At 64.3% G+C, this 56,723-nt stretch carries 48 protein-coding genes and 1 pseudogene (1 of these 49 cut by a window edge); 28 read left to right on the top strand and 21 right to left on the bottom strand.

The window, feature by feature from the left end; genetic code table 11:
* Positions 1 to 137 precede the first annotated feature (137 nt).
* Entirely contained in the window at positions 138 to 1,928 is a 1,791-nt protein-coding gene (locus FMM79_RS06860) for a DEAD/DEAH box helicase (protein ID WP_148626761.1), read from the top strand.
* A gap of 374 nt (positions 1,929 to 2,302) precedes the next feature.
* On the opposite strand, the gene FMM79_RS06855 is transcribed toward FMM79_RS06860, so the two are convergent.
* Positions 2,303 to 4,183: an ATP-binding cassette domain-containing protein gene (locus FMM79_RS06855; protein WP_148626760.1), complete on the bottom strand. Its 1,881-nt coding sequence runs from the start codon at positions 4,181 to 4,183 to the stop codon at positions 2,303 to 2,305.
* Positions 4,184 to 4,380: 197 nt separating this feature from the next.
* Between FMM79_RS06855 and FMM79_RS06850 the strand changes: the two genes are divergently transcribed.
* The 6 genes and pseudogenes from FMM79_RS06850 to FMM79_RS06825 all read left to right on the top strand — a co-directional run bounded on the left by FMM79_RS06850 (position 4,381) and on the right by FMM79_RS06825 (position 11,961).
* The gene (locus tag FMM79_RS06850) at positions 4,381 to 5,382 is read left to right on the top strand and encodes an efflux RND transporter periplasmic adaptor subunit (RefSeq protein ID WP_148626759.1); all 1,002 of its coding nucleotides are present in this window, start codon (positions 4,381 to 4,383) and stop codon (positions 5,380 to 5,382) included.
* Entirely contained in the window at positions 5,379 to 7,205 is a 1,827-nt protein-coding gene (locus FMM79_RS06845) for an ATP-binding cassette domain-containing protein (RefSeq protein WP_148626758.1), read from the top strand. The genes FMM79_RS06850 and FMM79_RS06845 overlap by 4 nt, the downstream gene beginning before the upstream one ends.
* Complete coding sequence (locus FMM79_RS06840; protein WP_148626757.1) at positions 7,202 to 8,338, top strand: ABC transporter permease; 1,137 nt, start codon at positions 7,202 to 7,204, stop codon at positions 8,336 to 8,338. The genes FMM79_RS06845 and FMM79_RS06840 overlap by 4 nt, the downstream gene beginning before the upstream one ends.
* 10 nt (positions 8,339 to 8,348) lie before the next feature.
* Positions 8,349 to 9,461 carry an ABC transporter permease gene (locus FMM79_RS06835; RefSeq protein WP_148626756.1) on the top strand — a complete coding sequence of 371 codons (1,113 nt, stop codon included), beginning with the start codon at positions 8,349 to 8,351 and terminating at the stop codon, positions 9,459 to 9,461.
* A 23-nt stretch (positions 9,462 to 9,484) separates the two neighbouring features.
* A complete protein-coding gene (locus FMM79_RS06830; RefSeq protein WP_148626755.1) occupies positions 9,485 to 11,068 on the top strand; it encodes an efflux transporter outer membrane subunit in 1,584 nt (527 codons plus the stop codon).
* 3 nt (positions 11,069 to 11,071) lie between these two features.
* Positions 11,072 to 11,961, top strand: a pseudogene (locus FMM79_RS06825) (helix-turn-helix domain-containing protein).
* Here the strand turns inward: FMM79_RS06825 and FMM79_RS06820 are convergent.
* The 7 genes from FMM79_RS06820 to exbB form a co-directional block, all read right to left on the bottom strand.
* Positions 11,958 to 12,278 (bottom strand): PepSY domain-containing protein, encoded by a 321-nt coding sequence (locus tag FMM79_RS06820; RefSeq protein WP_148626754.1) that lies wholly within the window; start codon positions 12,276 to 12,278, stop codon positions 11,958 to 11,960. The pseudogene FMM79_RS06825 and the gene FMM79_RS06820 sit on opposite strands and share 4 nt — an antisense overlap.
* Positions 12,275 to 12,859 (bottom strand): ferric reductase-like transmembrane domain-containing protein, encoded by a 585-nt coding sequence (locus FMM79_RS06815; protein WP_148626753.1) that lies wholly within the window; start codon positions 12,857 to 12,859, stop codon positions 12,275 to 12,277. The genes FMM79_RS06820 and FMM79_RS06815 overlap by 4 nt, the downstream gene beginning before the upstream one ends.
* 5 nt (positions 12,860 to 12,864) lie before the next feature.
* Positions 12,865 to 13,548: a Fe2+-dependent dioxygenase gene (locus tag FMM79_RS06810; protein WP_148626752.1), complete on the bottom strand. Its 684-nt coding sequence runs from the start codon at positions 13,546 to 13,548 to the stop codon at positions 12,865 to 12,867.
* A 76-nt stretch (positions 13,549 to 13,624) separates the two neighbouring features.
* Entirely contained in the window at positions 13,625 to 15,976 is a 2,352-nt protein-coding gene (locus FMM79_RS06805) for a TonB-dependent siderophore receptor (RefSeq protein WP_148626751.1), read from the bottom strand.
* Between the two features lie 52 nt (positions 15,977 to 16,028).
* Entirely contained in the window at positions 16,029 to 16,814 is a 786-nt protein-coding gene (locus FMM79_RS06800) for an energy transducer TonB (protein WP_148626750.1), read from the bottom strand.
* A 2-nt stretch (positions 16,815 to 16,816) separates the two neighbouring features.
* The gene (exbD, locus tag FMM79_RS06795) at positions 16,817 to 17,242 is read right to left on the bottom strand and encodes a TonB system transport protein ExbD (protein ID WP_148626749.1); all 426 of its coding nucleotides are present in this window, start codon (positions 17,240 to 17,242) and stop codon (positions 16,817 to 16,819) included.
* Positions 17,243 to 17,247: 5 nt separating this feature from the next.
* Complete coding sequence (gene exbB / locus FMM79_RS06790) at positions 17,248 to 17,982, bottom strand: tonB-system energizer ExbB (RefSeq protein ID WP_305778393.1); 735 nt, start codon at positions 17,980 to 17,982, stop codon at positions 17,248 to 17,250.
* A 455-nt stretch (positions 17,983 to 18,437) separates the two neighbouring features.
* Here exbB and FMM79_RS06785 point away from each other — a divergent pair, with 455 nt between their 5' ends.
* The 3 genes from FMM79_RS06785 to FMM79_RS06775 all read left to right on the top strand — a co-directional run bounded on the left by FMM79_RS06785 (position 18,438) and on the right by FMM79_RS06775 (position 21,345).
* Positions 18,438 to 18,689: a septum formation initiator family protein gene (locus tag FMM79_RS06785; protein WP_371710871.1), complete on the top strand. Its 252-nt coding sequence runs from the start codon at positions 18,438 to 18,440 to the stop codon at positions 18,687 to 18,689.
* Between the two features lie 182 nt (positions 18,690 to 18,871).
* On the top strand, positions 18,872 to 19,960 hold the full coding sequence (gene pdhA / locus FMM79_RS06780; protein WP_148626746.1) for a pyruvate dehydrogenase (acetyl-transferring) E1 component subunit alpha: 1,089 nt from the start codon (positions 18,872 to 18,874) through the stop codon (positions 19,958 to 19,960).
* Positions 19,960 to 21,345 carry a pyruvate dehydrogenase complex E1 component subunit beta gene (locus FMM79_RS06775; protein ID WP_148626745.1) on the top strand — a complete coding sequence of 462 codons (1,386 nt, stop codon included), beginning with the start codon at positions 19,960 to 19,962 and terminating at the stop codon, positions 21,343 to 21,345. The genes pdhA and FMM79_RS06775 overlap by 1 nt, the downstream gene beginning before the upstream one ends.
* Before the next feature lie 85 nt (positions 21,346 to 21,430).
* Here FMM79_RS06775 and FMM79_RS06770 read toward each other — a convergent pair whose 3' ends face one another.
* Genes FMM79_RS06770 through FMM79_RS06760 form a run of 3 tightly spaced genes read right to left on the bottom strand, consistent with a single transcriptional unit; the run spans position 21,431 to position 24,602 of the window.
* On the bottom strand, positions 21,431 to 22,120 hold the full coding sequence (locus FMM79_RS06770; protein ID WP_148626744.1) for a TadE/TadG family type IV pilus assembly protein: 690 nt from the start codon (positions 22,118 to 22,120) through the stop codon (positions 21,431 to 21,433).
* Positions 22,117 to 22,713, bottom strand: a complete 597-nt coding sequence (locus FMM79_RS06765; protein WP_148626743.1) for a TadE/TadG family type IV pilus assembly protein — start codon at positions 22,711 to 22,713, stop codon at positions 22,117 to 22,119. The genes FMM79_RS06770 and FMM79_RS06765 overlap by 4 nt, the downstream gene beginning before the upstream one ends.
* The gene (locus FMM79_RS06760) at positions 22,710 to 24,602 is read right to left on the bottom strand and encodes a pilus assembly protein (protein WP_162528454.1); all 1,893 of its coding nucleotides are present in this window, start codon (positions 24,600 to 24,602) and stop codon (positions 22,710 to 22,712) included. Before FMM79_RS06760 ends, FMM79_RS06765 begins: the two co-directional genes overlap by 4 nt.
* A 276-nt stretch (positions 24,603 to 24,878) precedes the next feature.
* On the opposite strand from FMM79_RS06760, the gene FMM79_RS06755 reads away from it, so the two are divergent.
* Positions 24,879 to 25,592: a squalene/phytoene synthase family protein gene (locus tag FMM79_RS06755; RefSeq protein ID WP_240339024.1), complete on the top strand. Its 714-nt coding sequence runs from the start codon at positions 24,879 to 24,881 to the stop codon at positions 25,590 to 25,592.
* Positions 25,593 to 25,666: 74 nt separating this feature from the next.
* Positions 25,667 to 26,152 (top strand): hypothetical protein, encoded by a 486-nt coding sequence (locus tag FMM79_RS06750; protein ID WP_148626741.1) that lies wholly within the window; start codon positions 25,667 to 25,669, stop codon positions 26,150 to 26,152.
* A 63-nt stretch (positions 26,153 to 26,215) separates the two neighbouring features.
* Here the strand turns inward: FMM79_RS06750 and trmFO are convergent, their stop codons facing one another.
* Positions 26,216 to 27,580, bottom strand: coding sequence for a methylenetetrahydrofolate--tRNA-(uracil(54)-C(5))-methyltransferase (FADH(2)-oxidizing) TrmFO (gene trmFO, locus FMM79_RS06745; RefSeq protein WP_148626740.1), 1,365 nt, complete (start codon positions 27,578 to 27,580; stop codon positions 26,216 to 26,218).
* 172 nt (positions 27,581 to 27,752) lie between these two features.
* Between trmFO and FMM79_RS06740 the strand changes: the two genes are divergently transcribed.
* Complete coding sequence (locus FMM79_RS06740) at positions 27,753 to 28,439, top strand: hypothetical protein (protein ID WP_148626739.1); 687 nt, start codon at positions 27,753 to 27,755, stop codon at positions 28,437 to 28,439.
* A gap of 99 nt (positions 28,440 to 28,538) precedes the next feature.
* Here the strand turns inward: FMM79_RS06740 and FMM79_RS06735 are convergent, their stop codons facing one another.
* Together FMM79_RS06735 and gyrA are read right to left on the bottom strand one after the other, a co-directional pair.
* Entirely contained in the window at positions 28,539 to 28,895 is a 357-nt protein-coding gene (locus FMM79_RS06735; protein ID WP_148626738.1) for a DUF952 domain-containing protein, read from the bottom strand.
* A complete protein-coding gene (gene gyrA / locus FMM79_RS06730) occupies positions 28,892 to 31,603 on the bottom strand; it encodes a DNA gyrase subunit A (RefSeq protein ID WP_371710874.1) in 2,712 nt (903 codons plus the stop codon). The genes FMM79_RS06735 and gyrA overlap by 4 nt, the downstream gene beginning before the upstream one ends.
* Before the next feature lie 424 nt (positions 31,604 to 32,027).
* On the opposite strand from gyrA, the gene FMM79_RS06725 reads away from it, so the two are divergent.
* Complete coding sequence (locus tag FMM79_RS06725) at positions 32,028 to 33,344, top strand: hypothetical protein (RefSeq protein ID WP_148626736.1); 1,317 nt, start codon at positions 32,028 to 32,030, stop codon at positions 33,342 to 33,344.
* 174 nt (positions 33,345 to 33,518) lie between these two features.
* On the opposite strand, the gene FMM79_RS06720 is transcribed toward FMM79_RS06725, so the two are convergent.
* Positions 33,519 to 34,172 (bottom strand): carbonic anhydrase, encoded by a 654-nt coding sequence (locus FMM79_RS06720; RefSeq protein ID WP_148626735.1) that lies wholly within the window; start codon positions 34,170 to 34,172, stop codon positions 33,519 to 33,521.
* A gap of 154 nt (positions 34,173 to 34,326) precedes the next feature.
* Between FMM79_RS06720 and lipA the strand changes: the two genes are divergently transcribed.
* Complete coding sequence (gene lipA, locus FMM79_RS06715; RefSeq protein WP_148626734.1) at positions 34,327 to 35,259, top strand: lipoyl synthase; 933 nt, start codon at positions 34,327 to 34,329, stop codon at positions 35,257 to 35,259.
* 81 nt (positions 35,260 to 35,340) lie between these two features.
* A complete protein-coding gene (locus FMM79_RS06710; protein ID WP_148626733.1) occupies positions 35,341 to 35,787 on the top strand; it encodes a type II toxin-antitoxin system RatA family toxin in 447 nt (148 codons plus the stop codon).
* Between the two features lie 132 nt (positions 35,788 to 35,919).
* Here the strand turns inward: FMM79_RS06710 and FMM79_RS06705 are convergent, their stop codons facing one another.
* Genes FMM79_RS06705 through FMM79_RS06695 form a run of 3 tightly spaced genes read right to left on the bottom strand, consistent with a single transcriptional unit; the run spans position 35,920 to position 38,227 of the window.
* Positions 35,920 to 36,420 carry a CinA family protein gene (locus tag FMM79_RS06705; RefSeq protein WP_148626732.1) on the bottom strand — a complete coding sequence of 167 codons (501 nt, stop codon included), beginning with the start codon at positions 36,418 to 36,420 and terminating at the stop codon, positions 35,920 to 35,922.
* A gap of 1 nt (position 36,421) precedes the next feature.
* Positions 36,422 to 37,015, bottom strand: coding sequence for a hypothetical protein (locus FMM79_RS06700; protein WP_205466520.1), 594 nt, complete (start codon positions 37,013 to 37,015; stop codon positions 36,422 to 36,424).
* Positions 37,016 to 37,042: 27 nt separating this feature from the next.
* Positions 37,043 to 38,227, bottom strand: a complete 1,185-nt coding sequence (locus FMM79_RS06695; protein ID WP_148626731.1) for a bifunctional 2-C-methyl-D-erythritol 4-phosphate cytidylyltransferase/2-C-methyl-D-erythritol 2,4-cyclodiphosphate synthase — start codon at positions 38,225 to 38,227, stop codon at positions 37,043 to 37,045.
* Positions 38,228 to 38,308: 81 nt separating this feature from the next.
* On the opposite strand from FMM79_RS06695, the gene dusB reads away from it, so the two are divergent.
* The 7 genes from dusB (at position 38,309) to hflX (ending at position 47,764) form a co-directional block, all read left to right on the top strand.
* Positions 38,309 to 39,337: a tRNA dihydrouridine synthase DusB gene (dusB, locus tag FMM79_RS06690; RefSeq protein WP_148626730.1), complete on the top strand. Its 1,029-nt coding sequence runs from the start codon at positions 38,309 to 38,311 to the stop codon at positions 39,335 to 39,337.
* Entirely contained in the window at positions 39,334 to 40,458 is a 1,125-nt protein-coding gene (locus FMM79_RS06685; protein WP_148626729.1) for a nitrogen regulation protein NR(II), read from the top strand. Before dusB ends, FMM79_RS06685 begins: the two co-directional genes overlap by 4 nt.
* Positions 40,458 to 41,879 carry a sigma 54-interacting transcriptional regulator gene (locus FMM79_RS06680; RefSeq protein WP_371710873.1) on the top strand — a complete coding sequence of 474 codons (1,422 nt, stop codon included), beginning with the start codon at positions 40,458 to 40,460 and terminating at the stop codon, positions 41,877 to 41,879. Before FMM79_RS06685 ends, FMM79_RS06680 begins: the two co-directional genes overlap by 1 nt.
* Positions 41,880 to 42,003: 124 nt before the next feature.
* Positions 42,004 to 44,220, top strand: a complete 2,217-nt coding sequence (locus tag FMM79_RS06675) for an ATP-binding protein (RefSeq protein ID WP_148626727.1) — start codon at positions 42,004 to 42,006, stop codon at positions 44,218 to 44,220.
* 73 nt (positions 44,221 to 44,293) lie between these two features.
* The gene (locus tag FMM79_RS06670) at positions 44,294 to 45,691 is read left to right on the top strand and encodes a sigma-54 dependent transcriptional regulator (protein WP_148626726.1); all 1,398 of its coding nucleotides are present in this window, start codon (positions 44,294 to 44,296) and stop codon (positions 45,689 to 45,691) included.
* A gap of 143 nt (positions 45,692 to 45,834) precedes the next feature.
* Positions 45,835 to 46,410 (top strand): RNA chaperone Hfq, encoded by a 576-nt coding sequence (gene hfq, locus FMM79_RS06665; RefSeq protein ID WP_148626725.1) that lies wholly within the window; start codon positions 45,835 to 45,837, stop codon positions 46,408 to 46,410.
* A 7-nt stretch (positions 46,411 to 46,417) separates the two neighbouring features.
* Positions 46,418 to 47,764: a GTPase HflX gene (hflX, locus tag FMM79_RS06660; protein ID WP_205466517.1), complete on the top strand. Its 1,347-nt coding sequence runs from the start codon at positions 46,418 to 46,420 to the stop codon at positions 47,762 to 47,764.
* Here hflX and mazG read toward each other — a convergent pair.
* Positions 47,741 to 48,532: a nucleoside triphosphate pyrophosphohydrolase gene (gene mazG / locus FMM79_RS06655; protein WP_148626724.1), complete on the bottom strand. Its 792-nt coding sequence runs from the start codon at positions 48,530 to 48,532 to the stop codon at positions 47,741 to 47,743. The genes hflX and mazG overlap by 24 nt on opposite strands.
* Before the next feature lie 55 nt (positions 48,533 to 48,587).
* Positions 48,588 to 50,336 carry an acyl-CoA dehydrogenase C-terminal domain-containing protein gene (locus FMM79_RS06650; protein ID WP_148626723.1) on the bottom strand — a complete coding sequence of 583 codons (1,749 nt, stop codon included), beginning with the start codon at positions 50,334 to 50,336 and terminating at the stop codon, positions 48,588 to 48,590.
* A 219-nt stretch (positions 50,337 to 50,555) separates the two neighbouring features.
* Here FMM79_RS06650 and FMM79_RS06645 point away from each other — a divergent pair, with 219 nt between their 5' ends.
* The gene (locus FMM79_RS06645; protein WP_148626722.1) at positions 50,556 to 51,422 is read left to right on the top strand and encodes a DUF1838 family protein; all 867 of its coding nucleotides are present in this window, start codon (positions 50,556 to 50,558) and stop codon (positions 51,420 to 51,422) included.
* Between the two features lie 11 nt (positions 51,423 to 51,433).
* On the opposite strand, the gene FMM79_RS06640 is transcribed toward FMM79_RS06645, so the two are convergent.
* Positions 51,434 to 52,657: a serine hydrolase gene (locus tag FMM79_RS06640; protein ID WP_148626721.1), complete on the bottom strand. Its 1,224-nt coding sequence runs from the start codon at positions 52,655 to 52,657 to the stop codon at positions 51,434 to 51,436.
* Positions 52,658 to 52,893: 236 nt separating this feature from the next.
* On the opposite strand from FMM79_RS06640, the gene FMM79_RS06635 reads away from it, so the two are divergent.
* The 4 genes from FMM79_RS06635 to FMM79_RS06620 form a co-directional block, all read left to right on the top strand.
* On the top strand, positions 52,894 to 53,916 hold the full coding sequence (locus FMM79_RS06635) for an alpha/beta hydrolase (protein WP_148626720.1): 1,023 nt from the start codon (positions 52,894 to 52,896) through the stop codon (positions 53,914 to 53,916).
* Between the two features lie 22 nt (positions 53,917 to 53,938).
* Entirely contained in the window at positions 53,939 to 54,655 is a 717-nt protein-coding gene (locus FMM79_RS06630; RefSeq protein ID WP_148626719.1) for an SDR family oxidoreductase, read from the top strand.
* A gap of 148 nt (positions 54,656 to 54,803) precedes the next feature.
* Complete coding sequence (locus FMM79_RS06625; protein WP_148626718.1) at positions 54,804 to 56,219, top strand: MFS transporter; 1,416 nt, start codon at positions 54,804 to 54,806, stop codon at positions 56,217 to 56,219.
* Between the two features lie 8 nt (positions 56,220 to 56,227).
* Positions 56,228 to 56,723, top strand: partial view of an alpha/beta fold hydrolase gene (locus FMM79_RS06620; RefSeq protein WP_148626717.1) — the 5' portion only. Its footprint extends 332 nt past the window's final position; 496 of the gene's 828 nt are visible here — the first part of the coding sequence; its start codon is at positions 56,228 to 56,230; its stop codon lies off the right edge, out of view.

Below are 56,723 nucleotides of genomic sequence, written 5' to 3'. Positions count from 1 at the left end.
ATCGCCCGAAAACGAAATTGGGGCGCGCATTGTGGCGCGCTTTCGTCTATGGGGGCGCCGACTGTTTGCCCGATGTGCGGGCCAGCTTCCCGAATCCCCCTGACCGAGAGGCCGCTTTTTGGCGGCATGAACCGTTGATGCCTTCCAATTTTGAACACCTCCCCGAACCTCTTGCAGCCGCGCTGACCGGCCAGGGCTATGAAAAGCTGACCGCCGTGCAGGAGGCTGTCTGCGAAGGGGAAGCGGAAGGCCGCGACCTTCTCGTCTCGGCGCAGACGGGCTCGGGCAAGACGGTGGCGTTCGGCCTTGCCATGGCCGAGCAGATGCTCGCGGTCGAGGACTTGCCCTACGCGCGCACGCCGCTCGCACTGGTCATTGCCCCGACCCGCGAACTGGCCCTGCAGGTCAGCCGCGAGCTGAGCTGGCTTTACGCCCCCACCAACGCGCGTATCGTGACGTGTGTGGGCGGTATGGACCCGGTGGCCGAACGCAAGAAGCTGGAGAAGGGCGCCGCGATCGTCGTGGGCACCCCCGGCCGTCTGCGCGATCACCTCGAACGGGGCAAGCTCGACCTCTCCGACTTGCGCGTCGCCGTCCTCGACGAAGCCGACGAGATGCTCGACATGGGCTTTCGCGAAGACCTTGAAGAGCTCCTTGATGCGACCCCGGCCGAACGCCGCACGCTGCTTTTCTCGGCGACCATGCCGCGCGGTATCGAACAGCTCGCTCGCCAGTACCAGAACAACGCGCTGCGCATTTCGACCGCGGGTGAAAGCCGCGGACACGGTGACATCGCCTACCAGGCCGTGACCGTCACGCCCTCGGATGTCGAGAACGCGGCGATCAACATCCTGCGCTTTCACGAGGCCGAGACCGCGATCCTGTTCTGCGCGACGCGCGACAAGGTGAAGCACCTGCACGCCCGGCTGGTCGAGCGCGGCTTTTCCGCCGTGGCGCTTTCGGGCGAGCACTCGCAGAACGAGCGTAACAACGCGCTCCAAGCGCTGCGCGACAAGCGCGCGCGGGTGTGCGTTGCGACCGACGTTGCCGCACGCGGTATCGACCTTCCCACGCTTACCCTCGTGGTCCACGTCGAGATCCCGCGCGATGCTGAGACGCTGCAGCACCGCTCCGGCCGCACCGGCCGTGCGGGCAAGAAGGGCACCGCTATCCTGCTCGTGCCGCATTCGCGCCGTCGCCGCGTCGAATACATGCTGCGTGACGCGAAGATCCCGGCCGAGTGGACCGAAGTTCCCGGTCCCGAGGTCATTCGGGCCCAAGACCGTGAGCGTATCATCGAGGCGTTGACCGCGCCGCGCGAGATCACCGAGGACGACCGCGAGATCGCCCGCGCGCTGATGGAGAAGGTTCCGGCCGAAGACCTCGCGGCTGCTCTCGTCGCCGCGCAGCGCGAGACGATGCCCCAGCCCGAGGAACTCCTCGGCAAGGTTGAGAAGCCGGGCCGCGGCAAGCGTGGCGAAGGCTTCGAGGACGCGGTTTGGTTCCGCATGAACATCGGCCGCAAGGATCAGGCCGAGCCGCGCTGGGTTCTTCCAGTCGTGTGCCGCCGTGGCCACGTGTCGAGCGATGTCATCGGCCAGATCCGCATTCTCGTTCACGAGACCTTCATCGAGATTCCGGCCGCCATGGCGGACCGCTTCGCCCAGACCGTCGAGAAGACCGCGGGTTCGGGCGATGATGATTTCGAGAAGGCCATCCGCTTCGAGCGCTCCGCCGCGCCGCCGCCGGGACGCCCCGGCGGTTTCCGTGGTGGTCCGCGTGGCGGCAACGATGGTCCGCCGCGCAAGGCCCGTCCGTTCAACGGTGGTGGCAAGCCGCCGCGCCGCGACGGTCCGCGTCGGGAAGGCCCGCACCGCGGTGCCTCAAGCCATGGTGGCGGCCCGAAGAGCAAGAGCCGCCGGGGCTGATCTCCGGGACGCGCATCCAACGAAAAGAAGAGGGCGGGACCGTGTGTCCGGCCCTTTTTTGTGCGCCAGCGCCAGCGCCAGCGCCGGACAGGACAATGTCCAGCGTTGGTAAACAGGCGTTTTCAGTGTCGGGATTTTGAGGCTCACCACGTTAAGCGGTGAGTGGATATCCGAAGGAATAGCAATGGTTTTTAGAGGGTTATTGCCCTTTGGCCTCAAAAATCGAGGATCTCGCTTTTAAGCCATGGTCGCGCAGCGAAGAAACGTAGGCAGTTTTGGCAGCCCGAGGGCGATGGCGCTCCGAACTCGTTTCTTTAATTCCGGGTGTTTATTTGTCTTTGCGGCTGTCCGCACACGCATTGGGCTTACACGCCTCACCCGTTCCCCATGACCTCGTCGAGAGCCTCGCTGGCTTCGAGCCAGGTCATTTCGGCTTCTTCGAGCGCCGCGCTCACTTCGGTGTGCTTCTGTCCGATGGCGCCGAGGCCCAAGTCCTTGAGATCGCCCTTGGCGTTTGCGGGATCGACCAGCGCGGCGTCGAGTGCAGTGAGCCGGGTCTGGAGGCGCTTCATCGCGGTCTCGGCCTCGGTCACCTTGCGGCGCAGGGCTTTCAGCTCCTCGCGTGCGACCGCGCCCGACTTGCGGGCGGGCTTGGCATCGTTCGTGCTCTGCGGCTCATCGGATTTGGGTTGGTTCCGGCCCAGGACAAAGTCGATGTAATCGTCCATCGAACCGTCGTAGGCACGGGCCTCGCCCTTATCGACGAGGACGAGCCGGTCGGCGGCGAGTTCCACCATGTGGCGGTCGTGGCTGACGAGGATGACGGCACCTTCGTAGGCGTTGAGCGCCTGGACCAGCGCCTCGCGCGCGTCTACGTCGAGGTGGTTGGTCGGCTCGTCGAGAATGAGCATGTGCGGTGCATCGCGGGTCACCAATGCCAGTGCCAGTCGCGCACGTTCACCGCCCGACATTGTATGTGTGTCCGAGGTGGCGCGGTTGCCGGAGAAACCGAAGCGGCCGAGTTGGTTGCGCACAGCCTGCGGCGGCTTGTCGGGCATGGCGCGGGTCATCAGTTCGAGCGGGGTTGACCCTTCGGGCAGTTCCTCGACTTGATACTGGGTGAAGTAGCCGATGCGGATGCGCGGCGAGAAGTTTGTCTCACCTTCCATCGGCTCGAGTTGGCGCGCGATCAGGCGGGCGAGTGTCGTTTTGCCGTTGCCGTTGCGGCCAAGCAGGGCAATGCGGTCATCGGGATCGATGCGCAGGTTGAGGAGGCGCAGGATCGGCTTGCCTTCCTCGTAGCCCACGGCTGCCTTGTCGAGCGTGACGAGCGGGGGACGCAGCTCATCGGGGCTAGGAAATTCGAAGCGCATCGAGGGATCTTCGGCGAGCGTCGCGATCGGCTGCATCTTGGCCAGCATCTTCGCGCGCGACTGGGCCTGCTTGGCGGTCGAGGCGCGCGCGGAGTTGCGCGCGACGTAGTCGGCGAGCTTCTTGCGCTCAGCTTCCTGACTGGCCTTGGCCGCTTCGGCCTGCGCCGCGCGTTCGGCGCGCAGGCGCTCGAAGCTGTCGTAGGTACCGGGATAGAGCGTGAGCTTGCCGTTCTGCAGGTGGCAGATGTGATCGACCACGCGGTTGAGGAGACTGCGTTCGTGGCTGATGACGATCAGCGTGCCGGGATAGCTGGAGAGAAAACTTTCCAGCCATAGCGTGGCTTCGATGTCGAGGTGGTTCGAAGGCTCGTCGAGCAGCAGGACATCGGGCTGCGAAAAGAGGAGGGCAGCCAGGGCGACACGCATCTTCCAGCCACCCGAAAAGCTGTCTAGCGGTTGACCCTGCATTTCCTCATCGAATCCGAGGCCGACGAGGATGCGTGCGGCGCGGGCCGGGGCGGAGTAGGCGTCGATCGCGATCAGGCGCTCGTGCACATCGCCCAGGCGATTGGGGTCAGTGCAGGTCTCGGCTTCCTCGAGCAGCTGCGTGCGTTCGGTGTCGCCGTCGAGGACCGCCTCGAACGGGGTTTTGGTCCCGCTGGGCGCCTCCTGTGCGATGTAGCCAAGGCGTGCGCGGCGCGGCAGGTCGACCGAACCGCCATCGGGTTCGAGCTCGCCGATCACGGTCTTGACCAGTGTCGATTTGCCCGCGCCATTGCGCCCGATGAGGCCGACCTTGCCCCCGTTGGGAATGGTCGCACTGGCCTGGTCGAGGATGGTGCGGCCCCCAAGGCGCACGGTGATGTCGCGGATCGTCAGCATGGCGGGCCGCGTAGCAGGACCGGGCCGATTTCCCAAGTGGCAGATGGGTCCGTCCCATGGTGCCGGGCGTGCTGCACTGCAATCGGACTGCAAAGACATTCGTCCAATTTGATCTGGCGCGGTTTTCTTGGGCGTGCGGTGGTGGCAGTCTTCTTGCCGGATGGCGGTGCGGAAACGACTCGGGGGGTGTAAGGAGCATGAAGAAATCGGTCGGAGCCGCGCTTGTGGCGCTTGTGCTTCTGGCGCTCGCTCTCTTCTGGTTTCTGGGGCGGGGCGATGACGGGCACGGTGACCTCGAATTGCATGGCAATGTCGATGTCCGCCAGGTTTCGCTGGCGTTCGAGGAAGCTGGGCGCCTTACCGAACTGACCGTCGAAGAGGGGGATACGGTGGAGGCCGGAGATGTCGTTGCCCGGCTCGACACCGAGACGCTCGCGTTGCAGGTGCGCCAGGCCGAGGCCGAGCTGGCGGCCCGGCGCGCGCAACTGGACCAATTGCGCAATGGCTCGCGTCCCGAAGAAATTGCTCAGGCCCGTGAGGCCAAGCGCGCCGCGCAGGCTGACGCTGCCCGAACCAGCCAAGACCTTGCCCGTATGCAGCAGGCGAGTGCCGCGACCGACGGACGGGCGGTCAGCACCCACGATCTCGATGCGGCAACGAGCGCGGCCGAGGCGGCGGCGGCGCGCGCCGAGGAAGCCGGTCAGGCGCTGATGCTCGCGCGCAAGGGGCCGCGCACAGAGCAGGTGGCCACGGCCGCCGCGCAGGTCCAGGCCGCTGAAGCGCAGGCCGCGTTGCTGCGTCATCGTGTCGAGATGGGCGTGCTGCGCGCACCGCATCGCGGGGTTGTACGGGCGCGGCTGCTTGAGGAGGGGGACATGGCATCGCCCCAGCGGCCGGTGCTGGATCTGGCACTCCTTTCGCCGAAGTGGGTGCGGGTCTACGTCGGTGAGCAAGACCTGGGCCGGGTTCATCCCGGCATGGCCGCGCAAGTAACCAGCGACAGCGCGCCCGACGCGCCAGTGAAGGGGCAGGTCGGCTACATTTCCTCGGTCGCCGAGTTCACGCCCAAGTCGGTCGAAACCGAGGACTTGCGCACGGCGCTGGTCTACGAGGTGCGCGTGATCGTCTCGGACACCCGTGAGGCCTTGCGCCTTGGCCAGCCGGTCACGGTGCGTCTGGACACCGGTGGACAGAAATGAGTCTAGCGCTCGACAGTCATGGAGCCCGAAAGGGGGGGCACGCGCCGCCGATCATCGTCGCGCGCGATCTGGTCAAGACTTTCGAGGGGCCTGACGGCGCGCCTTTCGACGCCCTCAAGGGGATATCCTTTGAGGTCGCAGCGGGGCGCTTGACCGCGCTCGTCGGTCCCGATGGCGCCGGCAAGACAACGCTGATGCGCATGATCGCAGGGCTTCTGCGCGCCGATGGAGGCGGACTGCAGGTGCTGGGCCATGATGCCGCGCAGGATGCACAGGAAATTCAGAGCCGGATCAGCTACATGCCGCAGCGCTTCGGGCTCTATGAAGATCTCAGTATCCAGGAGAACCTTGATCTCTATGCCGATCTTCACGGCGTGCCCGCGAACCTGCGCCGTGAGCGGTTTGCCCGGCTTCTCGAAATGACCGATCTGGCGCGCTTTACCGCGCGCCCGGCGGGCAATCTTTCCGGGGGCATGAAACAGAAGCTTGGTCTCGCCTGCACGCTGGTGCGTGTGCCAGACCTGCTGCTGCTCGACGAGCCAAGCGTGGGGGTCGATCCTCTCTCGCGTCGCGACCTTTGGGAGATCATCGAGCAGATGATTGCCCAAGAGGGCCTCAGCGTCCTTGTCAGCACGGCCTACATGGACGAGGCCGCGCGCTGCGAGCGGGTCCATGTCTTCAACAAGGGCGAACAGCTGGCCGAGGGCACGCCCGGTGAACTGCGCGCCCGGGTTGCCGGGCTGACCTACGTCGCTGCGCCGCGCGAAGGCGAACCCGCCCGCGATCTCCAGGCGCGCCTGATCGACGCCCCGGACCGGATCGTTGATGCCGTGCCGAGCGGGGGCGAGGTCCATTTTATCCGCCGACCCGAATGCGCAGCTGACAGTCTCGTTGATCTCCTGGTTGGCTGTGAAGCGCGGTCGCGTGAGGAGGAACTGGAAGATGCCTTCATGCTTCTGCTGCGGGCACACGAGGAGGAAGGCGAGCCGACCGCGCCCGATCAGGGCGGGGAGGTGGCCTTGTCCAGCGCCGGACCCGAGCGGGGTCAGGACGGCGCGCCGATCATCGTCGTGCGCGACCTCGTTCGCCGCTTCGGCGACTTTACCGCGGTTGCCAGCACCAGCTTCGATGTTCGGCCGGGCGAAATATTCGGCCTCCTCGGGCCCAATGGCGCGGGCAAGACGACCACCTTCCGCATGCTCTGCGGGTTGCTTCCGGCGAGCAGCGGCCACCTGGAGGTGGCGGGGGTGAACCTGCGCCAGACACGTGCGAACGCGCGGCGGCGCATCGGCTACGTCGCGCAGAAGTTCTCGCTCTATGCGAACCTCTCGGTGCGCGAAAATCTGGAGTTCTTCGGCGGCGCATACGGCCTGCGGGGCGGGACCCTGCGCGCGCGGGTGCGCGCCATCGAGGCCCGCTTCGATCTTGATCCACAGGCGCAGAGCGGCAATCTGCCGCATGGCTACAAGCAGCGCCTCGCGATGGCGGCCGGGCTGCTGCATGGTCCGCGCATCCTGTTCCTCGATGAACCCACCAGCGGCATCGACCCACTGGCCCGGCGTGCGTTCTGGCGCACGATCACGCAGCTCTCGCAGGAGGGTGTGACGATCATCGTGACGACGCACTTCATGGAGGAAGCCGAGTACTGCGACCGCATCGCGATCCAGGACGCCGGCCGTCTGCTTGCGCTGGGCACTCCGCGCGCGGTGCGCGAAGAGGCGGGGCCGCGCGGCCAGGACATGAACAGTGCTTTCATTGCCATCGTCGAGAATGCGCGGGCACAGGAGCGGACGATGCCAGGCGGGCCGGAGAGCGTGGCATGAGCGTGCCACGATCGGGCTTTGTCCAGCGCCTGACCGCGCTGGTGCGCAAGGAAATGCGCCAGATGGTGCGGGACCGTTCGAACCTACTCGTTGGTTTCCTGCTACCGCTCGCGCTGATCCTGCTGTTCGGGTACGGCCTCTCCTTCGATGTGCGCAACGCGCCTGTCGCAGTCGTTATCGACACGCCGTCGGTCGCCGTGCGCGAGGTGGTCTCGGGGCTGGAGGGCTCACGCTACCTCGCCCCTCGTCGGGTCACGACCATGGCCGAAGCCGAGCACCTCCTGGGAGATGGCAGCGTTGATGCCATCGTCCATTTCCCGGTCGATTTCGCGCGCCGGTATGCGGCGGGCAGCGCCCGCGTCCAGATCGTGCTCAACGGTATCGATTCCGTGACGGCCAGCACGCTGGAAGCCTATCTTTCGGGGGCCATTTCCAAGGCGCTGGAGCACCGTGGCGATCGCGGGGAGGGCGCGTTGTCCGGCGCCGGACAGGTGGAAATCGTGCAGCGCGTCTGGTTCAACGAGACCTCGAACAGCACTTGGTATCTGGTGCCGGGGCTTGTCGTTCTCATTATGACGCTGGTGGGCGCATTCCTGACCTCGCTGCTGGTGGCGCGCGAATGGGAGCGCGGCACGCTGGAATCGCTTTTCGTGACTCCGGTGCGTCCCGTCGAGATCGTGCTCGCCAAGCTTGTACCCTATATCCTTGTTGGGCTTGTCGACCTCGCCATGTGCCTGGTGGCCGCGCGCGTCCTTTTCGATGTACCGATCCGCGGCTCCCTGCTGGCGGTCCTCGTTTCCTCGACGATGTACCTGATCGTCTCGCTGCTCCTGGGGCTCTGGATTTCGGGCGCGACGCGTAACCAGTTCGCGGCGAGCCAGGTGGCACTCCTCACCAGCTTCATGCCCGCGATGATGTTGTCAGGGTTCGTGTTCGACTTGCGCAATGTGCCGATAGGTGTCGAGATAGCCGCGCAGATCGTTCCCGCCACGCACTTCATGATGCTCATCAAGACGCTGTTCCTGGCCGGGACCGATTGGGCAATGGTTGCGCGCAGCTGCGCAATCCTAGGGGGCTATGCGCTTCTTCTCACTTTCCTGACGCGGCGCACTGTGCGCAAGCGGCTCGATTGAAGGCGCGCCGATGGAGGCCCTGAGCGCCCTGATCTTCCCGATCCTCACGCTGATCCGCAAGGAGCTGCTGGCGATCTTCAAGGACCCGGCCAACCGTATCGTCCTGTTCGCGCCTGCCTTCGTGCAGACGTTGCTATTCGGCTATGCGGCCTCGTTCGATCTTACAAACGTTCCCTACGCCGTGCTCGACCAGAGCCACAGCGCGGCTTCCAGCGAATTGCTGGCCCGGCTCGATGGGACGGGTGTGTTCCGGCGCGAGGCCACGCTCGCCAATGCCAACCAGATCGCGCAGGTGATCGATAAGCAGCGCGCGCTCATGGTCATCGCGATACCGGCGGACTTTGCTGAGACCCTCGCAGCCGGGCGCCGCGCACCGGTGCAACTGATCCTCGACGGCCGCAATTCGACGACGGCGGGTTCGGCCTCGGCCTATGTCGCGTCAGTGGTGGCCGCCTTCAACGCGGGGCGCGAAGGCGGGCAGGGGCTCGAACTGGTGCGCCGGGCCTGGTTCAATCCCAATCTGGAATCGCGCTGGCAGATCGTACCCGCCATGGTCGCGACACTGAGCGTGCTCCAGACGCTGCTCCTCGCCGCACTCTCGGTTGCGCGCGAGCGCGAGCAGGGGACCTTCGATCAGCTTCTCGTCACCCCGCTCACCCCCTTGCAGATACTGGTCGGCAAGTCGGTGCCCTCGATCGTGGTCGGCATGCTGCAATCCACGATCGTGTTGCTGATCTCGCTGTTCTGGTTCGACATCCCGATGAGCGGATCTGTCTGGCTTCTCTACCTTGGCCTGCTCGGCTTTACCGGGGCCTCGGTCGGGATCGGCATGTCGCTGTCCTCGGTCGCGCTCAACATGCAGCAGGCGATGCTCTATACCTTCCTTATCATCATGCCGCTGACGCTGCTTTCGGGCCTCATCACGCCCGTGCGCAACATGCCCGAGGTGCTTCAGGTCGCGACTTACGCCAATCCCTTGCGCTTTGGCGTCGACCTTGTGCGCCGGGTCTATCTTGAGGGTGCAGGCCTCACCGATATCTACCATGACTTCATCCCCATGTTCGTGATCGCGGCGCTGACACTGCCGCTCGCGGCATGGCTCTTTCGCCACCGTCTGGCCTGAACCTCTAACCTGCGAGAGGCTGCATGACCGACCATACTTCACTTGCACGAACGACGGCTTCGTCGCTTCTCGTCGCCCTTGCGCTGGGGGCCTGCACGGTGGGGCCGGACTATGCGGTACCGTCGCTGGAAGCCCCGACCGATTGGCACAGCTGGCGCTCGGGCGATGCCGCGCTGCACGATGTGGCGACGGATGGTGAGGCGCTGCCCGCCGCCTGGTGGACGCTCTGGGGTGATCCGGTGCTGAACGAACTGGAGGCGCGCGCGCTGGTGGCGAGCCCGGACATTGCGAGCGCTGCGCTCCACTTTGCCGCAGCGCGGGTGCAGCGCGGCGGGGCCGAGGCAGCGGGCCTGCCCCAGGTTAACCTGTCGGGTTCGCTCACGCGCCAACGGCTGAGCGAGAACGGCGCCTCGACCCGTTTGTTCGACGTGATTGGCAGTGAGGCCGAGCGTGACCAGATGGCGCGTTTTCTCGCCAATCCCTTTACGCTTTTCCAGGGCGGTCTCGACGCAGGGTGGGAGCCGGACCTTTGGGGCAAGGTACGTCGTTCGCTGGAGGTGGCCGATGCCCGCGTGGAAGGCCAGGCTGCCATGTTGGAGCAGACGCGCCTGGCAGTGGCGAGCGAAGTTGCGCGCAGCTATGTCGACTTGCGCAGCGTCCAGCGCCAACTGATCCTGGCCGAGGAGGACCGGGACATACTGACAGAGCGCGAGGAGATCGTGGACGCGCGGGTTCGAGCTGGGCTCGACGGGCATTCGGTGCTCGAAGGCGCGACGATGGAGCGCGCAGGTGCGCAGGCCACACTTGCCCCGCTGCGCGCGCAGGAGGCTGCACTCATCAACGCGCTGGCGGTGCTGACCGGAGAACGCCCGGGGGGATTGCAGGACCTTCTGGATCCACCTGCCGGTTCGGGGATGCCGATTGATCCGGATCTCGGGCTAGGGCTCCCGTCCGAGGTGGCGCTGGGGCGGCCTGATGTGCGCGAGGCGGGTGCGCAGCTCCATGCGGCCACGGCCGAGATCGGGGTTGCCGTGGCGGACCTCTATCCCAGCATTCGCCTCGGGGGAGGCTTCAACCTGGAATCCTATCGCAGCCAAAGCCTGTTCGACTGGGGCAGCCGCACCTGGTCGTTGGGGCCCAGCCTCAACCTGCCGCTCTTCGATGGGGGACGCCGGCGCAGTGTTGTCACGCTGCGCCGGATCGAGGAGCGCGAGGCGGCGGTGCGCTTCCAGCAGACGGTGCTGAGCGCCTGGCAGGAAATCGACGATGCGCTCAATGGCTATGGCGCCGAGCGCAGGCGCCGCGACGAACTGGTGGTGCGGCTTGCCGGGGCCGAGCGTCGGCGCGATCTGGTGCGGGCAAACTACGCGGCGGGCAACGTCAGCTACCTTCCGCTGCTCGATGCGCGCCGGGCCGTGCTGGGCGTGCAGCGCGAACTGGTCCGGAGCGAGGGTGACCTGCGCACCCGCTTCATCGCGGTCAACAAGGCGGTGGGCAACGTGCCGCCACGCAATAAGGAAGGTAAAGAGGGTTCGCCTCAGTGGATTGATCGGGACAAAGGAGTCCGACTGAAGGATGCCCAGGCGAACGCGCACTTGTCAGATTAGGGCATGCGAACCGATATCGAGATTCATCTCACTTCCGAGGTCAGCCAGCGATTTGAAGCGACTGTTGCTGCGCTTGGTTTACCGCAAAAGCATGTGTAGCGAACCCGGATCATTTTGCTGACCGCTCAGCGCGTAAGCACTCAGGCGATCATGGCCGCCGCAGGAAAATCGAAGACTTGCGTGTGGCGATGGCCGGAGCGTTTCATGAAGGAAGGTGTGAACGGCTTGCTGCGGGACAAGACCCGTACCCCGACATTGCGCATCTGGAGCCAACGCTGGTCGAGAAGGTCGTGGCGCAGACGCAGGGGCCACCGGCGCACGAGGCCACGCACTGGACGGTGCGCGCGATGGTCAAAGGCGGTGGGCCTTGCGGCCTCCTCGGTGGTGAAGATCGGGCACGAACACGGTTTGGCCCCGCGCAGATGGCGCAGTTTCAAACTGTCCTAGGACAACGTCTTTGCCGAGAGGCTGCATGATGTCGTTGGGCTTCGTGTCTCGCCGCCTGCCCATGCGATCGTGCTGTCGATCCGTTCCCTCAACACGATCGAGGCCCAGATGCCCGCCGACAAGGTAATCCATGTCCTCCTCGACAATTACGCCACCCAAAAGCAGCCCAAGGTCGCGCGTGGCTGGCCAGGCACCCGCGCTGGACGTTCCATTTCGTACCCAGGTCCTGATCATGGCTCAATGCTGTCGAAGGTCTCTTTGCAAAACTCACCAGGCCGCGACTGCAAAACAACGTGTTTCATTCCGTGGTCAATCTGCAGGCTACCACTAATCGTTTCATCAAAGAGCAAAATCTGGAACCGCGTGCCTTCATCTGGAGGGCAGATGCCGACGAAATTACCGCCACTGTCAGGAACGGGCGCCAAACGTTGGAATCACTCCACTAGAAGCCCTTCTTGCGGTAGATCTCGGTGCCACGACGATAGACGACGAGCTTCTCCAGCGTTACTGGGTGGTAGAACGCTTCGAGCACCTGGCCCGCGTTGTTACGGGCATAAACCTCGTAGCAGTCGCCCGCGACCTGCATCTTGAGAGTCGTCCAGCCTTCCTGCCACACCTTCTTCTTCAGCTTTGCGATGGGCTTCCAATTGGCCTCGGGACCGGCCTTGCAGGTGACATCGCCATCGGCGAGGACGGGCGCGGAAAGGCCAAGGGCGGTGAGGGCAAGGCCCGCGCAGGCGAGCGAGGTGAACAGGCGGGTCATGCGGTGAAGGCTCCCTTGCGGATACGATGGCGTTTCCACGCGCGGGCGGCCCAAGCGAGGGCAAGCGGTGCGACGTGAATGAGGGCGGGGGTGGAACTCCAGCCCAGCAGCAGCCAGTGTGCAAGGGCAAGGAAAAGGGCAGGGTAGACGAGGCGCTGGAGCATTTTCCAGCGGCGGCCGAGCCTGCGAACGGCCGTGTTGAAACTGATCGAGGCGGGTATCAGAAGGAGGACGAGCGCCAGCCAGCCCGTCCAGATGCCGGGGAACCCGAATTCGGAGACGATGCCCTCAGGCGTCATGTCGATGACATAGAAGCCCAAGTGCAGCAGGCTGTAACTGAAGGCCGCTACGCCGAGGTTACGGCGGATCAGTAGCCAGCCCTTGAGGAATCGGTTGGTCCCGACAAGTTCAACAAGTGGGCCCGGCAGCATTGCCAGGACCATCAGGCGCACGGCGAGCTCCCCGCTGGGCGACAGCAGCCCCATCGACCACGCCGCGTTCGCGAGCAGGTCCCAGACCATGAGCAGGCCGGGAATGGCCAGCGCCAGGCTAATGAGGAGCGAGAGGCGCGCGCGCTTCATCACGTTCAGACCTGCGCCCAGCGGCGCACGAGGTTATGGTAGACGTGTATGAGTCGGTCGACGTCGGGATCCTCTACGGCCCGGTCGCTCGACAGCGCCTGGATCGACTGGTCAAGATCGTAGAGCAGCGCGCGCTTGGCGGCGTCGGCAATCGCACTTTGCAACCACAGAATGGCGCAGAGGCGCTGCCCCGAGATGACGGGCGTGACCTGGTGTAGGCTGCTCGAGGGGTAGAGAACCATGTCACCCGCCGCCAGCTTGACGCCTTGCGCGCCATACTCCTGCTCGATGACCAGTTCGCCGCCTTCATAGTTGTCGGGATCGGAGAGGAAGATCGTGGCAGACAGGTCGCTGCGCAGCGTCAGGCCACGCGCGTTGTCGCGCATCAGTGCGGAATCGACATGCGTGCCGTAATGCCCGCCGTCCTGGTAGGCATTGAAGACCGGAGGCCAGATTTTCTCGGCAAGCGAGGCCGAGACGAAGCGGGGCGTTTCGCCGAGGCGCCGCAGGATGGTGTTGGAAAGCTCGCGGCCCACTGGGCACTCACGGTCGACCTGGAGGTTCTGCTTGACCGCGATGGAGCGTGTGCCCGCGGTCTGGTTTCCGTCGATCCAGCGCGCGTCGATGAGGCGTGCGCGCAGATCCGCGACCTCGTCGGGACCGAGCAGGTTCTCGATGACAATCAGCATGCGTCGTGGTGTCCGGGCAAGAAAGGATAGGAACCGCGGCGGACGTCCCCAAACACGCCCGCCGCGCCATGGCCTATCAGAAGCGGCCGGTCAGGGTAATCGTCCCGCGGCGTTCGTCCCCCTTGTAGAGGAAGGCGCCCGAACGGTACGCGGCGGTGTAGAAGTCCTCGTTGCCGATGTTCTGGACGTTGATGCGCGCGGAGAAGTTCGTGTTGAACTTGTACTCGGCGAAGGCGTCGAACACGGTCGAGGAAGGCACGCGGAAGGTGTAACGACCGATCTGCGCGTTGTAGCTTGCCGCCGCATCGGGCTGGCCTGCGTACATCGCGCTCTTGTAGGTGCCGGTGACACCGAAGGCGAAGGCGTCGGTCACTTGGTAGCGAACCTGGCCCGTTACCTGATTGTCGGCGAAGTTAGCCAGCGTCAGACCGATGTTAGCATCGCTGTAGCTGTCGAGCACCTTGGCATCCATGATCGAGCCGCCGATCTGCGCTGAGAGGCGGTCAGTGATGTTGCCGACTAGACCGATCTCGATGCCCTTCACGCGGGTCTTGCCCGTGTTGAGCGAGCCGCTCGGCGTGTAGCCGCTACCCCCGCCAGCGGTTTCGTAGACATCGTCCTTGGTGGTCTGGAAAGCGGCGACGGTGAGAAGCAGGCGATCGTCAAACAGGTCCCACTTGGCGCCGACTTCGAAGGACTCCGAGCTCTCGGGCTTGCCGGCCGAAAGCGGGACGTTCTGATCGACGCACAGGCCACCGTAACCGCAGTTGGAGCCAAGGTCCGATTCGCCCCCGTTGACGTTCGAGCCGGTCGACCAGGTGAAGTAAAGCATGAGCTCTTCCATCGGCTTCAGGCTCACCCCGGCATGGCCGTTCCACAAGGTGTCGTTGATGTAGTAGTCCGAGCGGCTGTCGCTGCTTGCGCTGTAGGTGGAGAGTGCAAAGTCGATGGCATCGGCGCGCACACCGCCGTTCAGCGAAAGCCAGGGCGTCACGTCCACGGTGTCCATCGCGTAGAAGGACAAGGTGCGCATGTGCCACAAGGAGTCCCAGCTGCCCTTCGTGATATCGCGCTGCAGGAGGCCGCGGATCGCGCCGTCCTCGATGATCTGCTCGCCGTTCGCATCGGTGATGCAGTAGGCCGGACGTACGCCGCCCCGACCCGCGACTTCGCAGTTGGTCGCACCTTGCGTGGTGGTTTCGTACGCGCCGTTGCGGACCTTGTGGTCGGAATATTCGCTGCCCACGATCAGGTTGTGCGCAAGGCCCGCCGTCTCGAAGCGGCCGATCACGTTGAGCTGGTTCACGAAGTAGTTTACGTCCTGCCAGCCTTGGTGGGTGCTAAGCGAGATCGAGCCGCCCGTGCTGTCCCCGCGCGCGCCGGTCGCGACGTAGCCGTTGTGGCTTTCGCCATAGCGGGTCGAGTTGACGATCTCGAAGCCATCCATCGGCGTGATGAAGATACGGCCCGTGACGGTGTCGACGTCGGACTTCAGGAAGTCCTCGTCCTGAGCGTAGCTGGGCAGGTCATCGAAGGTCTTGCCATAGCCTTCGGCATCGCTGGCCGCGACATAGACGCCAAGGTCCGGACGGTCCTTGGCGGTGAGGTGGTAGTAGTCGAGCTGGACGCGCACGTCCTCGCTGACCCGCACGAGACCCGAGACAGCGGCGCCCCAGCGTTCGCGGTAGGCGGGGTCGCGGTCGGGCACGTCCTGGTTGGCGTAGAGCAGGTTGGCGCGCACCGCGACATTCTCACCTAGCGCCCAGTTGGTGTCGAGCGTGCCGCGCCAGAAGCTGTCGGTGCCCACGCCGAGGTCCACCTTGTGGAACGAGTAGTCGGTGCTCGCGGACTTGGTGATCGCATTGACCGCCCCGCCCGAGGCGCCGCGCCCCGCGAAGGTGGAGCTCGGCCCCTTGGTGATCTCGACCTGGTCGACCGCGAAGCTTTCGCGCGTGGTCATGCCCGGATCACGCAGGCCATCTACGAAGACGTCGCTGCGCGCTTCCTCGCCGCGGATGATGTAGCGGTCACCAAAGGCGTTGCCATTTTCCCCGGTTCCGATGGTGACGCCCGGCTGCAGGCGCAGCACTTCCTTAAGGTCAGTCGTACCCGCTTCCTCCATTTGCGTCTCGGTGATGACGGTGATGGTGGCGGGAGTTTCGGCAAGCGGCTTCACGCGGCGCGGGTCGGCCGAAACGCGCGCCTTGTAGGGCGCACCCTGCGAGGTGTACGGATTGACGTCGGCTGCACGGTCTTCGATCTGCAGTGTCTCGAGCTGAATCTCTTCGTCGTCCTCGACTTCCTGCGCAAGGGCCGGCACCGCGAAAGTGGCGGCGGTTACGCCCAGCAGGGCGGCCGTACCTGAACGGCACAGTCCCGAGCCACGCAGACTTGTCGGACGCAAGATTCCCCCGGAGTTCTTTTTCACGAAACTTCCCTCATTACGAATGTGATCGGTTCTGTAGTGGGCTGGGCGCCGGTCAGTCGGTGCGCAGCGAGTAGTCAATCGGGAGCGCCAGCGTGACGCTGTCGCGCTCCATGGAAGATGGCATGCTGGGCAGCGGGGCCACGCGGCGCAAGAGGTCGAGCGTCGCCCCATCGAGCAGGTCGTGCCCACTTGAAGTCTTGATCGCGACGGCGCTGACCGACCCGTCGCGCGTGACAGTGAAGCGCACCGTCACGGTGCCTTGCTGGCGGGCCTTTTTGGCCTCCTTGGGATAGCTTTTCTTGCGTTGCAGGTGCGCCGCGATCATCGCAAAATAGTCCGCCTGGGCCTTGCGTGCCTTGGCGCTGGTGCCTGGGCCATCGCCCCTCTTGCCACTGCCCGTGCTGCGGCTAACCGACGTGGGAGCTGGTGCAGCAGGGGCAGAAGCAGGGGCAGGGGCAGGCATGGAGACGGCGCGCCCGGGCGTGGCGACTGGTGCGCTTTGCGCAAGGGCGCCCGGAACGGGGCGTGGTTCGCTTGGCAGCGGATCGGCCGTCTGCAGAGGCGGGAGTGGTTCGGGACGCATGGGCTGGGCCTGCGTGGGCTGCGGCGCTTGCGCCGATGTCTCGGGCCTACCCGCTGCTTGGGCCTGCGAAGCCGCTGGGGCTGAGGCGCCCTCGGGCAGCTCGACGAGGACCACTGGCTCTGGCGGGGGCGGCGCTGCGTCGCGGCTCCATAAGAGAACCGCGCCAAGCGCGAGGGCATGCCCGCCAAGGGCAATGCCGGTGGCCCCGGCCCAGCGCTGGCGCGCGCCTGGGTCAAGGATGCCGGGGCTGCGCATGGTCAGGCTCCAGCACCCTGTTCAGCCCCGACCAGGGCGACATGGCGATAGCCGGCTGCGCGCAGGACATTCATGGCGTCCATGATCGCTTCGTAGGTAACGTTCTTGTCTGCGCGGAGGAACACACGCTGTTCCCGGTCCCCCGAGGTGGCGCGCGCGATCGCATCACCCAGCGCGGCGGCCGAGACCTCCGTCTCGCCCACGCGCATTTCGCCGCTCTGGCGCAGGGTCAGGTAAACGGGAGCCTCGGGTTTGGGCGCGGGCGCCGCAGTGGAGGAGGGCAGGTCGACCTTGACGTCGACGGTCGCGAGCGGCGCGGCCACCATGAAGATGATGAGCAGGACCAGCATGACGTCGATGAAGGGCGTTACGTTGATGTCGTGGTTGACTGGCAGGTCCTCGCCGCCGTCGGAGAGCTGGATCGCCATGTGCGTCAGCCTTCCTTGGCGAGCGGGATCGACTGCCCGCGGCTGAGGTCGCGCGAGACGAGGCGCAGGATGGCGGCGGCGCTGTCGGAAACGAGCGCCTTGTGCGCGGCGATCTGGCGGGCGAAATGGTTGTAGATGACGACGGCCGGGATGGCTGCGACTAGGCCGATGGCAGTGGCCAGCAGAGCCTCGGCGATACCGGGCGCGACAACGGCGAGGTTCGTTGTCTGCTTCTCCGCAATGCCGATGAAGCTGTGCATGATGCCCCAGACCGTTCCGAACAGGCCGACGAAGGGCGCGGTCGCGCCGATCGTGGCGAGGACGTTCACGCCGCGGGTAATGCGCCGGGTAACCAGCGCCTCGTGACGCTGGAAGCGGGAGACGACACGCTCCTTGATGCCTTCGGGATCGGAAAGCGCATCGCTGGACAGCCGCAGTTCGGCGATCGCCTCGCGCACCAGCGGCGTGAAGGCAAGGTTGCTGTCAAGAGTGGCGTCACGCAGCGAGCGCAGCGAGACGAGCTGGTCGTGCACCTGCTTTTCGGCAGCGTTGGCCTTGCGCAACTCCATGAGCTTGGCGACAAAGATCGTCCAGGTTGCGAGCGAGGCCAGCCCCAGCCCGATCATCACGAGTTTAACGAGCCAGTCGGCCTGCCAGAACATGGCCCCGACCGAAAGATTCTCGGGAAGGGCGACGGCGGCGGCGTGGGCCGGACTGGTCGCAAGCAGTGCAGCAATCATGGCAGGCACCCCAAGCCTCTTGCCAGTGATCATCTTATGTCCCCCTGATGTTCCGAGCATTGCGCGGAGATGTCTGCTCTATATTGTTGCGAGCCATTCGCATGATTTGCGAACGTTTGCAATAGATTCGCATTAGCGGATTTCGGGGCATGCTGGTCCTTTCCCCAAAAGTAGCGGAAAGTGTTGGAAAAATGCTCGGATGCGGGGCGACCGGCGACGTGGAACTAACCGCGCGGGAATGCGTTTATCGGCCTACTTTGCAGGGGTTCGCAACTTATCGACACAATTCGTTCCGGGTATCGGACGGACCGAAGTGCGTGCCTCTGTATCGAAATGGGCGAATCGCCTAGAATTAGCGCTTGTCAGGGCGAATCGGTTGTGATTCTATTGAGTTCATGATGACCATGCGGGGCGATAATACCATTGTGCGAAAGCGACTTGTGCAGGGACTGCCCGTGGCAGCGCTTCTGCTCATGGGTGCCTTTGCCGTGGCCGGACCGAGCGGTCTGCTCGCGTGGGGGGAAAACCAGCGCGTGCTCGAACAGCGCCGGACGAGCCTAGCGGACTTGCAGGACGAGCGTGATCGCTTGCGTAACCGGGTGAACCTGCTCGCACCGGACCACGTCGATCCTGATCTTGCCGGCGAATTGCTGCGCAGCAATCTCAATGTCGCCCGTCCCGACGAAAAGGTGCTCCTGCTTCCCTGAATTGAGTCCTCCCGCGCGTCCCGGAAAACGGGGGTTGTGCACTTTTTTGCAATGCTGGTTGCGCCGAATGGTACAAAAAGTGCTTTGAATTGCCCTCGATTCAGGGTTGGAACGCTTCCCGTATCCAAGCGATCTCCCTATATCGCGTGGACGAAGCCATCCTTACCCCAGGGGGAGCAGCATTGCCCAAAACAAAGACTGACGCCGCGTCCGGCACGACCGATACGCCGGTAACGCCAGCCACCCAAGACGACTTCGATCTCGGCAGCCTCCAGCAGGCCCTCGAAGGCGACAAGCGCTACAAGGCGGACAAGGAAGAGCTGCTCAAGCTCTATGAGCAGATGCTGCTCATCCGGCGTTTCGAAGAGAAGGCAGGCCAGCTCTACGGTCTCGGCCTGATCGGTGGCTTCTGCCACCTCTACATTGGCCAGGAAGCCGTTGCGGTGGGCCTGCAGTCCGCGCTCGACGGCGACAAGGACTCGGTCATCACCGGCTACCGTGACCACGGCCACATGCTGGCATACGGCATTGATCCCAAGGTCATCATGGCCGAGCTCACCGGACGTGCCGCAGGTATCTCCAAGGGCAAGGGCGGCTCGATGCACATGTTCAGTGTCGAGCACAAGTTCTACGGCGGCCACGGCATCGTCGGCGCGCAGGTGCCGCTGGGTGCAGGTCTTGCCTTCGCGCACAAGTACAACGAGGACGGCGGCGTCGCCATGTCCTACTTCGGCGATGGCGCCGCCAACCAGGGCCAGGTCTACGAGGCATTCAACATGGCCGCGCTGTGGAAGCTTCCGATCATCTTCGTGATCGAGAACAACCAGTACGCCATGGGCACCGCAGTCAACCGTTCCTCGGCCGAGACCCACTTCCATCGCCGCGGCAGCGCGTTCCGTATTCCGGGTATGCAGGTGGACGGCATGGATGTCCTCGAAGTGCGCAAGGCTGCCGAGATCGCGCTCGAATACGTGCGCGCTGGCAATGGCCCCGTGCTCATGGAGCTGAACACCTACCGCTACCGTGGTCACTCGATGTCCGACCCCGCCAAGTATCGTAGCCGCGAGGAAGTGCAGGGCGTTCGCGACAAGCGAGACCCGATTGAACATGCCAAGGCCGAGCTGGTCGAACTGGGCATGTCCGAAGATACGCTCAAGGACCTCGACAAAACCGTGCGCAAGCAGATTTCCGAAGCGGCCGATTTCGCCGAAAGTTCGCCCGAACCCGAAATGTCCGAACTTTATACTGATGTGCTGGTGGAGCGCTACTGATGGCGATTGAACTGAAGATGCCCGCGCTCTCCCCGACGATGGAAGAGGGCAAGCTTGCCAAGTGGCTGGTCAAGGAAGGCGATGAGGTGTCCTCGGGCACGATCCTCGCCGAAATTGAGACCGACAAGGCGACGATGGAATTCGAATCCATCGATGAAGGTACCGTCGGCAAGATACTTGTCGAGGAAGGCACCGAAGGCGTGAAGGTCGGCACGGTCATCGCCATGCTGGCCGGCGAAGGCGAAGACGCCTCTTCGATCGAAGCGCCCGCCGCGCCCAAGGTTGAAGCGCAGCAGGTCAAGTCGGACGTCATTCAGGATGTCTCGGCCGAAAGCGGCACCGCCAAGCTCGCGACTGAGGAAAAGCCCAAGAAGCGCGATCCTGAAGTGCCCCATGGCACCAACATGAAGACCTCGACGGTGCGAGACGCGCTGCGCGACGCGATGGCTGAGGAAATGCGCCGCGACGAACGCGTCTTCGTGATGGGCGAGGAAGTCGCCGAGTACCAAGGCGCCTACAAGGTGACCCAGGGCCTGCTCGACGAATTCGGCCCCAAGCGCGTGATCGACACCCCGATCACCGAGTACGGCTTTGCCGGTATCGGCACGGGCGCCGCGATGGGCGGTCTGCGTCCTGTCGTCGAGTTTATGACCTTCAACTTCGCCATGCAGGCGATTGACCACATCATCAACTCGGCCGCCAAGACGAACTACATGTCCGGTGGCCAGATGCGCTGCCCGATCGTGTTCCGTGGTCCCAACGGCGCGGCTTCGCGCGTGGGTGCGCAGCACTCGCAGAACTACGGTCCCTGGTACGCCAGCGTTCCTGGTCTCGTGGTCATCGCGCCCTATGACGCTTCGGACGCCAAGGGCCTTCTGAAGGCCGCGATCCGCAGCGAGGACCCGGTGGTATTCCTTGAGAACGAGCTGGTCTACGGTCGCAACTTCGAACTGCCCGAGCTCGATGACCACGTTCTGCCGATTGGCAAGGCCCGCATCATGCGCGAAGGTTCGGACGTGACCATCGTTTCGTACTCGATCGGCGTGGGTGTGGCTCTGGAAGCCGCCGAGAAGCTGGCCGAGGAAGGCATCGATGCCGAAGTCCTTGACCTGCGCACGCTGCGTCCGCTCGACAAGGAAGCCGTGCTGGAGAGCCTCGCCAAGACCAATCGCATCGTGGTGGCCGAAGAAGGCTTCCCGGTCTGCTCGATTGCCTCGGAGATCGCCTCGATCTGCATGGAAGAGGGCTTCGACGATCTTGACGCGCCGGTCACCCGCGTGTGCAACGAAGACGTTCCGCTGCCTTATGCTGCGAACCTCGAGCATGCCGCGCTGATCGACACCGACCGCGTGATCGAAGCGGTCAAGAAGGTCTGCTACCGCTGATCTTGACCGCTGCGGTTTGACCGCGGCGCAAGGACATGAAGAAGGGGCCTGTGACCACGCGGTCGCGGGCCCTTTTTCATGTCCCTCAGGCGGCGCTGTCGGTGAACTTGTCGCAGGATGAGACTGGCGCGTGGGCCTGGCCTTCAACCTGGTAGACCTGCGAGAGATCCCGGCTCGATCTCACCGTGTAGGAGGCGACGCTCTCGATCCGGCGCGCACCCATCAGGGCTTTGGAAATGAGCGGCTGATAGGTGTAGGCGATCTCCACGAAGACGACTGCATCGCCGCTTTGGGCGAGGACCTTGCGGTCGTCCGGCCCGATGCCGTCCGGGAGCTTGTCGCCTTCCTCTCCGTAGCTGGACACCATCTTCAGCGTGCCCATGCAGCGCTGCCAGTGGATGTACTGTTCTTCGTCCGCGTCGACTTCCAGGCTGCTCACAATCACGCGCCCGTTTTCGTACAGGTCCAAGCCCGATCCGGCCTGGACCTTGGCGCCGAGCAGCAGGTCGTTGATGTCGGCTTCATATATCTTGCGGTTTTCCAACGTTGATATGTCGCCGATGCGCGAGGCGTTGTCCGCCACCTGGACCGCCAACTGCCCGACGCGCAGCATTGTCAGCGAGTAGTTGGCAAGTTCGATCCCGGCCAGCCCCGCGCCCAGAAAGAAAGGAAGCACCAAGGCGGTCTCGGTCACCGCGACGCCCGCGCAGGAGGCGGGCAGGGCCTTGAGACGGCCCTTGATGCAGGAAAACGCGCTACGCAGGTGATAGATCATGGGCAGTTTGCGATGGTCGGCGGAGCGTCGTTGGTCTCGTAGGGCTGATTGCGCAGGACCGTGCGCGCGCGCATTGTGAAGGTGTCGCCCATGCCCAGGATCGCGGTGACCGGGAAGGGGCGGGGGTAGGTAACTTCGATTTCGTAAAGCACGGCATCGCGCGCCCCGCCCTGACCGTGCGTGCCCTGGCTCGTGTCCCATGTCCCGTTCTCATTGGCGTCCTCGAAAGGTTCGCCTTCACTGCACGTGCCATCGCCATTGACGTCGGTGAAGTCCTCGGGCGCACCAATGTCCGTGAACGAGGCGTAGGCCGTGCGCTCGAAAGTTAGCTCGGCGGCCGGCGCAATCGCAAGGACTGCCTCGCGCACCTGCTCGTCGAGTTGGCTTGCGCGGCCTGCGGCGCCCTCAATGGTGGAATCGCGCGCGGCCTTTTGGATTGAGCCTTCGAGCTGTTCGGCGGTGTAGACATTATAGCCCAGATCAAAGAGACCGAAGATCGTGAGCAGCATAACAGGCGCGACGAGTGCGAACTCGACTGCCGCAACGCCGCCCCGCTCACGCGCCCAGGTCTGGAGGAGCTCGCGCCGCGTCATTGCACGATCCTGAGGTCGCCCATAGCCTTGGCGATAGCGTCAAAGGCGTCGTTGAGTTGGGCCGCGTTGTCGGCCTGGAACCAGTGGCCCGGTCCCGCACAGGTCTTGAGCATGTCGGTCATCTCGGTGCCGAAGCCGATTACCCAGACGGTGATGTTCTTCTTCTTTACCTCGCTGCAGGCAAACGAGAAGCGTTTCTCCACAGTCTGTGTCAGCGTGTAGGGTGAGGAAGGGGACCAGCGCCGCTCGCTCAGCGGTTCGATGCCGTAGCTGCCGTAGCTGAGATCGTTCGGCGCCGTTTCGCCATCGGTGAGGAAGATCAGGTGGCGCGTCGTCGGGCGCTGGTTCACATCGCCATTCTCGCTTGCGAAGATCCCGGTGGGGGATAGCAGGCGTCCGCCCCAGATCATGCTGACGTCGTGGTAAGTGCTGCCTTCGGGCCGGAGCGATTCCACATAGCTGGCGACTTCGCCCGAAGTCATCTCGGCCAGCTTGTGCGCGCGTGAAGGACAGGCGGTGACGCCATAGTTGCTGGCCTGGATGTAGTCCTCGTCGGTCATGACCGGCTGCTTGGAAAAGCTACCCCCGGTCGCCTTCCAGGCGCGCTCGAAGGAAATCTCGTGAAGGATCGGGCGCCACTGGGTCGCGGGCTTGGAGGCTTCGGGAACGCGGTCGATGTCGAGGTCGAGCGCCTTGGTCAGATCGACGTTGTCGTAGTCGTTGATCTGGTAGGTATCGCGCTCTTCAATGCAGCCGCGAAAGCTCGCCGACATGTTCTGGGGCGTCGGGGAGGGGTTGCCAAACATGCGCACGCGAAGAGCGCCGCCCTTGTAGAGCGCGCTGCCCGAGGACCCCTTCAGTGAACGCACGTCGAGCGTAACGCTGTGGTATTGCCATTTGTAGACTTGCTTGGTCTCGACGCCATCTTCCTGCTTCAACGTGCGATAGACGTAATCGGTATAGTGGGTCGGGGTTACGGTGAAGCCGCCATCGGCGGGCGTGCAGGCGAAAGTGTCGCCTTTCACGCGCGTGTCCCACACCTCGTACCCGGTCCCCGAGCCATAGGCGATCATCTGCCAGGTCGCCGTGTCGCCGGGGCACTCGGTGTCGAACCAGCTTACGCTTGAAGTGCGCGTGCCGCTGATCGCCTGGTATGTGTACTTGTACTTCGGCACGGTTTCGGTCTTGCCGGTGCTCTTGGCGATGCGGCCCTCGTAGCTGGCCGTATCGACCATCCAGTCCGAGCGCAGCAGGTATCCCACATTGACGTTGGTGGAATAGGGCACGAAGCCGTAGCGGATACGCACACCCGGCGTCTTGCTGCCTTCCAGTTGGGCGTGGAAGTCCTTTACCACGCGGCGCAGGACCGCGATCTTGGGCTCGCTGTCCCCGGCATTGGTGAGGTCCATCGAGCCGGTCGTGTCCAGGACCATCATTACGTCGGTATTGGAGTAGTTGAGCTTCGCCTCGCAGCGCACGCGCACGGGAATATGCGTTTTCCCGAAGATGCGCATGATGGTGGCGGGCACCGAGGCGCTGGCCAGACCGGAGATCGAGAAGTCGTTCTCCAGCGCCATCTCGAAGGTCCGCTCGCGCGAGCCGTAGGCGCCTTCGCCGAAGTTGCCATTGAAGAAGCGATTGCCAATGACCGAGACTTCTATGGGAACCTTGCCGGTAGTCACCACCTGCGAGCCCAGCGCCTTGCGCGCGGCGAGCACACCCGAATCGCAGGCCTGTTGCAAGCGCGTCTCGGAAAGGTAGCTGCGCCCCATGTCGATCCCTCCACCGACGAGCGCGAGCAAGGGGGTGACTGCGGCTGCAAAGATCAGGAAGGTATTGCCGCTGCGCTCACGCGCAAGCCTTCGAAGGCAGGGCAGGGCCTGCCGCATGGTATCACCATGTCCCGGGGGACGTGTCCTATGGTTCATCGGTTGGTAAATGCCTGCTGGGAGAGCTCTGACCGAAATACCGCTAAAAACCTTATAAAATTGGGAGCAATCATAGTTAAAGTGCAGTCCGGCATTTTGCCGGATTGCCGGATGGTATCGTTTGCAATGTGGGCAATTCAGGAATGGCGAAAGTGCGCGGTTCAGGCGCTGGCTCCGACCTCGATGGCACGCGCGCAACGCTTGCAAGTGTGGCGGCGGAAGTTAAGAGACGCTGCTGTGTCTGAACAAAAATCCGCCGCCGGACCCGCTCCGCTGAGCCCCGCGCAGATCGAGGAAAGCCTGCTTGCCTCGCTTTCCCCGCTTGCCCGTCTTGCCCTGTCCTATGCGCCGCAACGTACACGCTTGCAGACGCTCGCGCTCTTCGCGCTCGATGCGCGGCTTGCCAACCTGCTGCGCCACTCCTCTGAGCCTATGCTGGCGCAACTGCGGTTCTCATGGTGGCGCGAGACGCTGGAGCAGGACGCGTCGGCCTGGCCGCAGGGCGAGCCCTTGTTGGCGGCCTTCCGCAGCTGGACGGGCGGACACCAAGGAGCGGTGGCGCTGGTCGATGGCTGGGAGGCGCTCACCGCGCCTGCGCCGCTGACGCACGGGGCTCTGCAATCCATGGCCGACGGCCGCGCAGGGGCCTTCGGTGCCTTTGCCAAAGAGGTCGGCTGCTCGGCAAAGGCAGGGCAGGCGGAGGCAATCGGTCGGGCCTGGGGGCTTACCGATCTTGCCGTCCGCCTGAGCAAGGAAGAAGAGCGCGCCGCGGTCGAGCGCCTCCTGTCCAACAACGGGGCGACGACGCGAGGACGCGTGCCGCGCGCGCTGCGCCCGCTCAAAATCCTCGAGGTGCTTTCGGCAAGGCGTCATGCCAAGGGCAGCGAAGAGGCGGCCCGTTCGCCCGGCGCGCTGGTGCGCGCCATCGGGGTCGGCCTGCTCGGGCGCTAGTTCTAATGAACAATCTGTAATTTTACGTATGTGCGGGGATCCGTCACTCTTCGATTTCGCGAAGGGGGGTAAGGATGAACCGCGTCGTGCTGGGAGCTTTCGGGGCCTTGTGTCTCGTCGCCCTTGGCCTGTTCTGGTTGCAGGGGCGCGCGCTTGTTGAGAGCGCTGCGCCGCCGCCCGATGTCATTCCCACGCTGGGGAGCGGGGATGACGATGCACTTCCGTCCTATGCGGCGGACGATCTGGAGCTCTTGGTGGGGCCTGCGCCGCCTGAGGCGGACGAACTTTCGCGCGAGCAGCGCCGATTTGCGCGTTATGACCGCGATAGCGACGGCCGCATCTCGCGCAATGAGATGCTCTCGACGCGGACCTCGGCGTTCCGCAAGCTCGACACCGACGGCAACAACCTGCTTACTTTCGAGGAGTGGGCCGTCACCACGGTGGGCAAGTTCGAGTACGCCGATGTGAATGGCAACGACTGGCTGACGCCGGGAGAGTTTGCGCGGACGGCACCTCCTCCGCCCAAACCCAAGCCGAAACCCAGGTGTGCCTGCGATTGAGCGCCCGCGCTTGTCCAGCGCTAGACGGGAAATGGGGGGCGTTGGACAGGTATTGCTTGGGTGTCAGGCCGCCGGGGTCAACCCGGCGATCCAGGGGCCGATCTCTTCCTTGGCGCGCGCGGTGTAGGCCTCCTTGCGCTGCTTCTTGGACACCTCGTGGAGCGGCGGGAACAGCCCGAAGTTGACGTTCATGGGCTGAAAGCTCTCGGCCTCCGCGTCGCCGGTGATGTGCGAGAGGAGGGCGCCCATCGCCGTGGTCGTGGGCGGGGCCTGCCAGGTGCGCCCGGTCAACTCGGCCGCCGTCATCAGGCCAGCCATGAGGCCAACTGCGGAACTCTCCACGTACCCCTCGCAGCCCGTGATCTGCCCGGCAAAGCGTACGTGCGGCGCGGTCTTGAGGCGCAGCTGGCGGTCAAGCAGGACGGGCGAATTGAGAAAGGTGTTGCGGTGCAGGCCGCCCAGGCGCGCGAACTCGGCGTTCTCCAGGCCCGGGATGGTGCGGAACAGGCGCACCTGCTCCGCATGTTTGAGCTTGGTCTGGAAGCCGACCATGTTCCACAGCGTGCCAAGCTTGTTGTCCTGGCGTAACTGGACGACGGCGTAAGGCCACCGGCCGTTGGGATGCTCAGGGGTTGCCCAATGCGGGTTGTCGAGACCAACCGGCTTCATCGGCCCGAAGCGCAGCGTTTCCACACCGCGTTCGGCCATCACCTCGATCGGCATGCAGCCGTCGAAGTAAGGGGTGTTGGCTTCCCAGTCTTTGAATACGGTCTTCTCGCCATCGACCAGGCCCTGGTGGAAGGCGATGTACTGCTCCTTGGTCATGGGGCAGTTGATGTAGTCCTTGGTGCCGCCGCCAACTTTGGAGGGCTTGTCCCAGCGCGAGGCCATCCAGCAGACGTCCATGTCGATGCTGTCGCGGTAGACGATGGGCGCGATGGCATCGAAGAAGGCGAGGCTGTCCGCGCCGGTGGCTGCGCCGATACTGCCGGCCAGCGCCTCGGCGGTGAGCGGGCCAGTCGCGACAATGGTAGTGCCCTCGGTCGGGAGCTGGTCGACGCGTTCGCGCACGATCTCGACATTGTCCAGGGCGGACAGGCGCTTCTCAACTTCAGCGGAGAACACGTCGCGGTCAACCGCGAGCGCGGAACCGGCCGGTACCGCAGCGACTTTGGCTGCGGCCATGATCAGCGAATCGCAGGCGCGCATTTCATGGTGGAGGAGGCCGACCGCGTTCTTCTCGTCATCGTCCGAGCGAAACGAGTTCGAGCACACCAGTTCGGCGAGGCCATCGGTCTGGTGCGCGGGCGTGCCTTCACCCGTGCCCCGCATTTCCGAGATGCGGACTTGAAAACCGCGACGGGCCAGCTGCCAGGCGGCCTCGCTGCCAGCCAGGCCGCCGCCGATGATGTGAACCTTCTGTGTCATGGTTGAGGCGCCTAGCCTTTCTGCTCGCTGGCGGGAAGAGGGGGATTGCGGGGCACGAACCCGATTTGGGGGGATGACTTGCCGGTCGGGAACGGACAAACAGGTATATTCAGGCGCTTGCATCCAGACACAGATGCGGCGTGGCGACGATGATGGAGGTTGCAAGACAGATATGCCCCGGCGCGCACTCGTGGAACGACGTCCCTGGCTCCTCACCAGCCTTGCGCTGGCGGTCGGGCATGCCTGGGTCCTTGTCTCGCGCACCCCGGTTCCCGGTGTATACTGGATTGTCCTGGAAGCGCTGCCATTCGGGTTGCTCGCGGTCTATGCGTTGCTGCGCCACAAGGGGCGCGACACCCAGCTTCTCGCCGCCATGCTCGGGTTCGAGGCATTGGCCGGTGCGCTGACCGGCTTCTACCCGGGCTTTGCGCGCATCGTACTGATGCTGGGCTGGTTTGCCGGGCTCTCGTTGTTTCTCAGCCATCGAAGTCACGATCCCGACATCAACCGGCGGATCGGTACGGGCGGACTTTTCCTGCTGACGCCGCTGCTGTGCTATTTCGCCGCGAGCCGTGTCGGCGTTCCTGTGCCGCTGTTCTATGGGCTCGCGCTGGGTGGACTTGCGGCCTCGGCCTGGATGAGCACCTTTGCGCAGAGCCGCGCCGGGGTGGGCGGCGTGCTCATCGTGGTCGGCGGCGTCCTCCAAATCACGGTGCCAGAATACCTCGCCGGAGAGGCGCCGCAGGCGGTGCTCGCCTGGCTGGCTCTCTATTTCGGCAATCTGGTTCTGGCGACCGGTGTCACCGGTGAGCTGCGCCAGCGTGAGGAAATCGCGCGGATCGATTGGGACGATTTTTAAGGGGGCAGGCAATTGCGAGGGCCATCGCCCTCGGTCACCCCCATAATGTCTAGCGCAGCTCTCGCGACCAGGTTGACGCGCGCAAGGCGGGGGCGCTCGTCAGGCCGGAAGAATTAGCTCGCCATCCGGAGCTCGTGAAACCGGGGCATGTGCCATCACGGCCGACATCGGAAGTTCGCCGTAGAGGTGGGGGAACAGCGCGCCACCGCGCGACACCTCCCAGCGGACGGCGCCTTCCAGCGTATCGAGGTTGACCGCGACAAGGTGCAGATCGTCCTGTCCGGCGAAGTGCTTGATTAGCGTTTCATTCACCTGTCCTGCGTCGGACAGGTGAATATAGCCATCGGCCAGGTCGATCGGCGCGCCTGTGAAAACCTGATCGCGCAGCAGCGTTTCCAACTGAGGCGCGGTCAGGATCTTGTAGGCGACACCGGTGGTCGCAGGGCCGTTGTTCATGCCTCGCTGTCGCCATCCGAAGCGTCGCCCTCAGGAGCCGGGGCATCGGTTGCCGGAGCTTCTACACCGGCCTCGACGGCGATTTCCTCGATCTCCTCTTCGGTCGCCTCATCGAGGCGCACCGCGCCCACGACATGCTCGCCCTTGGAGACGTTGAAGAGACGCACCCCAGCCGAGCCGCGCCCGATGACGCGCATGGTTTCAAGCGGGAGGCGGATCATCTTGGCCTGATCGGTGATGAGCATGAGCTGCTGCTCGCGCGTCGCCGGGAAGCTGGCCACGACATCGCCATTGCGTGCGATGTTGTCGATGTTGGTGATACCCTGTCCGCCGCGGCCGGTGCGGCGATATTCATACGCCGAGGACATCTTGCCATAGCCGTTGGCGCAGACCGTGAGGATGAATTCCTCGCGCTCGGCCAGTTCGGCCTGGCGCTCGTCGGACAGCGAGCAGGTGCCTTCGCGCTCACCCTTCCAAGGGGCGAACTTCAGGTACTCGTCGCGCTCGTCCGATTCGGTGCCAACACGGTGCAGAATCGAGAGCGATATGACACGGTCGTCGTCCTTGAGGTTCATGCCGCGCACACCTGTTGAGGTGCGGCTCGTGAATTCGCGGACCTGGTCGCCAGCAAAGCGGATTGCCTTGCCCTTGCGGGTGGCGAGGAGCACATCGTCGCTCGGATCGAGCAGCGCGACGCCGATCAGGTAGTCATCGCCTGGCGTGCCATCGGCGTTAGTGTCGAACTTCATCGCAAACTTGCCGTTGGAAGGAATGTTCGCGAAGGAATCCATGGCGTTGCGGCGCACGTTGCCCTTGGACGTGGCGAACACGACCGAGAGCTTGCCCCATTCCGCCTCGTCCTCGGGAAGGGCGAGAACGGTCTGGATCGTTTCGTCCTTGTCGAGCGCGGGTAGCATATTGATGATCGGACGGCCGCGGGTCGTGGGGCCACCTTCGGGCAGCCTGTAGACCTTGAGGCGGTAGACCTTGCCCGCGGTGGAGAAGAACAGAACCGGGTTGTGTGTGGAGGTAACGAACATCGTCGTCACCGCATCCGCGTCCTTGGTCGCCATGCCAGCGCGGCCCTTGCCACCGCGGGCCTGTGCCCGGAACGTCGAGAGCGGGGTGCGCTTGATGTAACCGTCCATAGTGACGGTCACGACCATGTCCTCGCGTTCGATCAGGTCCTCGTCGTCGATCCCGTCGAAGGCGGCGGTGATCTCGGACATGCGCGGCGTCGCGTAGGTGTCGCGCACGGCCTTCAGTTCACCCCGCATGACGTTGTAGAGCTTTACGCGATCAGCGAGGATCGAGAGGTATTCCTCGATCGCGGTGGCCAGTTCCTTGAGCTCGTCCCCGATCTCGTCGCGGCCGAGCGCGGTGAGCCGGTGCAGGCGCAGGTCGAGGATCGCGCGTACCTGGACTTCGGACAGGCGGTAGACACCGTCCGATTCCTCGGCGTTGGGCTCGATCGCCTCGACGAGGCGGATGTACGGCGCGATGTCGCCGATCGGCCATTCGCGCGCGAGCAGCTTGGCGCGGGCATCGGCGGGGTTGGAAGAGCCGCGGATGATCTTGACGACTTCATCGAGGTTCGAGACCGCGACAACCAGGCCGAGCAAGATATGCGCACGGTCGCGCGCCCTGTTCAGCTCGTACTTGGTGCGGCGGGTGATGACCTCTTCGCGGAAGTGGATGAAGGCCTGCAGAATGTCGCGCAGGCTCATGGTCTCGGGACGGCCGCCCCGGATCGCGAGCATGTTCGCCGCAAAATTCGACTGCGCGGGCGTGTTGCGCCAGACCTGGTTGAGGACGACCTCCGGCGAAGCATCGCGCTTGAGGTCAATGACCACACGCACGCCTTCGCGGTTCGATTCGTCACGGATGTCCGAGACGCCTTCGATGCGCTTGTCCTTGGCAGCCTCGGCGATCTTCTCGACCAGATTGTTCTTGCCGACCTGGTAGGGGATCGAGGTGAGGACGATCGAGCGGCGGTCGCCACGCCCTTCCTCGATCTCGTGGCGGCAGCGCATCATGATCGAGCCGCGGCCCGTGGTGTAGGCGTTGCGCGCGCCGCTCTTGCCCAGGATCAGCGGGGCGGTCGGGAAGTCCGGCCCCGGGATGATTTCGCACAGCTGTTCGTTGCTGGTGGTCGGATCGTCCATCAGCGCGAAGCAGCCGTCGATCACTTCGCCCAGGTTGTGAGGGGGGATGTTGGTGGCCATGCCGACCGCGATACCGCCTGCGCCGTTGACGAGCAGGTTGGGGAAACGGGCGGGAAGGACCGTCGGCTCGCTTTCCGAGCCGTCATAGTTGTCGGCGAAATCGACGGTGTTCTTGTCGATGTCCGAAAGAAGTTCGTTGGCGCTCTTGTCGAGGCGGGCCTCGGTGTAACGCATCGCGGCCGGCGGATCGGGGTCCATCGAGCCGAAGTTGCCCTGGCCATCGACCAGCGGCAGGCGCATCGACCAGGGCTGCGTCAGGCGGGCGAGGGCATCGTAGATCGCGCTGTCGCCATGGGGGTGGTATTTACCCATGACGTCACCGACGATGCGGCTCGACTTGCGGTAGGGCTTGCCTGCGACATAGCCGGCCTCCTGACACGCATAGAGGATGCGCCGGTGCACGGGCTTGAGGCCATCGCGTACGTCGGGAAGCGCGCGGCTCACGATCACGCTCATCGCGTAATCGAGATAGCTCGACTTCATCTCATCGACGATGTCGATACGAGCGTATTCGCCGTCGGGGCCGGTCGGGTCGAGGTTTTCGGTCTGTTCGCTCACGCGCTAATGTCGTCTTCTGCCAAGCATTCAGGAACGGATATTCGGCTCTAGGGCATGGATCCAGCGATTGCCACCACAAGCGTGCACATGGCGTCAATTCGTACGTTCTTTTCCACAAATTCAAGGTGTGACGCGCTGGCCGGGCGGCATTGTGCGCCCCCTTGGATGAGACGCCTGGGGAACATGCTGCGGCCAAGTGCATTCAATCCGCGTTAAGCCGTAAGCCGTTAGGGCGGCTGCAAGGTTGCCAACGGTGGAATTCATCGCCATCACGCGGCGGACTGTCGAATTTACCCGGGAGAGGCGCACGAAGCGCATCCCCGTAGTGCAAGAGGAGTAAGCCTGGATCATGGCTCGCAAATTCCTGATTTCCCGTGTGGCCCTTGCGGTCGCGCTCTCGAGCGGCGTTGCGGTATCGGTGGCCCCGACGGCCGCTGTCGCGGCCAAGAAGGACAAGGAGGGCTCAGCCGACTACTCGAAGGAGTTTGTCGCCGAGTTCATTCCCATCCAGGAAGCTGACAAGAAGGCTCGCGAAGCTCTGGGCGGCACGCCCAATGACGAGACGATGGCTGCGGCCGTTGCGGTCATGAACGCGGAGCTGGGCGGCAACGCCAAGGCGGCCTACGAGAAGGCGGCCAGCGTGGCCACGACCCCGGACGACAAGAACGTCCTGGGCGATTTCATGCGCTTCTTCGCGATTATCTCGAAGGACAACGACCTCAAGATCAAGGCGCTCAAGATGCGCCTCGACAGCGGCAAGGTTGCGCCTGAGCAGATCGGTGCGGTCAACTATGACCTTGGTGTCACCTACTACCAGCAGAAGGACTTCGCATCCGCCGCGCCTTACCTGAAGGCGGCGAAGGATGCTGGCTATCAGGACCCGAACAACCAGCTCGACCTGCTGCTTGCCGACACCTACAAGCGCTCGGGTAACCCCGAGGCGGCACTCGCGATGGTCAAGGAAGACATCGCCGCGGCTCAGGCTGCGGGCCGCGCGCCGGCGGAGAGCTCGCTCCGGGCCGCGCTGCAGTCGGCCTATGACGCCAAGGACCTTGCGACTTCGACCGAATACGCCGCGATGCTGGCTGAGAACTATCCCTCGCCCGACACCTGGTATATTTCGTCCTCGATCGTGCGCCAGCTCGCCAGCCTGCCCAAGCAGCAGAACCTCGATCTCATGCGCCTGATGTACGAAACGCAGGCCATGAAGGACAAGCGCGACTACCTTGAGTACCTCGAAAACGCCGACCCGCGCGGCTATCCGGGGGAAGCGCTCAAGATCATGAACCAGGGCCTCGCCAAGGGTGCGCTCGCCAGCGCCGACCTCGGCACCGAGAAGGTGGACACCGAAGCACGCGTGAAGTCGGACAAGGCATCTCTGCCCTCGCAGGAGGCTGAAGCGGCCAAGCCCGGCGCGACCCTCGCCACGCTGACCAACGCGGGCGATGTGTTCCTGAGCTACGACGAGAACGCCAAGGCCGAGACTTTCTATGCGCGTGCCCTTGAAAAGCCGGGCGTCGATGCGAACACCGTCGCGCTGCGTCTGGGTATTGCGCAAGCCCGCCAGGGCAAGTTCGCCGAGGCCGAGGCGACCCTCGCCAAGGTTGGCGGTGCCTCGAAGCCGGTTGCGGAGCTGTGGTCGGCCTACGCCGCCAGCAAGTCCTGATCGACGGATAAGGGCAGGGCGGTCGGATCTTCCGCTTGCCGCCCTGGCCTGCAGGCCATGAAAAAGGCGATGGACGTGGTGTCCATCGCCTTTTTTCGTGTGGCCATGCAAATGGCCGCTTGTCGAGCGTGGGACAGGATTCTGTCCTGCGCTCGACAGAATAACCGGTGCCGATCAGTCGACGGGTTCGAATTCCTTCGTGTCCGGGTTCATCAGGTGCAGGATACCGTCCGAGATGGCGAAGAACGAGCCGCGCAAGGTGAGCTCGCCACTGGCAACCTTGTCCCTGACCCAGGGGAAGGTCATCAGGTTCTCGAGGCTGACGCGTACGCCGGCGTGCTCCATCTCGATCTCGGCGGCTCGGCCGCTGTCGCCATGGTCGGCAACGACCTTCTCGCGGGCCTCGTCAAGGAGCGAAATCCAGTCGTCGACGAAGCCGCCTGCGCCCGGCGCATTGCCGCGGAGGCTCTGGCTGAGCGCGGCCTTGCAGCCGCCGCACATGCCGTGGCCCATGACCAGCACTTCCTTGACCTTGAGCACTTGCACCGCGAACTCGAGCGCGGCCGATACGCCGTGGTGGCCGGGAGTGGTCTCATAGGGCGGCACCAGTGCGGCGACGTTGCGCACCACGAAGATCTCGCCGGGATCGACGTCGAAGATCTGGCTGGGGTCGACGCGACTGTCGGAGCAGGAGATCACCATGACCTGCGGCTCCTGACCGTCCTTGAGCTTTGCCCAGCGTTCACGGTTCTGGCTCCATCCGGAGGACCGGAAGTGGCGGTATCCCTCCACGAGATCTTCGAGCACGGGGGACTTGGCTTCGCTCATTGAAAGCTCCTTGGGATTATATGGCAAACCATTGCGGCAGGTATAACGCAGTTTCTTCCGTTGCGTTTCGCCCGTGCGACAAAGCACGATTGCGCGATCATTAGCGTGCATATTGGGGGTGGCAAGCGGCGCCTGGAGGGACTATCTGAGCTCCATGAACGATCTTTCCTCCGCTCCCAAGCCCGAACGCAAGCGCAAGCCCGACTGGATCCGCGTGAAGGCGCCGACCAGTCGCGGCTATGGTGAAACCCGCCAGCTGATGCGGGATCTCAGCCTCAATACGGTATGCGAGGAGGCGGCGTGCCCCAACATCGGGGAGTGCTGGGAAAAGAAGCACGCCACGGTGATGATTCTGGGCGATACGTGCACGCGCGCCTGTGCGTTCTGCAACGTGAAGACCGGCATGCCGGGCCGCGTCGATCCCGCCGAACCCGAGCATGTTGCCGAACTGGCGCTGAAGACGGGCCTTGAACACATCGTCATCACCTCGGTTGACCGCGACGACCTTCCCGACGGTGGCGCTAGCCAGTTCATCAAGGTGATCGAAGCCCTGCGCGCAGCGACCCCCAAGACCACTATCGAGATTCTAACTCCCGATTTCCGCGGCAAGATGCGGCCCGCCATCGAGGCCATCGCTGCCGCGCGACCCGATGTCTTCAACCACAATCTCGAGACGGTCCCCCGGCTCTATCCGACGATCCGTCCCGGCGCGCGCTACTACGCCTCGCTGCGCCTGCTCGAAGAGGTCAAAGCGCACGATCCCTCGATCTTCACCAAATCGGGCATCATGCTGGGGTTGGGCGAAGGCCGTCTCGAAGTGCACCAGGTCATGGACGACATGCGCTGTGCGGACATCGATTTCCTGACGATGGGCCAGTACCTCCAGCCCACGCCCAAGCACGCCGAAGTTGCCGAGTTCGTGACCCCGCAGGCCTTCAAGTCCTATGGCGCGATCGCGCGTGCGAAGGGCTTTCTGCAGGTCGCTTCGACGCCGCTGACGCGTTCGAGCTATCACGCTGGCGATGATTTCGCCGAAATGCGGGCCGCACGCGAAGCGCGTCTCGCCAAGGAACAGAAGAAGCGCTGAGTCCCAACGTCCCGCGGTCCCTGTCCAGAGCTGGACAGGCGCGGGCATGGAACTGGCCCACGGAAAGCCCGTTACACCCAAATGCCCGGAATTCATGAAACCTACCGGCTCCCGTACAGCGCGGAGCAGATGTTCGATCTCGTGGCCGATGTCGGCCGCTACCAGGAGTTCCTGCCTTGGGTCGTGGCGACCCGTGTCCGTTCGGACAGCGATACCGAGATGGTCGCCGACATGCTTGTCGGCTTCAAGGCGCTGCGTGAGAAGTTCACTTCGCGCGTCGAGAAGACCCGACCGCGCGAGATCCGCGTTCATTATGTCGATGGACCGATGAAGGACCTCGACAACGTCTGGACTTTCCATCCGGTCGACGAAAACAGCTGTGATATCGAGTTCGACGTGCGCTTTTCGTTCCGCAATGCGCTGTTCGAGAAGCTGGCGGGCCAGTATTTTGACAAGGCCTTCCGCAAGATGGTGGCCGCGTTCGAGACGCGCGCGAGCGAGCTTTACGGCGCACCTGCCAAAGGCTGATCCAGCGCGGTTGCGATTTGTAACCAAAGCGCCCGAGCCACACTTAAAGTGGTTTCTAAAGAAAACCCCGCAGGCTTCCTGTGGGGTTTCTTTTTGTAAGCGTTACCTTCTATCTATCTGAAAATAAACGATTTAAGGTAAAAGGAGTTTGAGCGCTGTCAGCGCTGCCTGATGGCGTACCGCCGCGCGGTCCTCGCCTTCGATGTGCTGCTGCTCGGCGTTGACCTCTTCGTCACCGCGAAAGGCGCGGGCGAAAACGACCGTGCCGACCGGCTTCAATTCGGTGCCGCCGCCAGGACCTGCAATGCCGCTGATCGCCACGGCAACGTCCGCGCGGCTCTGGCGCAGCGCGCCTTGTGCCATGGCCCAGGCGGTGGCGGGCGATACGGCGCCGAAGGCTTCGATCAGGTCGGGCTGGACGCCCAGCATTTCCTGCTTGGATTCATTGGAATACGTCACGAAACCGCGCTCAAGAACGGCGGAGGAGCCGGGCACTTCGGTCAGCGCAGCGCACACAAGACCGCCGGTGCAGCTTTCGGCCACGGCAATGGTGCGGCCCAGCGCCTTGTTCTCGCTGATCACACGCTCGGCGAGATCGAACAGGTCGGTCGGGAAGAGAAGCTGTTTACCCATGTCAGTCCTTGCAGATGGTCAGGCCGCCCAGCGCCTTCGAGCTGGTGGCACCTTGTCGGGCGATCGTCTCCGAGCGGGCCGCGACTTCGATGAAGAGCGCGATGAGCCCAGCGGTGTTCTGGGGCGGAAGCGGCGAGAGCAGGTCGATGGCGAAATCGATCTCCTCGCACGATTCCAGGTGAATGGCTTGCGCGACGAGGCCCGAAACGGTGGCATCGACGAGCGGCTTGAGCGTTTCGTCGGGAAGCTGGGCTGCGATTGCCCCCATGCCCTCGTCGCGTCCGCGGCTCAGCTTGAGGAAGGCCGAGCGAGCCTCGGGCCAGTACTGCTCCCGCGGACCGGAGTAGCGCTGGACAACTTCCTGTCCATGGGTGGACAGGAATGCGTTGGCAGGCAGCGCCTGACGGCAGCGCCGCGCCGTCCCATCGATCACCTGCGGGAGCGAATAGGTAAGGACCGAGCGGGCTTCGCTGCGGGTCAGGCAGGCCTGCGTGGCCGCACTGGTGAGCGTTGGACACACGGCAACGCTGGCGGCAAGTCCTGCGGCCAGCCCGCGGCGCGCATACCGTCGAACGCGAGAAGCAAATCGGGTCACCAGACGTCTCCTTGAAAAGCCTTTTGGTCAGAGCCGCACGAGGCTGACGGCGGCCTGGGCGGCAATGCCTTCGCGGCGGCCGGTAAAGCCCAGCTTTTCGCTGGTGGTTGCCTTTACGCTGACAATCTGCGGGTCAACGCCCAGAATCTCGGCCAGGCGTGTGCGCATCGCGTCGCGGTGGGGGCCGATCTTGGGCGCCTCGCAGACGATTGTCACGTCCGCATTGCCGAGCGCGTAACCCGCGTCGGCCGCGAGCGATGCCGCGTGGGCGAGAAAGCGGTCCGAGGACGCGCCCTTCCAGCGCGCCTCGCTGGGCGGAAAGTGCTGCCCGATATCGCCCGCCGCAATCGCGCCGAGCAGGGCATCGACGAGAGCATGGATGGCCACGTCAGCATCGCTGTGGCCGGCAAGCCCGTGGGTGTGCTCGATCTTGACGCCGCACAGCCACAGATCTTCGCCTTCTTCCAGCTGGTGGACGTCGAACCCGGTGCCCACACGCATGAGCGGGGCGGTGGGAGTGAAGTCGTGGCTGTAGGTCAACTTGTGCAGGGCTTCGTCTCCTTCGACGAGGGCAATGTCGCAGCCCCACGCCTGGGCGACCTGGGCGTCATCTCCGGCGCTGGCCGGGCTGTCCCAGGCGCGGTGGGCGTTGAGAATTTCAGCGAATCGGAAGGCTTGCGGGGTCTGTACCCGCCTCAGGTCCTCGCGCCGCGCGCTTGCTCCCATGCGTGGCCCATGCGCGCCCGGCTCGCTGTGGGCAAGACTGTCCACCACCGGGAGGACCGGGATTGCGCCCTTGTGGTGCTCCAGTGCGGTGAGCAGCCGCGCGATGACCGCCTGGGGCAGGATCGGGCGCGCGGCATCGTGAATAAGGACGTGCTCGGGGTGCGATCCGACAAGCACTTCTAGGCCAAGGCGCACCGATTCCTGTCGCGTCTTCGCGCCTGCTGTAAGTATCACCCCGGCGATGCCGGAAAGTGTTTCGCGCGCCACGGGACCCGTGTTCTCGGGGATCACGACGCAGATCGGGGCGATTCCAGCGGCGGCCAGGGTCTCCACCGAATGGCGCAGGACAGGCTTGCCGCGCCAGTTCACGAATTGCTTGGGAAGGGGCTGTCCGGCGCGCAAACCCTTGCCCGCAGCCACCACAACAGCGGCGACTCTGGGTGTGTCGGATATGGCACGGGGGGGAGTGGAAGTGCTCTGCGTCATCGCGATTGCGGGTAATCGCTTGCTGCGAAGAGGGCAATCCACTATGCGCCTGCCTGTTTTTTAGGCAGTGGTGCACAAGATATGACTCGACACGACACCCCCTTGCCGGCCGCGCCCGCGCTCAAGCCCATCGACATCGGTCCCGTCAGGATCGACTGTCCCGTCGTGCTCGCGCCCATGACGGGGGTTTCCGACCTTCCGTTCCGCAAGATGGTGCGCAGCTTCGGCTCCGGCCTCAACGTGACCGAGATGATCGCCAGCCCGGCTGCGATTCGCGAAACGCGCGTTTCGGTGCAGAAGGCGATGTGGGACCCGTGTGAGGACCCGGTCGCCATGCAGCTGGTCGGCTGCGAGCCCGAGCAGATGGGCGAGGCGGCGAAGCTGGTCGAAGATCGCGGCGCGGCGATCATCGACATCAACATGGGCTGCCCGGTCCGCAAGGTCGTCAACGGCGATGCCGGTTCGGCGCTGATGCGCGACGTGCCGCTGGCGACGCGCCTGATCGAGGCGACGGTCAAGGCGGTCAAGGTTCCGGTGACGGTCAAGATGCGCATGGGCTGGTGCCACGACAGCCTCAACGCCCCTGAACTTGCGCGTATCGCCGAGGATCTGGGGGCCCGCATGATCACCGTCCATGGGCGCACCCGCAACCAGATGTACAAAGGCAGCGCGGACTGGAGCTTCGTGCGCAAGGTCAAGGACGCGGTTTCGATACCTGTTATCGTCAACGGCGACATCTGCGGGATCGAGGACGCGGCGAACGCTTTGGAGCAGTCGGGCGCAGACGGTCTGATGGTCGGTCGCGGCGCTTACGGGAAGCCCTGGATCCTCTCGCAGATCATGCAGTGGTGGCGCGGTCAGCCCGTCGCTGCAGAGCCCGATTTCGGCACGCAGTACGCAATCATTCGCGAACACTACGAAGCGATGCTGGAGCACTACGGGCGCGATACCGGCGTCAAGATGGCCCGCAAGCATCTTGGTTGGTACGTCAAGGGCATCAAGGGCTCTGCCGAGTTCCGCAACCGCGCGAACTTCATCGACGACCCCGACGAGGTGCTGGGGGCGCTAGCCGAATTCTACGCCCCATATCGTGAGGCGCAGGCCGCATGAGCGAGGCGGCGGGCATCACCTTGCCCGAAGCCGACCGCGTGCTGGCCAGCCTCCCGCAGGCGGTCGTGCTGCTCGAGCCGGGCCTGCGCATCGCCTCGGTCAATCCGGCCGCCGAACAGTTCTTCGGCCAGTCGCTGCGGCGCTTGGCGGGAGCTGGCCTGCGCGATCTGCTCGATGTGACAAGCCCGCGCGTGCTTGATCGCCTGGACGACTACGAGACCCCGGTCTCGGCGCGCGAACTGACGGTGCAGGTCAAAGGCATGGGCATGCGCCGGATCGACCTCAACGTCGCGCCGGTTGCCGATCATCCGCGCTGGCAGGTGTTGATGATCCACGATCACACGACGGCCGAGGCTCTGGGCGACGATTCGGGCGGCTTCGATGCCACTGCGCTTCGCGGACCCGAGATCATGGCGCACGAGATCAAGAACCCGCTTGCCGGGATACGCGGCGCGGCGCAGCTTTTGTCGCGTCAGGTCGACGAGAAGGGGCACGCGCTGACCGATCTTATCACGGGCGAAGTGGACCGCATCGCCGATCTTATCGGGCGCATGCAGGACCTCAGCCGTCAGACGGCTCCCGCCATGGCGCCTTGCAATCTGCACGAGGCCGCACGCCGGGCCATTGACGTGATCCATGCCGGGCGCGCCGAGCACCCGGAATACTGCACCATCCAGGAGGAATTTGACCCTTCGCTTCCCCCTGTCCTGGGCAGCGCGGATGCTCTGGTGCAGGTCATCATCAACCTCTTGTCGAACGCGATGGAAGCCAGCCTTTCGCAAGCCGTGCCACGTGTCATGGTGCGCACCCGCTTTGCCAGCGGGTTGCAGTTGCACACCACCGAGGACGGCAAGCCGCTGCGCCTGCCGGTCGAACTGCGCGTGACCGACAATGGTGAAGGTGTGGCGCCGAACCTTCGCGAGCATATCTTCGAGCCCTTCGTCACCAGCAAGAAATCGGGGCAGGGGCTCGGTCTGCCGCTCGTGCGCAAACTGGTGCGTGAGATGAAAGGGCGTATCACGCATGAGCGCGACGACGTGAAGGGGCTTACGCACTTTCGCGTTCACTTGCCGCTTGCGAAGGAAACACGAAAGACACTCTTGGGAGGGAGGCCATCGTGATCGAAGTCCTGTTGGTCGAGGACGACCCCTCGATCGCGCTCGTCATTGACGCGGCGCTGGTCGCCGAAGGCGCGAACGTGATGCATGTCGAGACGCTTGCCGAGCGCGACCGGCTTTTGCAGCAGCATCGTTTCAGTGCACTGGTGACCGACGTCATGCTGCCCGATGGGGACGGGATCGAGACTTTGGGGGTGGTTCGTACGCTGTGTCCTGACATGCCGATCATCATTCTTTCGGCGCAGAACACGCTCGACACCGCCGTACGCGCTACCGACACCGGTGCCTTCGAGTATTTTCCCAAGCCTTTCGACATCGATGAACTGGCGCGCACCGTGTGTCAGGCGGCGGGCAACGCGGGCGGTGGAGATGCTCTTGAGGATGAGGACATCGTCGAGGATGGCCTGCCGCTGGTGGGCCGCAGCCCGGCGATGCAGTCGGTCTTCCGCATGATCACGCGGGTCCTGCGCAATGACCTCACTGTGCTGATCCTGGGCGAATCGGGGACCGGCAAGGAGCTGGTAGCCGAGGCGATCCATCAGCTCGGCAATCGCCGGGCCGGGCCGTTCATCGCGGTCAATACCGCCGCGATCCCGGCCGAGCTGATCGAGAGTGAACTGTTCGGGCACGAGAAGGGCGCCTTTACCGGTGCGGTCGCGCGCCATGTCGGCAAGTTCGAACAGGCGGCTGGCGGCACGCTCTTTCTCGACGAGATTGGTGACATGCCGATGCAGGCGCAGACGCGTCTGCTGCGCGCGCTCCAGTCGGGCACGATCCGCCGCGTGGGCGGGCAGGAAGACATTTGCCTCGACGTGCGCATCGTGGCGGCCACCAACAAGTCGCTCGAACCTGAGATTGCGGCCGGACGCTTTCGCGAGGATCTGTTCTACCGCCTCAATGTGGTACCCATACACATGCCGCCCCTGCGCGAGCGGCGCGACGATATCGAGGTTCTGGCCCGCCATTTCCTCCAGCAGGCCGCAAGCGAGGGGCTGCCGCGCCGGCAGCTGACCCCGGCGGCCTCCCGCATGCTGGGCGAGCAGGTCTGGCCGGGCAACGTGCGCGAGCTCAAAAATTTCGTTTACCGGCTCACCCTGCTGGCGCGTGAGGACACGATCGACGTGGAGGTCGTTGTCCCGCTGCTACGCCAGGCGGCGAGTGCGGAGCCTGCCCTCGAGGGCAAACCGGAAAGGTCTGATATCGAGACGGCCATTGTCCAGTGGCTGGAAAACGCGCAGCCCGCTTCGGGGACGATCTACGCTTCGGCGCTCGCGGCGCTGGAGCGCCCGCTCTTTGCCTCGATCCTGCGCCAGACCGCTGGAAACCAGCTGCGCGCGGCGCAGGCGCTGGGGATCAACCGGAATACCTTGCGCAAGCGCCTGAGCGAATTGGCGCTCGACCCTGAGGAATTCGCCCGACGTTAATCTTCGTGGCGGCACAAGGCGATCCGGACGCGGCGTCGTCTCGCCGATATGTGCCTGCGACCGAACGCAGTACGCAGATTTGGAACTTGCGCTGGCGCAACAGGGGTGTTGTATAGGTGCAACGATGAGTGCAATACCCGCAACACGACGAAACTGGCCACGGTGGTGGAGGCGATTCCAGATCGCGGCGCGCCGTGCCAACGTTTTCGCGGTGATCGCCGCGCTGTGCGTGGTCGCCTTCGTGGTCATGAGTTCGATCACCTGGATCAGCCTCAATTCAGGGTGGGATGCGGCGCGCCCCATTCCCTCCAATCTCACAGCCACGCTTCTGGTCGGCATGCTGGTGCCCGCGATGGCGCTGATCGTGCTTCTGGGGCGCTACATAGCCCTGCAACGCGCGGCGGAGAGTATCGGCGGCACCGGGCAGATGCACGTGCGTCTGGTGTTCATTTTTTCACTGATCTCGGCGATACCGACGCTGTTGGTGGTGGTCTTCGCTTCGTGGCTGTTCCAGTCGGGTGTCGAGTTCTGGTTTTCCGACAACTCGCGCGGCCTCCTTGAAAATGCGAACAAGCTGGCACGGGGCTATTACGAACAGACGGTGCGCGACGTCGGCTACGAATCGGTCGCGATGGCAACGGACTCTCGCCGTGAATTGGAGAGCTATCCTGTCGTTAGCCAGACCTTCCAACGTTTTCTCGCCAATCAGGTCCTGCTTCGTAATCTGTCGGTTGCGGCGGTCATCCAGATCGACTCCGATGGCGAGCAACGCACCCCCATCATCGTTGATCCGGACAACAAGTCCGAGAACAACCGCTTGAGCAAGGAAATGCTCGAACGCCTCGACAAGGGCGAGCCCTATGTCGCGGAATCCAAGAACAATCGGATTGTCGCCGGCGCGCCGATCGAACGGCAGTCGGGTGTCTACCTGCTGGTCGCACGTACAAATGACCTGGTTTCCCTCAGTCAGGGGCAGCGCGCCGAGAATATCGTCCAGGCCTACGAGGTGCTCACCAGCCGGGCGCGGATCATGCAGCTGCAGTTCAACGTCGCGCTGTTCGTGGCCTCGCTGGCGCTGGTCGGGCTCTCGGTCTGGTTCGCGCTGCGCTTTGCCGACCGACAGGTCCAGCCGCTCTACGAGCTGGTCGAAGCGGCGCGGCGCGTGGGGGCAGGCAACTATTCGCTACAGCTCGAGGGGCGGACCGGTACCGACGAAATCGGCCTTCTCAACCGCGCCTTCAATCGCATGACTGCGCAGATCGACAAGCAGACGCAGGCGCTTCTGGGCGCCAACCGCCAGCTTCACGAACGCCGCCTGTTCATTGAGGCCGTTCTGGAATCGGTGACTTCGGGCATCATCTCGCTCGACGAGAGGGGCTGCATCCTTCTGATGAACAGCTCCGCGCTCAAGCTCACCAATCAGGATGACGTACCCGAGGGCATGCCGATCGCCGAGCTGGCCCCGGCCATCGCGACCATGATCGAGAGCGATGATCGCAGTGGCATCGTCCAGTTCAGCCGTGGCGGCGAACTCCTGACGCTTGCCGTGAAAACGAGCCGCGATGCGACCGGTCACGTCATCACCTTTGAAGACATCACCCGTCAGTTGGTTGACCAACGCACCGCGGCCTGGTCGGACGTCGCGCGCCGTATTGCGCACGAGATCAAGAACCCGCTTACGCCGATCCAGCTGGCGACCGAGCGTCTCAGCCGTCGCTACCGCAAACAGATCATCGATAACCCGGAGCTTTTCGAGGACCTTACCGCCACCATCATCCGGCAGGTCGGGGACCTGCGCCGCATGGTCGACGAATTTTCCTCGTTCGCCCGGCTGCCCAAACCCGTGTTTCGAGCGGAAGACCCCGTGGCGCTCACCCGGCAGGCCTTGTTTCTTCAGGAAGTGGCCCGTCCCGACGTCGACTTCACCTTCGCGGCCGAGGATGAGATCGGCACCATCGATTGCGACCGCCACCAGTTCGGCCAGGCCATGACCAACGTCCTCAAGAACGCGGTCGAGGCCACGGAAACCAAGGCGCGCGAAGCCGGCGAAGGTTACAAGGGGCGGATCGCAGTGGACATCACGGCCAGCGGGGATTGCATCGAGGTGCGCATCGCCGACAACGGCATTGGCCTCTCCCAGGCACACGAACGGATCATCGAACCTTATGTCACCACCCGCGAAAAGGGTACGGGCCTTGGCCTCGCGATCGTCAACAAGATCGTCGAGGAGCATGGCGGCGACATGACCTTTACCCCCGCCAGGGGCGGCGGGACGTTGGTGACAATGCGCTTCGCAGCTGACCCGCTGCTGCGCCAGCGCAAGCAGGAGGCCGCCGAATGAGGGCGGCCATGCGGGAACACAGGCGCGTCGCGCTTGCTAGGAATGACACGAGAAACAAGAAGAAGATTGGGCCATGGCACTGGAAATCCTGATTGTTGACGACGAGCGTGATATTCGTGAGCTCGTTGCCGGGGTCCTGAGCGACGAGGGGTACGATTGCCGCACTGCGGGCGACAGCACTCAGGCGCTCGAGGAAATCGACAAGCGCCGCCCCTCGCTGGTGCTTCTTGACGTGTGGCTGCATGGCAGCCGCCTTGACGGGCTTGAGGTGCTCGACGCGATCAAGGCGCGCGAGCCCGAATTGCCAGTCATCATCTTCTCAGGCCACGGCAACATCGATACCGCGGTGGCGGCGATCGGGCGTGGTGCGGTCGATTTCATCGAAAAGCCTTTCGAAGCCGAGCGGCTGATCCACCTCGTCGGAAAGGCGACCGAAACCGAACGCCTGCGCCGCGAAAACGCCCAGCTGCGCCAGGACTTCTCGACCGGAGAAGAGTTCACCGGCTCGAGCGCCTCGATCAACCAGGTGCGTGCGACCCTGAAGCGCGTGGCCAACACCGGCAGCCGCCTGCTCATCACAGGGCCTGCCGGTTCGGGGAAGGAAGTGGCCGCAAGGCTTCTCCACGCCTGGAGCCCGCGCTCGGACAAGGCTTTCGTCAGCGTCAACTCGGCGCGAATCACGCCTGAGCGCTTCGAGCAGGAGTTGTTTGGGGAGGAAGCCGAGGGTGCGCTGGTGCGTCCGGGCCTCCTGGAAACCGCCGATGGCGGCACGCTGTACCTCGATGAAGTGGCGGACATGCCGCTGTCGACGCAGGCCCGGATCCTGCGCGTGCTGACCGATCAGGCATTCGTGCGCGTGGGCGGCACCCGCCAGATCCGCGTCGACGTGCGCGTTGTCTCCTCCACCTCGCGCGACCTTGAGAAAGAAATTTCCGAGCGGCGCTTTCGCGAGGACCTATTCTACCGCCTCAACGTCGTACCCGTGGCCATCCCGGCGCTGCGCGAACGACGTGACGATATTCCCGCGCTGATGGACCACTTCTTTGCGCGTTACGCCAACGAGCAGGGCGTGGCCCCGCCGCAGGTTTCGCCCGAGGCCATGACCGCGCTTCAGGCCTACGAGTGGCCGGGCAACGTGCGCCAGCTGCGCAACGTGGTCGAGCGTACGGTCATCATGGCCCCGCGCGAAAAGCTGGACCGGATCGAGCCCGACATGTTGCCCCCGGAAATCTTCAACGCCCGCGGCGGCGGCGATGGCGGCGTGGCGGTGATGATGAGCGCGCCGCTTCGCGAGGCGCGCGAAAGCTTCGAGCGTGAGTACCTTCGCGTCCAAATTCGGCGGTTTTCCGGGAATATCTCGAAGACGGCCTCATTCATCGGCATGGAGCGCTCAGCGCTGCACCGCAAGCTCAAGCTGCTCGGCATGTCAGAGCGTAAGGAGGAGGAAACTCCCGGCGAAAGCGAGGGGTGAGACACGCGCAAGGCGACCACCATAACTTTCGGATTTACTGCATTGCAGCAAGCGGGTAATTTCGATTCGCTTACGGCATGATCCGGGATGGGCATGCCAGATCGCGGACCGCATCAGCGGCCGCCAAAAAGAAGGAGAATACAATGGCTGATCGAACGCTTTCAGCACGGCCGAGAGCGAGCGCCTCCACGGAGGCTGCGGACACCAAGCCCGCGGCAGCTCCCGCGCAAACTGCACCTGCATCCGGCAAGGGCCAGAACCTTCAGGATCAGTTCCTCAACCTCCTGCGCAAGAACAAGACCCCCGTGACCATGTTCCTGGTCAAGGGCGTCAAGCTCCAGGGTATCGTCACCTGGTTCGATAACTTCTCGATCCTGCTGCGCCGCGATGGGCAGTCGCAGCTGGTCTACAAGCACGCCATTTCGACGATCATGCCCTCGACGCCCGTCGATGCGGCCCAGTTCAACAGCGGCGAGGGGGCCAAGAAGACCCGCGCGCTGCAGGACGTCTTCCTCTCCAGCATCCGTAGCGCCGGCGTGCAGGTGACGATGTTCCTCATCAACGGCGTCATGCTACAGGGCCGGGTTGCGGCCTATGACCTGTTCTGCATGCTGCTCGAACGCGAAGGCTATGTGCAGCTTGCCTACAAGCACGCGGTTTCGACGATCCAGCCGGTGACCCCGGTGGACCTTCAGAGCCACGAAGAAGCGGAAGACTGATTCCAGCTTGGACGACGAACTGAAAGGACAGGTTACGCGCGGTGCGCGTACCCTCGTCGTATATCCGCACATGCGCGGCAACCGGGGCAGCGCCGATCTGGACCCGGAAGCCCGCCTCGAAGAAGCCAAGGGGCTCGCACTCGCGATCGGCCTCGTGATTGCCGATGGCCAGATTATCCCGATCCGCGAGCCTCGCGCGGGCACGTTGTTCGGCGAAGGTCAGATCGAGAATATCTCGGTCGCCTGTAACCTCCATGAGGCCGAACTGGTGGTGGTGGACGGATCGCTCACCGCCATCCAGCAGCGCAATCTTGAAGAGAAGCTTAAGCGCAAGGTCATCGATCGCACGGGCCTCATCCTAGAGATCTTCGGGGAGCGCGCAGCGACCGCCGAAGGCCGCCTGCAGGTCGAGCTGGCCCACCTCGATTATCAGGCCGGGCGCCTGGTGCGTAGCTGGACCCACCTGGAACGTCAGCGTGGTGGCTTCGGCTTCCTTGGTGGCCCAGGCGAGACCCAGATCGAGGCTGACCGCCGGATGATCCGCGATCGGATGGGACGCCTGCGCCGCGAACTGGAGCAGGTACGCCGTACGCGCGGGCTGCACCGGGACCGGCGCGAGAAGGCGCCCTGGCCGATCGTCGCGCTGGTGGGCTACACCAACGCGGGCAAGTCGACGCTATTCAACCGCCTGACGGGCGCGGACGTTGTGGCGCAGGACCTCCTGTTCGCCACGCTCGATCCGACCATGCGCGCGGTGCGCCTGCCGGGCGTCGAAAAAGCGATCCTGTCGGACACCGTGGGCTTCATCTCGGATCTTCCTACCCAGCTCGTCGCGGCTTTCCGCGCCACGCTGGAGGAAGTGACGGCAGCCGACGTGATCCTGCACGTACGCGACATCGCCAACCCCGACACCGAATCGCAGAAGCGCCAGGTGCTATCGGTTCTCTCGGATCTGGGCGTGATCCCGCGCGAGGACGATGAGGAAGAACCGGGTGAGGAACCCACGATTCCGATCATTGAGGTCTGGAACAAGTGGGACTTGCTCACACCCGAGCGGGCAGAGGAACTGCGCGAGGTTATCGACTACCGTTCGGACGAGACGATCATCCCGCTCTCGGCGACTACGGGTGAAGGCTGTGAGCATTTGCTCGACGTTGTCGGCCATGGCCTCAACGCCGATGCGAAGGTCTATACCTTCGTGCTTCCGGCGGCCGACGGTCAGCGGCTGGCCTTCTTGCATGCGCGGGGCGAAGTGCTCTCCGAAGTCGCGGACGGCGAGGACGAAAATGGCCCCCGCATCCGGATCGAAGTGCGCCTAGCCGAGCGTGAACTAGGCCGTTTTCGCACGCTCTGACGCTTTCACCGCCTGCCAGAGCGCTTCCTGCGCGTCGAGATCGAGGTCGGCAAAAACCTCGTCTCGCTGGCTGGCGAGGGTTTCCATGCCCCGGAAGCGCCGTTCAAACTTGGCGTTCGCGGCGCGAAGCGCGTCTTCGGGCGCGATCCCGTTGAGCCGCACCAGGTTGACGGCGGCAAACAGCAGGTCGCCGGCTTCCTCCAGCTTTTCCGCATCCGAAGCCTCGGCGAGTTCGACAAGTTCCTCGCGCACCTTGTCTTGCGCGCCGCTCGGATCGGGCCAGTCGAAGCCGACACGCGCGGCGCGCTTCTGCAATTTTTCGGCGCGCATGAGCGCGGGGAGGGCAACCGCAACGCCATCGACCGCGCTCGTTTCCCCCTTGGCCGCACGTTCTTGTGCCTTCAGCTTCTCCCAGCGCTCGGTCTGGCCGGTTTCCTCGTCGCCCTCACCGAAGATGTGCGGGTGGCGCGTTTCCAGCTTGTCCGCGATCGCAGCGGCGACATCGGCAAAGGCGAAGGCGTCCTGCTCTTCGGCCATGCGCGCGTGGAAGACCACCTGGAGAAGCAAGTCGCCCAGTTCCTCGCGAAGGGCAGGAAGATCCGCGCGCTCAATAGCGTCGGCGACCTCGTAGGCCTCCTCGATGGTATAGGGCGCAATCGAGGCAAAGTCCTGCGCCCGGTCCCACTCGCACCCGTTCACCGGATCGCGCAGCGTGGCCATAATGGAGAGCAGGCGGTCGATCTGGTCGTGACGGGAAGCGGTGGTCATGGCTGTCCTTGCGCAGATGGGAAAGGGGAGGCAACGGTGCGCCTCCCTCTAGCGCTCAGAACAGCTTGGCGTCCATGGTCATGATGGTTTCGGGGCCCGCCTCGATCTGTGCGGCAAGCGCGTGGACCTGGGGGAGCATCCGGGCGAAGAAATAGCCAGCGACTGCACGCTTCTTCTGCGCGAGGGCGCTGTGCTCGCCGTTGCAGGCCGTGACCATGCGCACCCACATCCAGCCCAGCGAAACCAGCGCGACAAGCCGCAAGGTATCAGTGGCTGCGGCGCCCAGCGCCTCGACATCGCCCTTCTGCGCGACCAGGCTCTGTGCGATCCGGCGCAGCGCGACAAGCGCCTCGGCAAGCTGCGCAGCGAATGGCGATCCCTCCGCTGCGGCAAGATCGCTCTCTACCAGGGTGAGGAAGCGCGCCATGAGATTGCCGTTCTCCATCGGGAGCTTGCGGCCGACCAGGTCCATCGCCTGCACGCCATTGGTGCCTTCGTAGATCTGGGTGATGCGCGCATCGCGCACGAACTGCTCCATCCCCCATTCGTGGATGTAGCCGTGCCCACCAAAGACCTGCTGGGCCTTGACCGTCGTCTCGAAGCCCATGTCGGTGAAGGCGGCCTTGATGACGGGGGTCATCAGGAGAACCATGCCGTTGGCCTGGCCACGTACCTCGGGATCGGGGTGGCGCGCGGCGATGTCCATCTGCATCGCGGTCCACACCGCCAGCGCGCGCCCTGCGTCAAGGAAAGCGCGCCCCTCCAACAGCATTTTGCGCACGTCGGCGTGTTCGATGATCGCCACCGGCGCGCGGGTGTTGTCCGAGGAGCGGCCCTGCAGGCGTTCGCGCGCGTAGGTCGCGGCCTTCTGGTGCGCGGCCTCGGCAATGCCCAGACCCTGGATGCCAACGAAGAGGCGCTCGTTGTTCATCATTGTGAACATGGCGTTGAGCCCGCGTCCAGGCTCACCCACCAGCCAGCCGATGGCCTCATCGTAATTCATCACGCAGGTCGGCTGCGCGTGAATGCCCATCTTGCGTTCGAGTGCGCCGACAGACATCGTATTGCGGTCGCCGAGCCCACCACTCTCGGCGGGCAGGAACTTGGGCACGAGGAACATCGAGATGCCCTTCACCCCAGCCGGAGCTTCGGGAAGGCGTGCCAAGACGAGATGTACGATGTTGTTTCCGAAGTCCTGATCGCCCGAGGAGATGAAGATCTTGGTGCCGGTGACTTTGTAGCTGCCATCGCCGACCGGATCGGCGCGGGCGCGCAGGAGGCCAAGGTCGGTGCCTGCATTGGCTTCGGTCAGCGCCATCGCGCCACAGGTCTCACCGGTGATAAGGCCGGGGAGCCACCGGGCCTTGAGTCCCTCGCTCCCATGGTGTTCGAGCGCTTCGGCGGCCCCGCTGGTAAGGCCGGGGAACAGGCCGAAAGAGACGTTCGCGCCGCTCACCATCTCGTCGAGGAGGATCTGGAGCGTGCGCGGGAGGCCCTGACCGCCGAAGTCGGGATTGCCGGAGAGGCCAACCCAGCCAGCCTCCACGAAGTTGCGGTAAGCTTCGGGAAAGCCTTCGGGTGTGGTGACCTTGCCGTCTTTAAGCGCGGCGCCCTGTTCGTCGCCGGGCAGGTTGAGCGGGGCGAGTTTCTCCGCGGCAAAACGAGCGGCTTCGGTCAGGACTTCGCCCGCGAATTCGGCCGAGACATCCTCGCAGCCGGGCAGGGTGGCGATCTGGCCATCGAAATCGAGCACCTGCGTGAGCAGGAAGCGCATATCCTCCACGGGCGGCGTGAAGCTGGTCATCGCGCAAACATCCTTTCCAAACCGGGTTCGAGGGTCTGACCCTTCTGTTACGCGATCCTATGTACCAAACAGTTGTTACAATCAAGTTGGCGAGCAGTTCGAATAGGTGTCGAGGGATGAAGGACTGTCCGCCACGCGAATATCCAACGCGTGGCACATGGTGCCCAAGCCAGGCTCGCCGGATGTTTCCTCCAGGAAAACGGGAAGGGGAAATACGGTATGTCGGGATGGGATCGACGCGGCGCGCTGGGTGCGGGGTTTGCAGCACTGGGGGCGCTGGCATGTGTGGCGACAGACACAGCGCTGGCGCGGCAGGGGGATGGTGGTGTGCCGCTGGACATCGGGACCGCAGAGGGGCGTTTGCGGACCTTCATGATGCTACGCGGTGCGCTGGACGAAAGGCTCACCATGAGTTGGGTTTCGGCGCGCTACTACGGCGTTGTCGAGGATCGGATGGACCCGCTATTCGCGGTTGTCTCTGCAGTCTTTTCGCGCTCGCGCCAGCTTTCCGACGGTCGCTTCGAGGCGGTCAACGCCGAGATTGCCTGGTTCGCCGATCCGGTCACCGGGGCCGCTCTCGATACCTATCGCAACCCCTATACCGGCGAGGATGTGCAGGTGCCGCAGGGGGGATATGCGCCTTCCAAGGTGCGCTTCGGTCCCGAGCTGGAACTGCAGCTTGAGAAGGATATCCCCGGGCTGACGATGGAGCACGAAGTGCTGCCCTTTGACCTGCGCGGCGATGACCTGTGGGTGACCGAGCGCACGCGGACCGCGATGCAGGTGCCGGGCGTTGCAAAGCCGTTCCGCTATTCCGAAAGCAACACTTACCATGCAAGCTGCGCGGCGATGGAGGCCCCAGGTGCCACGCGCGTGCCGGTCTCGGTGTCGTTCACCAATGTCTGTTCGTGGCGGCCCTGGATGAACATGGGGGACAGGCCAGGGCACCTCACCGCGACGGGGGTGGGCGCGCACAACGCGGATTGGGCGCAGATGCCGCCCGCCTGGATCGCGGCAACGCGCGCGCGCCGTCCCGAGGTGCTGGAGGATCCAACCGAGCTGCTTGCGCCGCTCTGGAGTGCCTGATTACTCCGCGCTCATTCGCGGGATTTCATTCCCCGGATGAGCGTGTTCACCAGATAGCTGTTGTCCCATTCCTCGGGGTTCTCCTGCGTGGGACGCGGCGGGTTGCCCCCCATGCGCAGCACGACAAGATCGTGCCCCGGCGCGATGTCGACGATCTGGGAGGCGTTGCCGTCGAACAGGAACAGGTCGGGATCGAGATAGGGTTCGGAATGCAGAACGCGCGGGCCGGGCTGGTCGGGCGCGCCGAAAGGGCGACGCTTGACATAGGGAGCGCCGATCCACACGCCGAGGCCGAAGTGTGGGTTCTGCGTGGTGCCCGTGCGCATCTGCGCCACGTAGCCTTGGGGGAGTAGCCTGCGCCCTTCCCATGTCCCGTCGTGAAGGAGCAGCACGCCAAGCCGCAAGAAGGTCTCGGCGGGGAGCATCATGCAGCAACCGGAGTGGGCCTCGCCGCCGGGCCGATTGAGCCAGAACGCACCACCCATTGCACCAATGGGGCGGAGGACTTCGATGTCGACGAATTCCGCGTAGTCCAGGCCCGTGGCCCGTGTGATGACTTCGCCCACGAGGTCTGCGGGGGCGTTAGCGTACGAGTAGAGCGTGCCCGGTTCGGCGATCATCGGATAGCTCGCGATGATGTGCCGGGTGTGCTCGGGCGAAAGGAAGCCGAGGTTGAGTGGGCTCTCGGGGGCCGGCGAGAAGCTCTGGTGCTGCATCCCCGAGCGCATGTCGAGAAGGTGGCGCACCTTGATCCGCCCCTTCTGCGTGCCTGCAAGCTCAGGGATGAACTCGGCGATTGGCTGATCGAGCGAGGTGATCTTGCCGAGCGCGATCGCGCGGCCCACGGCAATTGCGGACAGCGGCTTAGAGAGCGACTTCGAGACAAGCGGCGTAGTGCGCGTCACGTCTTCGCCGTACCACTCGAGTGCAACTTTGCCCTTGTGCCATACGATCAGCGCGGTGCTGTTCATACGCTGGACATAGGCGGTAGCATTTTCCAGAGCGGTCTGGTTGATGACCGTCTCCGGCGCGGAGGGTAGGGGTGTCCAGTCCGGCGCACCAACGACCTGTGCCATCGGGGTATAGACGAACTTGCTGTAGTCGGTGACGTAGACTTCAAGCCGTTTGCGGTAGACGGGATCTTCGAAGGGCTTCGTGGGAGCCGCGTTGGCACCCTGGGTCGGGGCGGCAAGGCTCGCGCACAGCAGCGCGGCGGCTGTCGTTCTTACATGCATGCGCTTGTGCCTGAGACCCACCCTTCTGCACCTCCCTCAATGTGTGCCGCGAAGGTGGCATGATCGTCCGCAGGCTCCGTCCGGCCTTTGAGGTGCTGTCCACCAGTCGGACAACGGAACAGAAAAAGCTCGCGGGTAAGGGGGCTTGGTGCCGATCCTGCGACGTGAGGGGTCGGATTGTCGGCCGCCGGACACGCGGTCGTGCGGATTGATGGACAAGCAGGGGAAATGCCGGGATGATGAAATCGACTGTATTCATGGGCGTGGCCCTGGTTGCCCTGACCTTGGCCACGCGGCTGTACGCCGCGGACATGGTGACGCCCACGGGCTTGGAGGCGTCCACGCCGGGCGTGCAGGCAGACGGCGTGCGCGTGCTGCCTCCTGAAGCGATCTGGCCGCACGGCGCGCCGGTGGACCAGAATTGGCCCGGGCTTATCGACCAGCCCGTCACCGAGGAAGCGCGCGACGACGGTGAGAGCCTCTGGAACGTCACGGTACCCAGTTATCAGGCGTTCCTGCCCGATCCGGCCAAGGCCACGGGCGCGGCGGTGATCGTCGCACCGGGCGGCGGTTTCCGTCTTCTGGCCATTCACCACGAGGGCTCGCGCGTGGCGCAGTGGCTGGCTGACCATGGTATTGCGGCCTTCGTCCTCAAGTACCGGTTGATCCAGACCCCTCCGGGTGAGACCAACGAGGCGATGCGCACGCGCGTCAACACGACCATGCGCCCCGGTGTCGGCGGCGAGCCGGGTGTAACGGATGGGCTGGAGGCTCTGCGCCTCATTCGTGCGCGCGCCCAGGACTACGGGATCGCGCCTGACCGCATCGGGGCGGTCGGCTTTTCGGCGGGCGGGCACGTTGCGGGCAAGATGGCACTGGTCGAAGAGGGCTCGCGGCCCGATTTTACCGGGCTCATCTACGGATTTCCTTTCGGGGAAAGCCTGCCCGAGCTTCCACCGGCGAACCTGCCCTGGCCCGAAGGCACGCCCGAGGAGCCGTGGCTGCGCCCGGCACCAACGCCTGCGCCGGGACGGCTCGCGCCGGTATTCATGGCGGTCGCGCAGGACGATGTCGCGGTGGGGCAGGGCTTCGACGCCTGGCAGGCCGCGCTCGAGGACGCGGGCTACAGCCCGGAGACGCACCGCTACGAACGCGGCGGACACGGCTTCGGTATGAAGAAGGCCGGAGGCACTCAGGACCACTGGATCGAGGAATTCGCCTGGTGGATTGAGGCTGAGGGCTTCACCATGGCCGATTGATGGCACCCAAGGAGATATTCGTATGACCCGAACTTGGCTCGTCACGGGCGCCAATCGCGGCATTGGCCTGGAATATGTCCGGCAACTGGCGGCAGCTGGCCAGCGGGTCATAGCGACCTTCCGCGATCGGGAAGCGGCCCAGCAACTCTCGGCGCTCGCGTCCAAGTATCCGGGGCGTGTGCGCCTCGAAACCCTTGACGTCGCGGACGCGGTTTCGCTCGTGGCATTCGTCCAGCGCCTGGGGGATGAGGCCGTCGATGTCCTCGTCAACAACGCCGGGCTCTATGGGGGCAGCTGGACCAGCGATGCGCCGCGCCAGTCGTCCGAGGGCATGGACTACGCGCTCTGGGAAGAGATCCTGCGGGTGAACACCATCGCGCCCTTCCGGCTGACCGTAGCCTTGCGCGCGAACCTGCGTGGCAGCGCTCAGCCGCTAGTGGTGATGATGGGATCGGAGCTTGGCTCGATCTCTGCCAATACCATGGGCCAGAGCCACGCCTATCGTTCGAGCAAGGCCGCGCTCAACATGGTGATGAAGGGATTGTCGATCGATCTGGTCGGGGAGGGCATTGCGATTGTCTCCATGGCGCCAGGCTGGACGCGCACCGATTTGGGCGGCCCGGCCGCGACATGGTGCGTGGACGAGAGCGTCGCCAAGCAGCTGGACGTGATCGCGGGCCTGGGCCCTGTGGACACCGGACGCTTCCTCAACCTGCTTGGGGAAGACGTAGCTTGGTGAAGTTTGGTCCGCCTGTCGGATATCGTATCCCTAAAGCGGTGCGTGCACGCGGCGAAAGGAGAACACCACGCTGCCATAAACGCCTTGCGTTGAAGATCCTTGATTTAACGCAATTGGCACATGGACTTATTCGGAGCTTCCCCCCTCGATGACCGATCTCTTCCCGAGCGGTACCTTGTCCCAGGCCGCGACCGCTTCTGCCCAGACCAATCCCGGTGACGGCAAGGTGGGCACATCCGTCCTGCTGCGGTATGGCACGGGCCAGTTGGGCGCGCAGATCTTCCGCGACACGCCCGCGGTGCTTCTGCCGCTCTTCATGACCACGATGCTGGGGGTTGAAGCCTGGCTCGCCGGGCTTGTCGTGCTCATTCCCAAGCTCTGGCTCATCGCCTGTGACCCGCTTGTCGGCGCCTGGTCGGACCGCATGCGCAAGCTCTACGGGCGCACGCCCTTCCTGGTCGGCGGTGCGATCCTGACGAGCCTTGGCTTCGTCGCGCTCTTCACGCTGACCGAAAGCGCGAGCCCGATGGTCTCGGCCGCGCTCACCTGTCTTCTGTTCTTCCTGGCCTCAACGGCCTTCTCGATGTTCTCGGTGCCCTATCTGGCGATCGCCGCGACGCTTTCGCCCGACCCGCACGAGCGTACCCGGATCATGATCTTCCGCATGATCTTCTCGACCTTCGGCGTTCTTATCGGTGTCGGCGTCGCGCAGCCGATGATCTACTGGCTGGGCGGGGGCGATCATGGCTGGACGATGATGGCGCTGACGCTGGGCGCCGTGTGCCTTGTCACCATGCTGGTGACCGCGATCGGGCTTGCCCGTGTGCCGATGATTGAGGACGATTCCGTACAGGGCAGTCTCATCAGCCAGCTCAAGGTGATTGGCACCAACAAGCCTTACCTGATCCTGGTTCTCACCTGCCTTATCCAGAACATCGGCCAGGCTTCGGGCTACACCGTGATCGGCTTTGTCTTCCTTTATGCGCTGCAGGCGGTCTGGATCATACCGGCCTTCATCCTCGTGATGTCGATAGCGGGCATTGCCGCGCAGCCGTTGTGGTTTACGCTCTCGCGCCGCTGGGGCAAGGAAAAGACCTACGTCTTCGCCTCGGCCATGTGGACCGCAGTCACCGTGTCCTGGTACTGGATGGCGCCCGCCACCGACGAGATCATGACGTTGCCCGGCGTTGGCGTTATGGGCACACAACATCTTCTTGTGCTGGTGCGCGGAGCGCTCATCGGCATCAGCAATGCCGCTTTCATCATGCTCGCGCTCTCGATGCTGACCGATACCATCGACTTCCAGCGCCGCCGGGCTGGCGCCGCGAACGAGGGTGTGTTTGCCGGGCTCTTCTCCGCCATCGAGAAGCTCTCCTTCGCACTGGGGCCCGTCATCGCGGGCCTCGTCATGAGCGCCTTCGGCTTCGTCTCTTCCAAGGGTGGCGCGGTCGAGCAGACCCCGCACGCGGTTACCGGCATCCTGCTGCTCTACAGCCTGATCCCAGCGGCACTGCAGGTTGTCAGCCTCATCGTCTTCTCGCGTTATCGCATCGCCAAGGACTGACCGCAGTCATGCAACATTCCAGGCTCCGCCGCGCTTACGTACCCTGCCGTTTCGGACAGCTGCACGTGCGGATCGCGGAGCCGGAAGCCGTGCCGGTCGCGCCGCCGCTGGTCTGCTTTCACCAGACGCCGAGCCACGGTGGTGACTGGGATGCGGTGCTGGCGCTGATGAGCCGGGACCGCTGGGTAGTCGCCCCCGACACGCCGGGCTACGGGCAAAGCGATGCGCCGCCCGAACCCGCCTCGCTCGAGGAACTGGCCACGGCGCTGTCCGAAGGGCTTGAGGCCCTGGCCGCAGGCCTTGGCTTCGCACTTACCCGCTACGATGCGATGGGCCATCATACCGGCTCTGTCCTTGCCGCTGAACTGGCCCGATACGACGGCCGCGTGCGGCATCTGGTATTCTGCAGCCTGCCGGCGTTCGGCGAGGCAGCGCGCCAGGACATGTTGCGTGGGATCGATGGCATGTTCCCGCCGGTCGACGGCAGCCTTGCACGGGCCGAGC

The sequence above is a fragment of the Novosphingobium sp. BW1 genome (genome assembly GCF_008107685.1).
Lineage (GTDB): Bacteria > Pseudomonadota > Alphaproteobacteria > Sphingomonadales > Sphingomonadaceae > Novosphingobium.
This window is presented reverse-complemented; position numbering and strand designations above follow the sequence as displayed.

Coding starts and splice junctions, on each gene's coding strand:
- FMM79_RS06705 (WP_148626732.1), bottom strand. CDS start 36,420: ATGGGTAAACAGCTTCTCTTCCCGACCGACCTGTTCGATCTCGCCGAG.
- gyrA (WP_371710874.1), bottom strand. CDS start 31,603: ATGAAGTCGAGCTATCTCGATTACGCGATGAGCGTGATCGTGAGCCGC.
- FMM79_RS06650 (WP_148626723.1), bottom strand. CDS start 50,336: ATGACCAGCTTCACGCCGCCCGTGGAGGATATGCGCTTCCTGCTCACG.
- FMM79_RS06845 (WP_148626758.1), top strand. CDS start 5,379: ATGAGTCTAGCGCTCGACAGTCATGGAGCCCGAAAGGGGGGGCACGCG.
- exbB (WP_305778393.1), bottom strand. CDS start 17,982: ATGATTGCTGCACTGCTTGCGACCAGTCCGGCCCACGCCGCCGCCGTC.
- trmFO (WP_148626740.1), bottom strand. CDS start 27,580: ATGACACAGAAGGTTCACATCATCGGCGGCGGCCTGGCTGGCAGCGAG.
- FMM79_RS06775 (WP_148626745.1), top strand. CDS start 19,960: ATGGCGATTGAACTGAAGATGCCCGCGCTCTCCCCGACGATGGAAGAG.
- FMM79_RS06630 (WP_148626719.1), top strand. CDS start 53,939: ATGACCCGAACTTGGCTCGTCACGGGCGCCAATCGCGGCATTGGCCTG.
- FMM79_RS06750 (WP_148626741.1), top strand. CDS start 25,667: ATGAACCGCGTCGTGCTGGGAGCTTTCGGGGCCTTGTGTCTCGTCGCC.
- FMM79_RS06810 (WP_148626752.1), bottom strand. CDS start 13,548: ATGCTGATTGTCATCGAGAACCTGCTCGGTCCCGACGAGGTCGCGGAT.
- FMM79_RS06765 (WP_148626743.1), bottom strand. CDS start 22,713: ATGACGCGGCGCGAGCTCCTCCAGACCTGGGCGCGTGAGCGGGGCGGC.
- mazG (WP_148626724.1), bottom strand. CDS start 48,532: ATGACCACCGCTTCCCGTCACGACCAGATCGACCGCCTGCTCTCCATT.
- FMM79_RS06645 (WP_148626722.1), top strand. CDS start 50,556: ATGTCGGGATGGGATCGACGCGGCGCGCTGGGTGCGGGGTTTGCAGCA.
- FMM79_RS06725 (WP_148626736.1), top strand. CDS start 32,028: ATGGCTCGCAAATTCCTGATTTCCCGTGTGGCCCTTGCGGTCGCGCTC.
- exbD (WP_148626749.1), bottom strand. CDS start 17,242: ATGGCGATCCAGCTCTCCGACGGCGGCGAGGACCTGCCAGTCAACCAC.
- FMM79_RS06815 (WP_148626753.1), bottom strand. CDS start 12,859: ATGAAGCGCGCGCGCCTCTCGCTCCTCATTAGCCTGGCGCTGGCCATT.
- FMM79_RS06710 (WP_148626733.1), top strand. CDS start 35,341: ATGCCCGGAATTCATGAAACCTACCGGCTCCCGTACAGCGCGGAGCAG.
- FMM79_RS06800 (WP_148626750.1), bottom strand. CDS start 16,814: ATGCGCAGCCCCGGCATCCTTGACCCAGGCGCGCGCCAGCGCTGGGCC.
- lipA (WP_148626734.1), top strand. CDS start 34,327: ATGAACGATCTTTCCTCCGCTCCCAAGCCCGAACGCAAGCGCAAGCCC.
- FMM79_RS06835 (WP_148626756.1), top strand. CDS start 8,349: ATGGAGGCCCTGAGCGCCCTGATCTTCCCGATCCTCACGCTGATCCGC.
- FMM79_RS06685 (WP_148626729.1), top strand. CDS start 39,334: ATGAGCGAGGCGGCGGGCATCACCTTGCCCGAAGCCGACCGCGTGCTG.
- FMM79_RS06840 (WP_148626757.1), top strand. CDS start 7,202: ATGAGCGTGCCACGATCGGGCTTTGTCCAGCGCCTGACCGCGCTGGTG.
- FMM79_RS06855 (WP_148626760.1), bottom strand. CDS start 4,183: ATGCTGACGATCCGCGACATCACCGTGCGCCTTGGGGGCCGCACCATC.
- FMM79_RS06625 (WP_148626718.1), top strand. CDS start 54,804: ATGACCGATCTCTTCCCGAGCGGTACCTTGTCCCAGGCCGCGACCGCT.
- FMM79_RS06740 (WP_148626739.1), top strand. CDS start 27,753: ATGCCCCGGCGCGCACTCGTGGAACGACGTCCCTGGCTCCTCACCAGC.
- FMM79_RS06670 (WP_148626726.1), top strand. CDS start 44,294: ATGGCACTGGAAATCCTGATTGTTGACGACGAGCGTGATATTCGTGAG.
- FMM79_RS06830 (WP_148626755.1), top strand. CDS start 9,485: ATGACCGACCATACTTCACTTGCACGAACGACGGCTTCGTCGCTTCTC.
- FMM79_RS06860 (WP_148626761.1), top strand. CDS start 138: ATGCCTTCCAATTTTGAACACCTCCCCGAACCTCTTGCAGCCGCGCTG.
- FMM79_RS06850 (WP_148626759.1), top strand. CDS start 4,381: ATGAAGAAATCGGTCGGAGCCGCGCTTGTGGCGCTTGTGCTTCTGGCG.
- FMM79_RS06735 (WP_148626738.1), bottom strand. CDS start 28,895: ATGAACAACGGCCCTGCGACCACCGGTGTCGCCTACAAGATCCTGACC.
- FMM79_RS06770 (WP_148626744.1), bottom strand. CDS start 22,120: ATGATCTATCACCTGCGTAGCGCGTTTTCCTGCATCAAGGGCCGTCTC.
- dusB (WP_148626730.1), top strand. CDS start 38,309: ATGACTCGACACGACACCCCCTTGCCGGCCGCGCCCGCGCTCAAGCCC.
- FMM79_RS06675 (WP_148626727.1), top strand. CDS start 42,004: ATGAGTGCAATACCCGCAACACGACGAAACTGGCCACGGTGGTGGAGG.
- FMM79_RS06635 (WP_148626720.1), top strand. CDS start 52,894: ATGATGAAATCGACTGTATTCATGGGCGTGGCCCTGGTTGCCCTGACC.
- FMM79_RS06640 (WP_148626721.1), bottom strand. CDS start 52,657: ATGCATGTAAGAACGACAGCCGCCGCGCTGCTGTGCGCGAGCCTTGCC.
- FMM79_RS06760 (WP_162528454.1), bottom strand. CDS start 24,602: ATGCGGCAGGCCCTGCCCTGCCTTCGAAGGCTTGCGCGTGAGCGCAGC.
- hfq (WP_148626725.1), top strand. CDS start 45,835: ATGGCTGATCGAACGCTTTCAGCACGGCCGAGAGCGAGCGCCTCCACG.
- FMM79_RS06720 (WP_148626735.1), bottom strand. CDS start 34,172: ATGAGCGAAGCCAAGTCCCCCGTGCTCGAAGATCTCGTGGAGGGATAC.
- FMM79_RS06695 (WP_148626731.1), bottom strand. CDS start 38,227: ATGACGCAGAGCACTTCCACTCCCCCCCGTGCCATATCCGACACACCC.
- FMM79_RS06820 (WP_148626754.1), bottom strand. CDS start 12,278: ATGACCCGCCTGTTCACCTCGCTCGCCTGCGCGGGCCTTGCCCTCACC.